We start from the raw sequence: 57,671 nt of genomic DNA on the forward strand, positions 1-57,671 counted from the left end.
GCGACGTCGCTGCCGCCACCGGGTGGTGTCCGCTGATACTCGACACCAACGACAACGGACGCATGGACAACTGGGCGGAACCGGATTACGGCAAACCGTATTCCGGCCCGCAGAAGCCTGCCGATCCGTCGCAGGACCAGCGTATCTCCGGATTCCTCTACGGCCTGGGCGTGGACCAGACAGACGCCAGCGTGTGGTACGCGCTGCAGAGCTACGGAGCCGACGAGCAGGCACCCATTCCGAGCGGAATCGTGCGCATGGAGCGTGGCAATGACCCGCCACGAAGCTGCCGGGTCGAGTACTACGAGGCGCCCGTCGTCGATGGCAAGGCGCTCGCGTTCAGCCCACGCGGTGTCGAGGTGGACAGCGAAGGCGTGGCGTGGGTCGGTTTTGCCACGAAGATAGGACGTTTCGATCGCCGCCAGTGCAAGACGCTGCGCGGTGCGACCGCGACGGGACAGCACTGCCCCGAGGGATGGACCTTCTACGACGCACCCGGGCCGAAGATTGCGAATACCGACGTGAGCGCAGACCATCACTACCTGTCGTGGGTCGATCAATACGACACGCTCGGCCTGGGCAAGGACGTACCGATCATCCCGGGCACGAACTCGGATTCACTGCTTGCGGTGGACCCGCACAGCGGGAAGATCACGGTGTTGCGCGTACCGTACCCGATGGGCTTCTATTCACGTGGCCTGGACGGTCGCATCGACGACCCCGAGGCAGGCTGGAAAGGCCGTGCCGTGTGGTCGAACTACGCGTCCGTTCCGCAGAAGCACACCGAGGGCGGGCTTGCTGCGCAATCGAAGGTAGTCAAGTTCCAGATCCGACCGCATCCGCTGGCGAAGTGAGTGGCACCATGAGCGAATCCGATCGAGGTCTGAGTCCAGCGAGGCGCACGCTGCTGATCGTGCTGGCGGCCACTTTCGTTTACGCCTCGGTTCGGTACAACGTGTTTGGCGGCGTTCCCTGGTCGCAGTTGCCGTTGTACGTAAGCAACAAGGCAATCAGCTGGACAGCAATCACTCTGCTCGCACTCGCGTACCTGAGCCGCAGCAAGCAGCTTGCGAGCGAATGCGGGGTACTCGGTCTGCTGCTCGCCATTGCCCACATCTTGATGACGCCGCCGATCCAGAATCCTGCCTACTACAGCAAGTTCTACGCAGGCCAACACCTCACGGTGACAATCGAGGCTTCGCTGCTGGCCGGGGTCATTGCAGTGATCGTACTCGTCTTCCCGGGTGTGGCGAGCATTCCGGGAGTCCGTGCAAGCATCGGCGAAGAGCGCTGGCTGCGCTGGCTGCGTGCGGGTTACTGGGCACTCGCACTGACTGCCCTGCACTGCGCACTGCAAGGCTGGAGCGGCTGGTTCACTCCGGCCAAATGGCCTGGCCACATGCCTCCGATCACGTTGATCGCGACACTGACTGCGCTCGCGCCCATCGTGGCAAAACTGCGACGCTGAGCGGCTGCAGAGGCTGTCGCAAAAGCTTCCGATCGTCGATGCAGGCGGCACGTGGCGAAGGCGTTGCGCACGCTTCGCAACGGCTTTGCGACAGCCGCTGCAGTGAATTCTGGTTTACACGACTACAATCGCCACCATGACAACCTCCAACACTCCGGCGCAACAATTCCAGCAGATCCTGCGGTATCTGGAGCAACTCGGTCTGGATCCGGCTCCGGTCGCCGCGAGCGCTCGACTCAATGCCACCGCAATCAGTTCAATGCATCCTGACACACCGCTACCAACATATGACTACGCCACGCTCTATCAGCAGGCAGCAAACACCCTGCAGCAACGCCACCCGGGTGTCGTGTGGGGAGCAGGCATAGGCACCGATGCATTTCGATTCCGCTGCCACGTCATGGTCTGCTGTAACGACCTCGGCTCGGCACTCGCATGCGCCACTCAGTACGATCATCTGCTGCAACCGCTTACCGGCTATAGCGTGAAATATCGTTCTGATGGGGATCGATTCTGGGTTGGCTATCATGTTGATGTAGCGATGAATGCACACCTGCTTCAGCCAGAGACGCCAACCACACACGATGGTGCAGAATCGTCTGTAGCCGTTGCAAAGGCTTCAGGCTTGCGTATTTGGTACACACTGATCGGCTGGATGATTGGTCGCAACCCACAGGTACTTGCAGCGCAGCTTTCCTCTTCTGCATTACCTGCTAACGTACAGAGCCGACTTGAACATCTATTCCAGGTGCCCATAGCCTTCAACGCGGAAGAATCTGCAATCTGCATTCCAGCAAGCTATCTTGAACATCGTATCGTGCACACACCGCGTTCGGTCGATGCTTTCCTCGAAAATGCTGTCTACAACCTGATTCTCCAAGACAATCAGCGCCTAAATATCAGTACCGCCATCAAATCGCTGCTAACCCGCGACATGCCTGACCGAGCTCCGACCCTGGATATGATCGCAAACCAGGTACACATGTCCTCATCGAACCTGCGTCGCCGTCTTCAGCAAGAGGGCACCAGTTATCAGAAGATCAAGGACCAGATCCGCCGTGACATGGCGTACCGTCATCTGCGTGAAGGCCATCTCAAGGTTCACCAAATTGCCGAAACTCTCGGATTCAATGAGCCCAGCTCCTTTATCCGCTCATTTCGCAACTGGTCTGGCCTGACGCCACGCCAGTTCAGAGAGCAGATATCCGAGCACCCAGCCACAACGGGTTCCCCAGACACATCCTGTCGCAGTTGAATCCATCAAGCTTGCTGCGGGAGGAACTGCTCACCCATTTTTTCCACCGCCTTGCGCCGCCGCACCAAACGTCGCCCCAGCATGACATCACGCGCCGCCACCGGCCCACGCCCGAGTGCACGCAAAGCCGCTTCGGCCGTGGGTGCAGGAAGCTTTATCCGTGCCGTGCTCACACCTTCGCGAAGCTCCGGATGCGTGGAGCGCAGCCCCGGCGTATTGGTGGGCCCTGGAATGAAGGAAAGCACGTCAACGCCATGCTGACGCAGTTCGTACCACAGCGCCTCTCCGAGCACCAGATCGTACGCCTTGCTCGCCGCGTACGAAGCGAATATCGGCGACCCTTGCAGGCCCGAACCCGAAGAGACAAACACGATTCCGCCACGCCCACGCGCAGCCATATCGCTGCCAAAACCATGCGCAAGCATCAGCGGTGCGGCGCAATTCACGTCGATTTCCTGCAGCATCAAGCCGATATCCTGCTGCAGAAACAGACCTGAACGACCGATTCCCGCATTGCAGATCAGCAGACCGATCTCGAGTTGCGCTGTTTGTGCGCGGAGCGACTGCATGAAATCGCGCTTCGAAAGATCCACAACCACCGCCCGCGTTACAACACCATGATCCCGTTGTACCGCTCGTGCCTGCTCTTCGACACGATCACGCTGCACGTCGAGCAGCACCACATTCAGCCCACGACTTGCAACGGCATCGGCAAAGGCTGCACCCAGACCCTGCGCAGCTCCCGTAATGAGGGCCCACGGCCCATACTTTCCAGCGAAATCACCAGCAGCCTGCCGGTCAGCACGTTGTGAGTTGCTCATGACCGTTCCTCCACCTCTCGTGCCCCGGACCGCAGACGCTCGGCCGTGGCGATGATCTCCATGGCCGAGCGCTCGGTCACCAGGCCCCCATCCACGTCAAGTATCTTGCCAGTCATATAGCTCGATGCGGGTGCGGCCAGATACAACACGGCTGCGGCGATATCATCCGGCACGCCAAGCCTGCCAACCGGCGTCCATGCCGCAAGCGCAGCCCCGACTCCTGGGAGAGCCGCCAGCAGATTCTGTTTCATGTTCTCCGTCTGGATTGCGCCCACACGAATCGCATTGACGCGCACCGAGGGCGCGTACTCCATCGCCATCATGCGTGTCGCCTGCTCGAGCGCCGCCTTGGCTCCTCCGTATGGAATGGAACCAACGTGCGCGACGCGCGCATAGCCGGAAGATATATTGATCACGGCGCCACCCCTGTCCCGCATCAAAGGCACTGCCGTGCGTGTCAGCAGAATCGGCGCCAGGAAATTGAGCTTCACGGCACCGATGACCTGCTCCTCGGTGATACGATCCGTGGGCCCGTGACCGGTACCACCCGCGTTATTGACGAGGATATCCAGTTTGCCGAGCCGTGCATTGGTGTCATTCACGATTCGATGCACATCGTCTTCACGGGTCACATCCGCACAGATGGCGATCGCCCGGCCTCCGGCAGCGACGATTCCATGCGCAGTCGCCTCGACCTGCTCACGTGTTCTGGCCACGCATGCCACGGCAGCCCCTGCTTCCGCAAGTGCCTTTGCCGTCGCAGCGCCAATGCCACGACCAGCTCCAGTAACCACTGCAACCTTGTCGTCCAGACGGAACAAATCCAGGATCATGTCGACTCCTTACCGATCAGGGAACTACCCAATTTCTTCTGCTCGCGTCGCTGCAGTATCGCGAGAACCGAAAATGTCGCTGCACAGCCAGCAACAAGAATCAGGACACCACTGAATGCAAAACGGTAATCCCCACGCATATCGAACAGCCAAGCGATCACGATCGGCGCTGAAAACGTGAATGGCAACTTCAATGCCGATGCATATCCAAGCGTCGCGCCCAGCATTTTTGTGCCGTAACGAACACTGAAAACTGTTGATAACGCCACGTAAACCCCTCCACTGCAAGCTCCCAGCAGGGCGATTGCGCATGTCAGCGGAAGGAAGCGCGGTCCAGCCACCAATAGCAACATCCAGCCAAAGACTTGTACTACACCATTCAGTGCAAGTGCAGCGCTACCACCGTAACGATCACTCATGACCCCAAACAGAATTGCACCGGGTATCGCCGCAGACGCAGACAGTGACATCAGCAATGCAGCGCGTGTCGCATCAATACCCATGCTTGTTGCATAAGGCACGACATGTACCGTGCGTGCAGACCCCGACGCCAGAATCATGCCAGCCGCCAGTGTTGCCATCCAGAAGAACGGGCTTCGGAGCACGCTTCCACCTCCCGTTCCACTCGGACCAGAACCTGTCACAACGGGCTCGTGCCGAACCCTGGATCCAACTTCTTCCGGTCGATCGCGAACCCGGCTCAGCAGCGGCACCAGTGCGAGCAGCAGTAAGGAAAAGGCACCAAAGGTCGCACGCCAGCCGAACGTAATGAATAATGCGGTTGCAAGCGGCGGCATCAATACGCCCCCCAATGGGATGTTTACGAAGCCGATGGCTCGACCACGTGTCCGTTCGTACCAGTTGGCAACCAGGGCCGTCGCCGGCAGAGTGCCAAGCATGGCGTACCCGAGTCCAATTGGAATGAACGACGCCAACACCAATCTCGCCGACGGTGCAAACGCTGCCAAACCAAAACCTGCACTCATCACCCAGGTGCCTGCAAGCATTAAACGACGAATCGAGAAACGACCGATTAGCCACCCCATCCAGGGATTCGTCAACCCCATTGTCAGGATCACGATCGGGAGCCCCATCGACGCCATGGTGCGGTCAAGCTGAAAGGACTCGGCAAAAAACTGCACAAAGACGCCGTAGAGTCCGAAGGTGAGCGCCACCGTCGTGTTCTGGGCAACAAAACCGATCCCTAATGCAAGCCTCGCAGGGTGTCTCTCGGAATCAACATCCGTTGCAACCGCCATATTCAAGGTTCTCAATACTTATACCCTAATGACAGGGCCCAGGTTCTTCCTCGTAGATACCCAGCCGTCATGAAGTTCGAAACCACGAAGGTATTCACTTGCTCACGCTCATCGCTCAGATTCTTCCCCTCCAGGGCGACACGCCATTTCGCATCTCTCGACGTAAATGCCATCTGCGCATTCCACGTCGTTAGAGAATCCGAAAGTGCATTCATACGGAATGCGTTCGTCGTATCAACCGGGGAGTCGGTAAATATCTGATCGCGGTATGCAACATCGACCGCCACCAGCACGGACCCCCGGTCTGCGAGGTCAAAGTCATACGCAAGGCGGGCCTGCGCTGTCCACCTTGGTGCGAAACCGAGCGCCCGATTATCGGACACATCAATGACGCCTTGACCAGCAACTGCCTGCAGGTATTTTTCGATCTTCGAATCGAGGTAACCCACGTTCAGGCTGGCCATAAGACCTTCCATGGGAGTGACCCAAATGATTTCTACCTCCCCCCCTGAAGACTTCACCTTGCCGACGTTCGCTGAGGTGCTGCGCAACTGTCCATCAGGTGTGATTTCGATGGTGGATAGCTGCTTGTCCTGATAGTCGTTGTAGAAAAATTCAGCATTCAAGCGCAGCGTACCTTCAAGAAGCGTGCTTTTCAGACCAACGCTGTAATTATCAACGGTCTCCGGCTCATAGGAGGCGACAATGTTGCCACTGGTTGCAAAGCCTCCGGCCTTGAAACCTGATGAATATCCGCCATAGATCATCAGATCGTCATTCAAAAACCGAGTGAGCTTTATGCTTGGAGAAAACTCGCTCCAGGAATCATCGGCAATCAGATATTCGTCATAGCTGACTGTGACCACCCGGGATATCCGAGGACTACCAAGCACGGGGCTCGTTACTACACCACCATTGATCAGTGTCTGTGCAGACGTGTTCACCTGCCATCCGAAAAACCCAGGTCGGGATTCCACATAGGCTTCCTGCCCTGCCCGGATGCCAAAAATATCGAAAGCACTGCCAACCCGCGTAATTGCAAACGGATACAAGGTCTCGTTGACAGTGCCACGAATATCAATCTCCTTCTTGTCCCTGGTATAACGCCCCCCAAGTGATAGCTGCCAACCCGCCGCGAACTCCCATTCGGTCGTTGCATACAGCGAGATCGAGTTCAGATCACGGGTATCACGCCACGTGGTCTTTAGATGGTCAGAAAAGAAGCGGAGCCGTGTAGTTTGAAGCGTAGTACCAGGCTCGGTAATGCTGTATTGTCCATCGAGATAATAGGCGCCAATCACCGCCTGAACGGTTTCACTCGAAAAATTCAATTGTAATTCCTGACTGAAATCCTTGTTTTTGATATATGAATTGCTATCTATAAAACGTTGTATGCTTCCGTCGTAATCAAACGCCCTGGGGTTTTTTACTTCTCGATAAGCTGTAACCGACTTAAGCACTAGGGACTCGGCCAGATCCCAAGTAATCGTACCGGCAATTGATGAGGTCTCTATCTCCACTGCTTTGAAGCCAGGGTGAACATGTGCCGTCCGCACTTTGTCCACATTGCTTGGCAGCGACAAGTCACTTGCTTCGTCGAGGATTGCCGTTCCCGGTCCGTAGATTCCGTTCGCACCTATCAGTCGGGCGGAGATCGTCTGGACGGGTACCGCGTTCACTGCCAGACGACCAGGTATACCCGGTCTGGAATCGTCGCGACTGTGATCAGCAACCACCCTCACCCTCAAGGCTTCAGCGGCACTCCACACCAAAGTCCCGCGAAAGGACTGCACATCTGCGTCGGCCCATCTGCTGCCGTCATAGATGTTCCGTTGATAACCATCACGGTGTTTCGTTGCAAAAGCGAAGCCACCGAAAAGTTGACCTGGCATCAAGGGCCCGGAGATATTGCCTTTCAGCCGTACCAGATTATCGCTGCCCACCTGCCCTTCAAGACCGGCCTCAAGCGCATCGCCGGGTTCACGACTGATGTACTTGATCGCACCGCCAATGGTGTTTCGGCCGTATAGCTGTCCTTGCGGCCCCTTGAGCACTTCTATGCGTTCAATATCGTAGACATCAAGCACTGCACCACCTGTATGGTTCAGGTATACGTCATCGACATAAATTCCTACACCTTGATCGAATCCAGGATCGTTGCCTATGCCACGAACGAAGATCTGGATCGCACCCGTAAGCAGACCGCTCGTTTCGTTGATCGTGATGTTTGGCGTCATCTTCTGCAGATCAGTAATATCACTGACCTGATTTCTGGCAAGTTGTTCGGCTGAAAAAGCAGCAATTGCCATTGGCACATCCTGAACATTTTCCTCGCGCTTGCGCGCAGTCACGACGACCTCCTCGATCCCTTGCTGCGCGATCGATATGTCGGCTGCCAGAATGGAAATACCAATCATTATTGCGCCATAGAGCGCACGACGATGCACCATTATGTTCTGCATGATTTGTCTCCTTGCAGCCAGCTTTCACAATTTATTCGTTGCTCAACGTCAGTAATCACGCCACCGCTTCTTGATATGCGCCTGACGCAGCGCAATTTCCTGGCGGCGCATTTCCGCTGAAACCCGCGGCGTGTCTGCTGGCAGTACAGTCGCAATATCCTTGAATTTCACGAGAGATGTCCGGATCTTCGGCAACTGGTCCGCATCCGGCGTTTCCCGGAAAACAAAACGGAAAGCATCGCTGCCTTCCGGCAACCCGGTTGTCGCAACCCATCCCTGCACTCCGGGATCCTCGTGTGCCACGACGAACCAGCGTGCGCCATCGCTTGCTTTCGGCAACTGTCCTCCGGTCAGGCTCGCCACATAATTCTGCTGGTCCGGGCCTTCAAACCAGAGGTTGCTCAACTGGAAGCCCAGATAGTGAGGCTCGACGGGTGTTTCCACCCGGATGACCAATGCTTCATCCGGCGCCAGCTCGAACTTGCCACCGGCATAGAGTTGTTGCGCCCCCGCCACACCTCCTGCAGTGAAAGGTGGTTCGACAGGATTCAGGCCATTTACCGGCATTGCACGTCGACCGTCTCCGTTCACATCACTGCGCAACTCCAGTGCGAACTCCTGCAACCGACTCCAGAACCGGATCTGGTTCGGCAATTCCGTGCCAATCCGTTCGAGCTTTTCGGCCATCTCATCGACGGTGAGTGGTGGACGGCTCTCACCGATGGCATCCAGACGCACGATATCGAGTTCCAGCGGCTCTTCGTTGACCCAGTCCGAGAACACTTCACGCACAGCCACCCAGTTCGCCGTGCGCAACGCCTCGACACCTGTACCGGGGCATTGCATATGCTTGCGTGAGACGAGGAAGTTTCCCGTAAAACCCTGTGGACGTTCTGGCCCGATCAGAATCTCGAAACGCCCCTCTGTTTCGACCTGCATCTGCAGGCTACTGACGAAATCCAGGGTCGTGTCGACACACTGCTTCATTTCGTCGAGCGCGCCCGTTGCACCAGGCACTCCCGTGATGGTCTGGAAGATCACGACACGCGGCGCCTTCGGGCCTTCCACGGTAGCAGCAGAATCGCGCCACGCGCTCGTATCCGCCGCACGACCGGTAATCCGGTAAAACCCACTGTCGTCGATGCGTGCCTTCAGGTACATCGTGTCGGGGTTCTCCGCCGTCCACTTGCGCAGCATGTCCATCGAACGGTGGAACTCCGGATAACGCGGGTGCTGCCGCATTTCCAGCTGGATCATGCGCTCGAGGTGACCGAGCAGGTAACGATAGCCTTCTGCCAGATTGCGGGGCGTTGGTGGTGGAGGAACGTATTGCGGATCGATCAGGCTGCGCTGCGCCTCCCGCAACCCGTTGTTGAATACCTCCCAGCTCCGCTCGAGACGGGCAGCCGGATCCTCGCCCACATTTGCCGCAAACACTGGAATGGGGAGCGCCACGCCGGAGAACAGCAATAGCGCCAGACAGCACTGCAGTGCCCTTGCCATGAGCGGCCCCTCTTTGAATATTTATGATTCGCTCGCCAGTCGCCGAGCCTCCACCTGAACGTACCTGAGGCTAACGCAGGAAGGCAGCGGCACAGAAGGACGAAATCGCCAGTTTCCGTCTACATAAATGCTCGCCAATGAATTGGCTCGGCAGAACAGCCTTGCTGGCAGCACTTCGCTGCGCATTTCTCAAATCAGATGCACGAGACGACCCCACAACATCCGGCGGGGCGTCTCTACAGTCGCTGCACCAAGAAGGGACTCAAACGCCTCCGCGGGGCTCTCCTCAGACCTCGTTCGGCACCCCGTGGAACTTCTGGTACCGGGCGAACAACGCGCGCTCGCTTGCGATCTGCTCCTTGTCGCCGACGGTGTAGACGTTCTTGCCGAACTTGCCCTGCGGTTTGTGCGCCAGGTAGTCGATCACTCCCTGCCGCACCTGCTCCGGAAAATCGAGACCGAGCTCGCCGTACAGCGCTGCCAGCGCGGCGGGGGCGTCACGCATCAGCTCTGCAAACAGGAAATCGTGGATCTGAGCGCGGGGGATCTCGCCCGCTTCGACCTGGTCGATCACGCGATTCAGGCTGAACGCATACGCCTCCGAGGTCATCAGGCGTTCGAACGAAGCCGCATCAAAAGCCTTGTCGCTGCGGATCCAGTACAGGGTCCCGAGCAGATTGGCCACCGAGGCGCGCGCCTTGACCGGGTCGCGGTGCGTCAGCACCACGCGTGCATCCGGGAACACCTTGAACAGCACCGGCAGGCTTTCGGTATGCGAGGGTGATTTCAGCAGCCAGTGCCGACGCGGATTCTTCCACTGCAACAGCTTCAGCATGCGCTTGTAATAAGCGTAGGAACCGGTGAGGTCGGCCTGCTGCAGCCACGTGTAGTAGGTCGGTACCTGGAACACCCCGGTCAGGTTGTCTGAAACGAAGGTGCAGTTCATCGCCACCTTGCACTCGTTCGGAATCATGGCGCCGAGTTCGTGCATCGACAGAAAGGATGGCGTAACCCGGTGCCACTGCGTCAACAGATGGTCTGCCTTCGCGATTCGCGGGTCGTTGCGGTAGGTGGCTGCTTCCGGCGGCGGGCACGGAAACATGATTTCCCAGTTTGTCGGCACGCCGAAACGGCTGTCGGTCGACAATAATTCGAACAGGATCGAGGTGCCCGAACGCGCCTGGCCGACGATGAAAACCGGCGCGTTCACGACTTCGTCCTCGATCTCCGGATGCTGTCGGTACGCTTCCTCGATCTGCAGCCGCTCCTGCAACCAGATCAGCAGGTCGCTGCGGGTCATCAGCCTGCCGAAGAGATTGAGTTCCGCCTCCTTCTCCATCGATTCGACCAGGATCTCGAAGGGTTCACGCCAATCGTCACCACCGAAATCCGACAATCCCGTGTTGGCCATCGCCGTCTCGATCAGCTCGCGCGATCGCAGCGGTACGAGACTGGCGATGTCCATGCCCCGCCCTTCCTCGTTGACGCGAGCCACCCATTCGGGCCTGGCCGGTGGTGTCCAGCCCTTCTCCTGTGCTGCGCTCATCACTGCATCCTCCTCAGAGATTGCCGAAGCGATTGATCACGCCACGGCGTCGTGCAGCAAGCTGTTCACGGCGCTGCTCCGGCGTGATGCGCTTGAGGTTGTGCGGCAGATGCTCGAACAACTGCGCACGCTTGATCTGCAGAGCCTGCGGCTCCGGGCAGGTGTCGGCCAACATCCAGCGGTAGGTGACGTAGCCCTCGTTGTAACCCGCAGGGTCGAGCCAGTTGGGCACGCCGGGGTCGTCGTGCGAGATCACGACGATGAGTTCACCGTCGTCCTCGAGTTCGGCGTAATGACAGTTCGTGTTCGACAACCGGTAGCGGTAGTCCATCGAGGTCCACCAGAAGTTGCCGAATTCCACCGCCCAGTACGGACAGCGTGGCGGGTGCACGCGCACGATCAGCGCCTCATCGGGCGGAAGTGCCCAGTACGCGATCATCGGCTCGCCGCCAGGTGTTGCGTCGATCGCACGGTCGGCCAGTTGCTTGTACGAACGGAAGGTGTTCGGGATCTGCTGCCACATGTTGATCATGTAGACCCAGAACTCGAGCGATTCCCTGACCCAGCGCGCCGCCTCCGGCAGGCGCTGCGCCAGTTGCTGTGGCGTGGGCGGCGGTGGCGGTGACATGTCGCCGGTGAGACGGTCGATGCGCGCCTTCATCGGCCGTTCGCTCTCCCAGTCGGCAAAGAACTGGCGGAACGTGATGCGGAAGGTATCCGGCGTGGTGCGCAGCCAGTTGCCCGGCTGCGGATCGGGACCGATCAGCAGTTCGAAGCTGCCGTCGGGAGCAACGTCCAGATCATCGCCGAACAGGATGTGCGCAACCTTGCCACCCCACGGTGTCTGTCCCTTCTGGACGGCAGTCACGGCGAAGAAGCGCGCCGTACCGCGGTCACCGCTGATCCGGTACGTGTCGGTGCCATTGATGGTCGCACCGACGTAGACCGCATCGGTATTGTCCCCACCCTGCTTGCGCACCGGATCGAAGTAGTGGATCAGCTCCGGGAAGCGCGGATCCGCATAATCGTGCTGGAAATTCAGCGCCAGTGAGATGTTGCGCGCGAGCGCCTCGATACCCGCGCTGCGGTCCGGAATGAACGGCGGAACCGTCGGACCGAACGGCACATCGACGGCACGCTTCAGTTCCTCACAGAAATCGATCCAGGCGCGGCGTAGCAGTTGCTCTTCGTCATTATTCATCACGGTCGCTCCCGTTGGCGTTCAGGGCAATTTCTTCAGGTCTCGCACCACATCGGCCCAGTGTCCAGGATCGGGGCAGCGGTTGTGCGTGATGCTCACGCTGTCAGCGATACCATCGAGTCGTGCACGAAGCTTGGCGGCGATCTCGTGGCGCTTGCCGACCACCGCGATCTCTTCGAGGATTTCGTCGCCGACCAGGTTCGTCATCTCGTCCCAGCGTCCCTGCTTCGACAAGCGGTTCAACTCCTCGTGCACGCCCTGCCAGCCGTGACAGGCCAGCGTCGGCAGGTACGCCGGCGTCGAACCGTAGAACGCCAGCTGCTTTCGCGCAGCAAGTTTGGAGGCAGCCAGCCCCTCGTCGGTATCGGCCGTGACCACCAGGGTTGCGCACATCACTTCGATGTCGCTGCGCTTGCGTCCGGAAAGCTCGAGCCCCTTCTGCAAGGCAGGCAACGTATTCTCGAGCAACGAGCGACGCGTATTGAACGGGTGCGCGATGAAACCGTCGGAAACCTCGCCACCGATTGCCGTCATGCGCGGACCAAATCCGCCAGTGAAGACCGGCGGCGGTCCGTACGGATTGGGACCCGGGTCGAACGCCGGGATCATGATCGTGTGCGTATAGAACTCGCCACGGAAATCGAGAGGACCCTTGCCTTCCCAGCAGTTCCAGATCGCCTTGATCGCAAGCACAATCTCGCGCATCCGTTCTGCCGGATGTGACCACGCGCTGCTGAAGCGCTTCTCTATATGCGGCTTCACCTGGGAGCCAAGCCCGAGAACGAACCGCCCGCCGCTGATCGACTGCATGTCGTAGCCGAGGTTGGCGAGGTTCATCGGGTTGCGCGCAAACGCGATCGCGATCGCCGTTCCCAACCGCAGCGTGGTGGTGTGCTCGGCGGCAACCGCCAGCGCAAGAAACGGATCGTGTTTGGCTTCGAAGGAAAAGCCACCGTCGTAGCCGATGTCCTCCAGCTCCTTGTACAGGGTGCGCGCCTTGCGCGGATCTTCGAGAGGGGCAGTGGTATAGATTTTCATGGGTTTTCCCGCTTCGTGGGTCAGAAGTTCTTCGGCAGGCCGAGCTTGCGTGTCGCAATGATGTTGCGCTGGATTTCCGACGTGCCGCCGCCGATCGTCTCGAGCAGCGTCAGCACATAGCTGCCGGGCGGGCGCCCTTCCATCGGTGCATCGGCGTTCTCACGGGTGAGTTGCCCACCCGGACCGACGATATCCATCGTTGCGTCCGCGAGGCGGCGCGAGAACTCGGTCGCGTAGAGCTTGTACGCCGAGGCTTCCGCAGTCGGCGTGCGCGTTGCGCTCAGCGCTGCGTCGACGAAGCGCACACCAAGCAGTCGCGCCGCCTCACACTCGGTGGCGAGTTGCGCGACCCGCTGACGGATCACCGGATCGTCCTTCAGCGGTTTGCCGTCACGTTGCTCCGACCTGACGTAGTCGCACAGCGCTTCGGTACGCCCACGCACCGGCGAGAACGTGAACATGCCGAAACGTTCGATATCGAGCGCCTCGGCAATGTACTGGAAACCCTTGTTGAGATTGCCGACGCGATAATCGTCGTGCACGAACACATTGTCGAAGAACACCGCGTTGGTGCGTTCGCCGCCGATCGTGTACATCGCCTGGATCGTCAGGCCGGGGTGGTTCATCGGCAGCATGAACAGGCTGATACCGTGATGCTTGGGAGCATCGGGATCGGTGCGTGCACCCACCCAGTACCAGTCGGCAAAATGCGCAGACGTCGTAAATGTCTTCTGTCCGTTCAGCAGCCAGCCTTCACCGCTGCGCTCGGCCTTGAGCCGCATCGCAGCCGCATCCGAACCCGCCGAAGGCTCGGTGTAGCCAAGCGCAAACTCGACTTCGGCAGCCAGGATCTTCGGCAGGAACTCGCGCTTCAGCTTGTCGGACGCGACGCGGATCAACGTCTTGCCGACCACGCCGGTACCCTTGCCGAGTTGCGGCGCACCCACGCCTGACAGCAACTCGTTCAGCAGGTATTCGTAGAATCCCTTGCCATCCTGGCCGCCGTACTCCTTGGGCCAGGTGATACCGAGCCAGCCGCGGCGCGCAAGCTTCTGCATGAAGGCGCGCCGCGCAGGCGTGTCGGAGAGTTGAGCGAGGTTCTCACGATGCAGATCCATCACGTCCGGATCGTGGTTCTCGCGCAGGAACTCGCGTACGTCACGGATGAACTGTTTTTCGTCTTCGGAAAACTCGAAATCCATCGCCCGCTCGCCTCCTTGTCGGAAGTGGTTATACAGGTTTCAGCTTCGCACAAGTACATCCATGGAAGACAACGATATTATTGTTACTGACCCCGGTCAACGAAATTATCTTGAACCCGTAGCACTGTCCGTCACCGACACCCGGGCTGCCAGCGCAGCTCCCAGCAATTTCCCAAGCAGCCTCATTCTGGATTGGCCACTCTCGAATGTGAACTGAGTGTCGACGAGAAAGCCGAAGAAGCTGAGCCGCACGCAGTCTGCCAGTTCCACCGCATCGATGCTTTCGCACAAGACGCCCTGGTGGCGCAGGCGATCGAGCTGCGCCGCGAGTGCACCACCAAAGGCCGTGTGCTGGGCACCGAGTGCCGGTGCTCCGGCGCGCCGGACGATCGCCAGATTGATCTGGCGCACCAGTTCCGGATCGCCGACAGCCATATGCTCTTCGAGCACGATCGTGATCAGCCGCTCGACGAACAACGGCACGCTGTTCAGCTCGGCAAGCTGGCTTTCGATCCGCGACGCCATCGCTTCCGAGATACGCCGCTGGCGTTCGAGCAACACATCGTCCTTGGTCGCGAAATGAAAGAAGAACGTACCTTTGGCTACCCCGGCCGTATGGCAGATATCACTGACGCGTGCCTTCTCGACACCGACCCGATGGAACTCCTGCAGCGCGGCGTCGAACACGCGCGCAAAGGTATCCTGGCGCTGTTGATCGCGGCTGGTCTGAACCTTCATCAGTCGATCATCTGCCGTACGACGGCACGTGCAAAGCGTACTGCCCGCATCACGGAACCGCGCTCACGTAAGTCTGGCAGTTGCCCCATCCGGTCGCACCGGTGCTGTGGTCGTGCACGCGGATGATGCAGTCGCGGAACTGGTTCAGGCGCGCAACACTTTCCGGCGTCGAACAGTCGGCAAAATATTCGCCGTCCACATCGAGCCGGCCGCGCCACGACCCATGGTGGCGCCCCTCGAATCCATGGTAGAGCCCTGCACCCAGATGGAAGCCGGTATCCGAGATCGCCTCGGCACTCAGCACGCGTTCGCTGCCATCGGCCATGCGCAGGTGGAATTCACCGCCGAGCAGGCGTTTGTTCAGCGGGTTGAAACGCAGTCGCGGTTCGATCGCGACAATCAGCTCGCGCCGACCGTCGGCATACTCGAACCCGCCCTGCATGCGGCGATGAGCGAAGCCAGGCGAGCTGTACTCCAGAAAGTACTGATGGAATGCGTACGTGGAACCATCGGGAAGCTGGAAAAACAGTGGATTCCACACCGCGAGCACCTTCTGCCCGCTCCCGTCCACCGGATCCGGTACCAGATCCGGAATCGGCAAGCCGACATCGGGACGAATCCCCCAGCTGTGATCGCGCGTCATCACCCAGCTCTCGGGTCTCACCTCGACGCGCTTGCCCTGCACCTCCACCCAACCACTTGCAGTTCCCGTCTGGTGATAGCGCACCTGGTTCGCGGTATGGCGGTATCCGGTCAGCGTGCGGCGGTCCTCACGCTCCTCGAGCACACACGGTGCGCCCCCCTCAAGCAACAGATCGAACGCCACCGGCTGCACGTGGTTCGGCTCGAGGATCACACGGATCGTCTTCAGTGGCTCGACGATCTCGTAGCGCAACGGACCGACATCGATGCTCTCGGGTGCGCTCGCCAGTTCCCGGCTGGCGCGCACGGTCCACTGTTGCACGCCGCGGCTCGCGCCCCCGTAGCCATCCACGATATTGCGGTTCGCGTACTTGCCGAAACCGAAACCGATCGACAGCGAACCATCACGCGCCGCCGCCATGCCGCAGACCTTCTCGGTCCACGAGTAATCGCTCTGCGACACCGTCGCGAAGGTATCGACGATCTGGTGATTGAATGATTCATCCGCCGCCAGCAGCGGCCCGATGCTCCCGTGTGTCATGTTTTCACCCCGTTGTTCTTCAATCGCTATCCAGGCAGAAGGAGCCTGGCAGGCTAAGGAACCTCTGCACAACATCCGGTGAATTACGAGATATTGCGTAGGTTGGACAAAATAATGAGTGTGGCAGCTGATTTTCATCAAATCCGCCCGTTTTTTAGCTACTTTCAGCCCGTTTCGGGGCTCTTGCCCGTGCTGCGGGCACACTCATCCCCCGCAAGCCTGCAAAATTCGTTTGCGCGCCAGCCACAAATTGACCAACGCAAAGAGGGTGGCCAGGTTGGCTGTGTTCTTGGCCAGACCCTTGTAGCGCACCTTGGTGAATCCGAACTGGCACTTGAGCACCCGAAACGGATGCTCGACCTTCGCCCGGATACGCGCCTTGGTCCGCTCCAACGCATCGACCAGACTGCCGCGCGGGGTATTCTTGTCCAGCGCTCGGCGCTTGCCGGGCATCATCGCCACGTGCCAGTTCGGCTGTGGCCGATTCGCCTTGATCTCCTCGCGCTTTTCAACGCCTCGGTAGCCCGAATCAGCGAAGACATCCTCTTCTTCACCGTGCAACAGTTCGTGTGCTTGCGTGACGTCGTGCGCGTTGGCCGATGTCGTCACCACCGTGTGCACCAGCCCCGAGTCGGCATCCACCCCAATGTGCGCCTTCATGCCGAAGAACCATTGGTTTCCTTTCTTTGTCTGGTGCATCTCAGAGTCGCGCGTACCCGTATCGTTTTTCGTCGAGGACGGGGCAGCGATGATCGTGGCGTCGACAGCTGTTCCCGCCTTGAGAAGCAAACCGCGCTCCGCCAGAAGCGTGTTGATGTGATCGAAGAGGCGTGTGCTCAAGCCGTGCGCTTCGAGCAGATGCCGAAAACGCAAAATGGTGCTCTCATCAGGCAGGCGGTCAACTCCCACATCCAGACCAGCAAACTCGCGGTACAGCGGCACGTCGTAGAGCGCCTCTTCCATGGCCGGATCCGACAACCCGAACCACTGCTGCAGGAAGTGGATGCGCAGCATCGTTTCCACTGCAAATGGCGGGCGCCCGCCTTTCGGGCCGGGTGTGGGTGCATACGGCGCAATGATTGCCACCAGATCCGCCCACGGCACGACCTGCTGCATCTCACTCAGGAACACACGCTTTCGCGTGCGCCGCGTCTTCAACTCAAAACCGCTCATGGGGGCAAGGCTCATCTGTTTCATGCCTCGACTGTCTCATACCAGGCGGATGCAAGCCAGGTTTTTACAGAGGTTTTGCAGAGGTTCCCTAACCTTGCCCAGCGACTCTCGCAACAAGCCACGACACCTACCGAGGCCATCGCACCGCATGCGGCGTCCTCACGCGGCGGGGTGGGGATTCAGCGGCGTACACTCAGCAGGCTCGGTCGCCACCCCCCCGGCGCTTCGAAGCCGAGCAGCTCCACCGCAGTGGCTGCAACGTTCGCCAGCCCCGGCACCGCATCGATCCGGGTTGCAGCGCCGATATCGAACCCGAGGCGTCCACCGGTCACATTGTCGTAAAGAACCAGCGGCACCGGGCTCAGCGTATGACTGGTCTTCGGGCGCACCTTGCCCTCGGCGTCGCAGAGCGGTGCGCCGGTCTTGCGATCGGTTTCGTACATTTCATCCGCATTGCCATGATCAGCCGTGACCAGAGCCACTCCTCCGAGCGCATCGATCACCGGCAGCAAGCGCGACAGCGCCAGATCAACCGCCTCCACAGCCATCACCGCCGCCCAGTAATGACCGGTATGACCGACCATATCGCCGTTGGCGTAGTTGACACGCACCGCCCGGTGGCGCCCGGTCTTCAATTCTTCGATCAGCGCATCGGTGATCTCGGCTGCCTTCATCCATGGACGCTCCTCGAACGGCACACGATCCGACGGGATCTCCAGCCAGCGCTCGAGGCTTTCATCGAAGCGCCCGCTGCGGTTACCGTTCCAGAAATACGTCACATGACCGAATTTCTGCGTTTCGGAGATCGCGAACTGGGTGATTCCGGCGGTGCTGAGATGCTCACCCATGGTGTCGCGGATCGCCGGCGGCGCTACCAGGAAGCGGCGCGGGATCTGCAAGTCACCGTCGTACTGCAGCATGCCGGCATAACACACGCGAGGAGTACGACCGCGCGCGAATTTCGTGAAATTCTCCTCGGTGAACGCGCGCGTGATCTCGATGGCCCGATCCCCGCGGAAATTGAAGAACACCACCGAGTCGCCATCGTTGATCGGCCCGACCGGTTCTCCGTTGGCGTCGATCACGAACGCCGGCAGGTCCTGGTCACCGATGCCGGGTCGCTCGGCACGAAACGCCGCCACGGCCGCAGCGGCACTGGAGAAGCGCCTTCCCCTCCCATGCACATGCGTCTCCCAGCCGCGCGCCACCATTTCCCAGTCCGCCTCGTAACGATCCATCGTGATATGCATGCGCCCGCCACCACTGGCGATACACGCATCGAAGCCATCCACACGCAGCCCACCCAGGAACGCCTCGAAGGATTCGATGTACTCCAGCGCCGACGTTGCCGGTACATCACGTCCGTCGAGCAGCGCATGTATGCGCACACGACGGACACCAGCCGCACGCGCCGCAACGATCAATGCGCGCAGATGATCGATGTGCGAGTGCACGTTGCCGTCGGAAAACAACCCGATGAAATGCAGCGCTCCACCGTTGGCACTGACGTTGCCGACGACATCGCGCCAGGCCTCACCGGAAAACAGGCTGGCGTTCGCAATGGCGTCGTTGACCAGCGCTGCCCCCTGCGCATAGATCTGACCCGAGCCAAGGGCGTTATGGCCCACCTCCGAATTGCCCATGTCATCGTCGCTCGGCATGCCGACAGCGGTACCGTGCGCCTTCAACTCGATGTGCGGATGGCTCGCGAACAGCCGATCCAGTGTCGGCGTATGCGCATCGGCAACCGCATTTCCGATCCGCCCGGCACGTGCCCCGACACCGTCCATGACCACGGTCACCACCGGCCCCATGACGCCTGCGAACCGCTTCGATTTAGCCAGCATGTGTATAACCTTGCTCCACAGTGGAAAGCCGCCTGTCGTTCAACCGACACGCAGCATTGTCGACCGACACGGCCGGCACCATATGTTGAACGCAGGCCGTGCCGATCCATTACTCGATCAAAACCCGTACCTGCGCCGTGCCAACCGGTAGACAATTCACATCGCCTGGACGCCGTCGGGTCGTGTAAGTCGCGGAGATTATGGGTAATAATGAACTTCAAGTCACCGCCACAGGGCGATCGCCTTTACGCCATGCAGTACCCGCGCACCGTTTCCTGCCCCAGGCTGCTCCGGTTCATTGCCCTGCTCGTCGTGCTGTTGCCGACCCTGGTCGCTGCAGCCACTTCCGCACCGCAGCCGCTGAGCTACAACCGCACCCAGAGCCTGACGACACTGGACATCATCGAACGTCTGGGTCGGTACCACTACGCGCGCGTGAATATCGACGACGCATTGTCCGAACACCTGCTCGAGAGTTACCTGCGCAACCTCGATCCGGGTCGTAACGTCTTTCTCGCAAGCGATATCGAGGAATTCCGTCGTCTGCGCCACCAACTCGACGATCAACTCCTCGCCGGCGACCCGGGTGCAGGGTTCGCCATTTACAGCCGTTACGACGAACGCCTGCGCGCTCGCCTGTCACAGTTGATAGCAGATCTGCCGCAGATGATCCGCACGCTGGATTTCACGACTGACGAGGTCCTGCTCATCGACCGCAAGGCGCTCGACTGGCCTGCCGATGCGCACGCAGCCGATGAGATCTGGCGCAAGCAGATCAAGTCGAGCGTGCTCGGTCTGAAGCTTGCGGGCAAGAAAATGGAGGATATCGAACAACTGCTGCTGAAGCGCTATCGCGACCAGTTGCGACGCATGCAGCAGGTCAACAGCGACGACGTGTACCAGCTCTACATGAACTCGTTCACGGCGCTGTTCGATCCGCACACGAACTACCTGTCACCGCGCAGCTCCGAAAACTTCAACATGAGCATGCGCCTGTCGCTCGAAGGCATCGGTGCAGTGCTGCAGCAGGACGACGAGCACACGCGCGTGGCGCGCCTGGTGCCCGGTGGGCCGGCTGCACGCCAGGGCGAGTTGAAGACATCCGACCGCATCATCGCCGTAGGCCAGAACACATCCGGCGACCTTACCGACGTCGTGGGCTGGCGCCTCGATGACGTCGTGGACCTGATCCGCGGCAAGAAAGGGACCACCGTGCGACTGGAGATCCTGCGCGGATCCGGTGCTGTCGAAGAGCACCGCACGATCGCGATCGTGCGCGAACAGGTCAAGCTGGAAGAGCAGGCCGCAAAGAGTCGCATGCTGGAGCTGCCGGCAGGCGACAAGGTGCACCGGGTCGGTGTGATCGACGTACCCGCGTTCTATGCCGACTTCGACGCAATGCAGCGTGGCGACCCGGACTACCGCAGTACCACACGCGACGTCGCACGCCTGCTGGCGGAGCTTCAGCAACGAGGCGTCGAAGGAATCGTGATCGATCTGCGCGACAACGGCGGTGGCTCGCTGCAGGAAGCCCATGCGCTGACCGGGTTATTCATCGAATCCGGGCCCACGGTCCAGATCCGTCACAGCAACGAGCGTGTCGAACGCAAGCAGAAATTCCGGGATGGCGCCTATTACACCGGTCCGCTGCTGGTTCTGATCAACCGTCTGAGCGCCTCGGCCTCGGAGATCTTTGCCGGTGCGATCCAGGATTACGGGCGTGGCCTGATCGTTGGCAGCCCGTCCTTCGGCAAGGGTACCGTGCAATCACTGAGCGCACTGAATCATGGTCAACTCAAGCTCACCGAATCGAAGTTCTATCGCATCTCGGGCGACAGCACGCAGCATCGTGGCGTGGTTCCCGACATCGAACTGCCGTCGGTCTACGACACCAGCGAGGTCGGCGAGAGCGCGCTCGATAACGCACTGCCGTGGGACCGGATAGATCCGGTGCGCCATCGCAGCTACCAGGCCTTCGCTTCGCTGCTGCCCACGTTGCGTGAATGGCACGAGGGCCGCGCCAAAACCGACCCCGATCTGCGGCAACTGCGTGAAGAGATCGACCTGCAGCGCAAATACGCGGCGGCCAAGACCATTTCGCTCAACGAATCGGTACGCCTGGCGGAACGCACACAGCGCCAGCAGGCAGAACTCGCGATCGAAAACCAGCATCGGGTCGCCAAGGGGCTTGCACCGCTGGCATCAGCGGACCAGATGACGGCGACAGCAGGAGACTCTGGTTCGGAATCGGTGGATACGGGTACCGTTGCGGATTCGGACGCCGGCACGGAGCAGGCCGATCACGCGACCCCGGATCCGCTCCTGACCGAGTCGGGTCGCATCCTGCTCGATGCGATCCGTCTCGGCGAGCGCGTCGCCACGACCAATTGAGAGGTCTGCGAAACGCGGCTAGCGTGCCGGTTCGCGCATCGTCACGAACTCTTCCGCTGCGGTGGGGTGAATGCCGATCGTGGCGTCGAAGACACGCTTGGTTGCTCCAGCCTGCAGCGCAACCGCAAGCCCCTGGATGATCTCGCCTGCCTCGGGACCGACCATGTGTGCGCCCAGCACGCGGTCGCTGTCTGCATCCACCACCAGCTTCATATAGACGCGTCCGGGGTTGGCGCTCAGCGTGTTGCGCAGCGGACGAAAGCGTGTCTCGAACACTTTCACCGCACCGTGACTCGCACGTGCGCGCTCCTCGCTGAGCCCCACTGTCGCGACTTCCGGCCGCGAAAAGATCGCCGTCGGCAAGTTGTCCAGACTCACGCTGCGCGCCTCACCCGCGAACAGCGTCGACACCAGCGCCATCGCCTGTGCAGTCGCCAGCGGTGTCAGTTCGGGACCGCCGATCACGTCACCCAGCGCATGCACCGAGGGCACCGAACTGCAGTAGTGGGAATCGACCGCGATCGCACCGTCGGCGTGCAACCGTACCCCGCACTCCTCCAGCCCCAGATCCTGGGTCAACGGACGGCGACCGGTAGCACTCAGCACCACATCGCCCTCGAAACGCCTGCCGTCGCGACTCACGACACACAACACGCCATCACCGTGGCGCTCCACGCGTGTCACGTCGGTATCGAATTCCAGTCGGACTCCCTGCAGGCGCATCTCCTCGGCAAGAACCGCGCGCAGATCATGGTCGAAATGCCGCAGGAACAGCGGACCGCGGTAGAGCAGCGTCGTCTCGGCGCCCAGCGCGTTCAGCACGCCGGCGAACTCGACCGCGATGTAGCCACCACCGATCAGGATCACCCGTTGTGGCAGCCTCTCGAGCGAAAAGAATTCGTTCGAGGTGATCAGGTGCTCCCGCCCGGGAATCTCCGGCACCCATGGCCACGCACCGGTCGCGACGAGAACGTGGCGCGCACGCCACTGGCGATTGCCCGCCATCACCGTATGCGGATCGAGCAACCGTGCCCGGTCCTCGACGATCGTGACCCCGCGTGCCTGCAACAGGTTGCGGTAGACGCCGTTCAGGCGTTGGACCTCCCGGCTTACCGCGTCACGCAGCACCGCCCAGTCGAATGCGGGACTTTCCACACTCCAGCCAAAACCACGAGCATCCCGGAACTCCTCGCTGCACGCGGCTGCATATACGAACAGCTTCTTGGGAATGCAGCCGACATTGACGCAGGTGCCACCAATGCGGCCCATCTCGGCGATTGCCACCCTGGCGCCGAGTCCCGCAGCAGTCCGCGCAGCGCGCACACCACCGGAGCCGGCCCCGATCACGAACAGATCGACATCGAAACGCTCCATCAGCGCCTCGACTTCGCGCACGAACGCGTCAGGCGTCCAGATCCAGACGTGAGGCAGCGCGCCGATCCCGGCGGGCTCGCAACTCGAGTACATCCCGGCGCCCTTCGCGCCGCTGGCGTCGCTCCGGCTGCACACGACGCTCCACGGATGGAGCGCCCGGTTCCGATTTCGGCGCCGTGGCTGCCGCACCACGACGCACACGTAATTCGTCGTCGAGTGCTACCGCGGGCGGTGTGACTACCGGCTGAATGCGGGGGGTATCGATTGGCATGACCGGCCTCCCTCGAACAGTGGCGGGTCAATCCGGTATCGGCTGCGGAATCCAAAACTTGAGGTAAATTCTTCATTGATCGAGTTTTCAATTGATTTTCAATGCATTGAATGTGTTTTTTCATAAACTACACAAACTATTTTCGGCGTCTTTGCTGGGCTGAAGAGGCGGTCGCAAAACGCCACGAAAAACGTGGTGATGCCTTCACATCGGGGGACGTGCGTCGCAGGGATGCGGCGCTCGAGCCTGCAGGGATGCATTTACGGTGTCCCACCGGGGTGAAGGCATCGTCGCGTGCTGCCGGCATCGACGATCGGGCGTTCTTGCGACACCCGCTGAAACCACTGCAAGCGCTCATGCAAGCTCACGACGGTGCCAACGATCGTCAATGTCGGTGCGCGCATGCCAGCCCCGATCAATGCGCGCGGCATCTCGCACAGCGTCGACACCAGCACCCGCTGTGCCGGAGTCGTGCCCTGCTGGATCAGTGCCAATGGGGTCTCGGCGGGCATACCGTGCGCAACCAGTTGTTCGCAGATCAACGGCAAGCCGAGCAACCCCATGTAGAACACCAGCGTCTGGCGTGGACGCGCGAGTTCCGCCCAGTCCAGATCCAGACCACCGTCACGCAGGTGACCCGTCACGAAACGCACCGACTGCGCGTGATCACGGTGCGTCAACGGAATCCCGGCATAGGCGGCGCAACCGGAAGCGGCCGTGATCCCGGGCACGACCTGGAACGGGATACCGGCATCCGCCAGATGTTCGATTTCCTCTCCGCCACGCCCGAAGATGAACGGATCCCCCCCCTTGAGCCGCAGCACACGCTTGCCGCTGCGGGCGTGCCTCACCAGCAGCTCGTTGATTCGCGGTTGTGCGACCGCGTGCTCACCGCGGGTTTTGCCGACGTATACCCGCTCGGCCTCGCGGCGCACCAATGCCAGTATCTCCGCACTGACCAGGCGATCGTGGAACACGATATCGGCCTGCTGCATCAGCCGCAGCGCACGAAAACTCAGCAGATCAGGATCACCGGGCCCGGCGCCGACGAGGTAGACCTCGCCCTGCGCCGTCGGATTCCCGGCAAGAACTTCTTCCTCGAGCAACCGCGCAGCCTCGGTCTCGTTACCGGCAAGCACCCGCTCCGCCACCGCTCCGTGCACCAGGCGCTCCCAGGTCCGTCGACGCACGGTCGCGTCGGGCACCCGCTCACGCAACCAGACACGCCGTGCACCGAGGAATTCAGCAAGTCGCCCCAGGCGTGCGGGCAGCATCGTTTCGAGGCGCTCTCGCAGGCTACGTGCAAGCACCGGTGCGTGCCCGCCGGTGGAAAACGCCACGATCACCGGTGAGCGATCGACCACGGCCGGCAATATGAACGTGCAGAGTTCCCGCCGGTCCGCCACGTTGACGGGAACCGAGCGCGCGAGCGCTTCGCGGTGCACCTCCGCGTCGACCGCAGGCACCCCGGTGGTCGCGATCACGAGCACGACACCGTCCAGATGTGCTGGCGTGAACTCTGCGTGCTCACACTTTCCCGCTGTCCGGGCGGTGAGGTGTACGAGTTCATCGATGATCTGCGGTGCAACCACCCGCAGCCGCGCACCTGCTGCGCTCAGCAGTTCGGCCTTGCGCAACGCGATCCGGCCACCCCCGACCAGCAGCGCATCGCGTCCGCGCAGATCCAGATAAACCGGCAGATAGTCCATCGTGCGGATCAGTTTCCCAGAATGTGTGTGACACCACTCAGCCACGGCCGCAGCGCCGTCGGAACGTTCACGCTGCCATCGGCGTTCTGGTTGTTCTCGAGAATTGCGACCAGGGTACGGCCCACCGCAAGTCCCGAGCCATTCAACGTGTGCAGCAGTTCGGGTTTGCCGGTTTCCGGGTTGCGCCAGCGTGCCTTCATGCGTCGCGCCTGAAAGGCTCCCATGTTGCTGCACGAGGAGATCTCACGGTACTTGCCCTGCCCCGGCAGCCAGACTTCGAGATCGTAGGTCTTGCACGCTGCAAAACCCATGTCCCCGCCACACAGCACGATCTTGCGGTACGGCAACTCCAGGGCACGCAGCACGGCCTCGGCGTGGCCGGTGAGCTCTTCGAGTGCCGCCTCTGCCTGCCCGGGACGCACCAGTTGCACCAGCTCGACCTTTTCGAACTGATGCTGACGGATCATGCCACGCTGATCCCGCCCATAACTGCCTGCCTCGCTGCGAAAACACGGGGTATGACACACGTAGCGGCGTGGCATGGCCTGCGGCTCCTCGTCGATCGCGTCACGTGCCAGGTTCGTTACCGGAACTTCTGCGGTCGGGATCAGGTAGTACCCCTCGTCGGTCCCAAGGCGGAACAGGTCTTCGGCAAACTTCGGCAGTTGTCCGGTACCGAACAGCGCATCGGCATTCACCATGTACGGGACATTCAGCTCCTCATAGCCGTGGCTGCCGGTGTGCAGATCGAGCATGAACTGGATCAGCGCACGGTGCAGACGGGCAAGCTCGCCGCGCAGCACCACGAAGCGCGAACCGGTGAGCCGCGCGCCAGCGTCGAAATCCATCAGCGATCTGCGCGCACCCAGATCGACGTGATCACGCACCGGGAAATCGAACACGCGCGGCTCGCCCCACCGGGAGACCTCGACGTTGTCCTCCTCGCCCGCACCGTCGGGGACATCGGGTGCCGGGAGGTTCGGGATCGCTGCGAGAAAGGCATCGAGTTCGGCGTGGACCACTTCGGTCTCCTCGAGCAGGCTCTCGAGCGCACGATTGATATCCTCCAGCTCGGCGCCTGCCCGTGCCCGCGCCTCCTCGACCGGGACGCCCTCGCGCACCAGTTCCCCGATCCGTTTCGATGCCTGCCGGCGTGCATTCTGCAGGCGTTGCGACTCCACGTCGCAGCCCTTGCGCCGCTCCTCGAGTGCGCAGTACGCGGCCACATCCAGCACGAAGCGCTTGCGTGCCAGTTCACGCGCGACCGCCTCCGCATCCTGACGCAGAACCTTCACATCGATCATCGACAACCCCTCATGCAGGCCACAGCAGCCGCCCTACACCGATACCTGCCCATGTGCCAGCGATGCACAGCAGCACACTCAGCCCGACGTTGGCGAACGCCTGAACCGGAAGCCCCTGTTCGAGCAGCGTCACCGTCTCGAGCGAGAACGTCGAGAACGTGGTGTACGAGCCAAGGAAACCGACCATCAGGATGCTGCGCCAGTCCGGGTGCAGCACGGCACGCTCGGCGATCGCCACATAGATCAACCCCATCAGCAGCGAGCCACTGACGTTGATCACGAGCGTGGCGAACGGAAAATGTGCTGCACGCAACGAACTCAACCACTGCCCGACGCCAAAGCGCGCCAGCGCACCGAACATACCGCCCAATGCAACGAAGAACAGGTTGCGCAACAGATCGGTCACTGCCCGCGCCCCGAACCACGCACTGCACGCGTGTAACGCTGGTGCGAACTGAGCGCATCGCGCTCGCGTTGCCATGCGAGCTTGTCACCGATCTGCTTCTCCAGCCCGCGTGCGACCGGATGGTAATACCGCCGCTCGGCGAGTTCCGGCGGGAAATAATTCTCTCCCGCAGCATAAGCGTCCGGCTCGTCATGCGCGTAGCGGTATTCGGCTCCGAACCCCATTTCCTTCATCAGGCGCGTCGGCGCATTGCGCAGATGCAGCGGCACCTCGTGACCCGGCAGCTCGCGCACATCGGCCCGCGCCGCGGCAAACGCCGTATAGACCGCATTGCTCTTGGGTGCACAGGCCAGATACGCCAACGCCTGGGCGATCGCGAGCTCGCCTTCCGGACTGCCGAGCCGCTCCTGTGTATCCCACGCCGCGAGCGCGATCGACAGCCCGCGCGGATCGGCGTTACCGATGTCCTCGGTCGCCATGCGCACCACGCGCCGGGCGATGTAGAGCGGGTCACAACCGCCATCGAGCATGCGTGCCAGCCAGTACAGCGCGGCATCGGGAGACCCGCCACGCACCGCCTTGTGCAGAGCCGAGATCTGGTCGTAGAAGATGTCGCCGCCCTTGTCGAAGCGTCGTGGATCACCACCCAGCACCTCGCGCAGAACGGCGTCGTCGATCACGTTGTCGACGGCCAGATCCACCGCAATCTCGAGCAGGTTCAGCGCACGCCGGGCGTCGCCATCGGCAGCGCGTGCAATGCGCGCAAGCGACGTCGCGTCGATAAGCGGTACACGTGCCAGCAGTTGTTCGTCCACGCTCAGCGCGTGTGCCAACATGCGCGAGATCGACTCATCGTCCATCGCGCGCAGCCGATAAACGCGCGTTCGTGAAAGCAATGCACCGTTGAGCTCGAACGATGGATTTTCGGTGGTGGCACCGATGAAGATCACGGTGCCGTCCTCGACGAACGGCAGGAAGGCGTCCTGCTGGGTCTTGTTGAAACGGTGCACTTCGTCGACGAACAGGATGCTGCGCCGCCCGGCTGCACTGCGCTCGGCGCGTGCTGCGTCGATCGCAGCGCGAATTTCCTTCACTCCGGCAAGCACCGCCGACAACGTCTGGAAATGCGCACCGGTGGTTTCCGCCAGCAGCCGTGCCAGCGACGTCTTGCCAACGCCTGGAGGCCCCCAGAGGATCATCGAGTGCACGTGGCCCGAGTCGATCGCCTTGCTGATCGGCTTGTCCGGACCCAGCAGGTGTTCCTGACCGAAGAAGTCCTCGGGTCGGCGCGGGCGCATGCGCGCCGCAAGCGGCACGTACGGCGCGTCGGCGACCTCACTCATCGTGCAGCTCGTCGACCCCGGGAGGCGTCATAAAGCGGAACGTATCCGGTGCGACTTCTCCAAGCGGAACCACACCCGAAAATTCCATCTCGGTACGCTGCCCCAGGCCGTCTGCAATCGACAGCCGGCGCAGCACGCCGGCGGCGAATCTGACGTCGAGTCGCGAGAACATGCCCGCAGAATCACGTGCATCCAGTTCGAAGTCTTCATTGCCGTCTGGTGAGGGCACGTTGCGAATCTCGAACTGTGCTTCGACTGCCGCAATATCACCGCTCAACAACAGCGACGGCACCTGATCCGCCCGCCGATCGAGTGGCCGTACGATCACCTGCGCAAGGTCTGGATCGTACTGCCACACCGTCGCGCCATCGCTGACCACCAGCTGTTCGAACGGCTCACGCGTTTCCCAGCGGAAGCGCCCCGGATGCACGATCAGCACATGACCACTGCTTTGCTGGATCTCGGCGCCGCTCTCGTCGAACAGGCGCTGGACGAAATCTGCCTCGACACGGCGCATGCCTCCAAGGAGGGCGCCCAGACGCGTGGCGGCACCCGCATCGGCGAACGCGGCGGAGCACAGCAGCACCAGCGCTGCAACGGCGGCAAATCGTGACACGGGAACACTCTGCAACGGTGTCAGTGAGCGGGCGGCGGCGGGGCCAGAACTTCGCGACTGCCGTTGCTGTTCATGGCACTGACCACCCCCGCGGCTTCCATCGCCTCGATCATGCGGGCGGCGCGATTGTAGCCGATCCGCAGCTTGCGCTGAACCGCCGAAATGGAGGCCTTGCGACTCTCGGTCACGAAGCGCACCGCCTCGTCGTAGAGTCCGTCGCTTTCCGGATCCTCGCTCGCCTCACCGGGCAACAGCGCCAACGGCGATGCGGCAGTCTCCTCGAGAATTCCCTCGATGTAGTTCGGTTCCGAGTGTGCACGCAGATCGGCAACCACACGGTGCACTTCCGCATCCGAGACAAAGGCTCCGTGCACACGGATCGGCACCCCGCTGCCGGGCGGCAGGTACAGCATGTCCCCGTGCCCCAGCAACTGCTCTGCTCCGCCCTGGTCCAGGATGGTGCGCGAGTCGATCTTCGATGAAACCTGGAACGCCATGCGGGTCGGGATGTTGGCCTTGATCAGTCCGGTAATCACGTCGACCGACGGTCTCTGGGTCGCAAGGATCAGGTGGATGCCAGCGGCACGCGCCTTCTGTGCGATGCGTGCGATCAGCTCTTCGACCTTCTTGCCGACGATCATCATCATGTCGGCGAATTCGTCGATGACCACCACGATTGCCGGCAGCGGCTCCAGCGTCGGCGGAGTTGCCAGTTGTTCTTCCTCGGTCACGAAGACCATCGGGTCCGGTGTCCAGAACGGATCGCTGATCGGTTCACCCGCGTCGATCGCATCCTGGATCTTGCGGTTGAAGCCTGCGAGGTTGCGCACGCCCATCGCAGCCATCAGGCGGTAGCGACGCTCCATCTCCGCCACGCACCAGCGCAAGCCGTTGGCCGCGTCCTTCATGTCCGTGATGACGGGCGTCAGCAGATGCGGTATGCCTTCGTAGACCGACAGCTCGAGCATCTTCGGATCGACGAGGATCAGCCGCACATCACTGGGGGTGGACTTGTAGAGCAGGCTCAGCAACATCGCGTTCACGCCCACGGACTTGCCGGAGCCGGTGGTTCCCGCCACCAGCAGGTGCGGCATGCGCGCGAGGTCGACCACCATCGGCTCACCCGCGATGTCGTAGCCAAGGGCGAGGGTAAGCGGCGAGCGCGACATCTCGTAGGCGCGCGACGCAAGCACGTCGCCGAGCAGCACGGTCTCCCGGTCTTCGTTCGGAATCTCGACGCCAACGACCGACTTGCCGGGGATCACCTCGACCACCCGCACGCTGATCACTGCCAGCGAACGGGCCAGATCCTTCACGAGGTTGCTGATGCGACTGACCTTGACTCCAGGCGCCGGCTGGATTTCGAAGCGAGTGATCACCGGACCCGGCAACACCGAGACCACGGCGGCCTCGACGCCGAAGTCGCGCAACTTCACCTCGAGCAGTCGCGACATCGCCTCCAGCGCTTCGGTGGAATAACCGCGCTGCTTGCTGCGATCGGCCATGTCGAGCAAATCCAGTGCAGGCAGGTGTGCCCCCGTCGCGGCGAACAACGCACCCTGGCGCTCGCGCTGCACACGCTCGCTCCGGTCCTCCTTGCGGGGCACCGGCAAGCGGATCTCGGGCACCACACGCGCCGCCGGTGGCTGTGCACCCGCGTCATCCTGCCCATCGAGCACCGGTTCACGCCGTGCCCGCCCGCGCTTCGACGCCGGCTCATCCAGCTCGTCCACGGTCAGCTCACGCACCACCGGCGTGTGCGCCGATTGTGCAGCGTCCGACTGTCCGTCCGCATCACGCCGTCCCCACCGCCACGTCCCTGCCGTGAGCTTCGCGCTACGCCAATGCCCGATCGTCCCGACCAATGTGCCCATGCGTCGCAAGCCGTCCAGGGTGAGCCTGCCTGTTTCCTCGAACACGCGTGACCATGAGAGGTCGGTGAAGCGCGTCACGCCGAACAGCAACACGGCCAGCACCAGCAGGCGCGCGCCTGTGAGTCCGAATGCCTGCTGCCCCACCTGTGACAGGGTCTCACCCAGCATGCCGCCGATGCCGAACGGCAAAAGCGAGGTCGTACTGCCCTGCATCGCCAGCAGTATGGTTGCCGACGACAGCACCAGCACGAAACTGACCGCGCGGATCGAAACCAGCAGCCAGTCGAGCACGAACGGCACCTGTCGCTCACGCATCGCGACCCAGGCACGAAAACCGAACAGCAGCGGGAAGCCGTACGCCGCATAGCCGAACAGCGACAACAGCACGTCAGCGATCCAGGCACCCGTACGTCCGCCGGCGTTACTGATCATCGAGCCATTACCCGTACTCGACCAGCCCGGATCACCGACGCTGTACGTGCCTAGCGCCAGCAGCAGGAACCCGGCCAGCACGCTCCAGCCGATCACCAGACCCTCGCGCATACCCTGCTGCAGGATCGGCGGCAGTGTTCGCTCGGCCACCGCAGAAGCGCCTCTGGTCCTTACCAACTTTCCTTCATCCTCTGCACTGCCACCCCGCACCGGGTGGCCATTCTGTGAAATCGTGATGATCGGGGATAGACTGCGCCCCCGCCGCCAGAGCGGAAATCACGCTGTAGTATAGGCACAAATCCGTCTCCCGCCCCGAATCCGGAGCCGCCGGGGGCTTCCACCACCCCAGCCGAGGACCCACGCACATGAGCCAGCCCGTCCACCATCGCCTGATCATCCTCGGCTCCGGGCCGGCCGGCTACACCGCTGCGGTCTACGCTGCGCGTGCCAATCTGACACCGGCGCTGATCACGGGGATCCAGCAGGGTGGCCAACTGATGACGACCACCGAGGTCGAGAACTGGCCCGGGGGCCACGCACACCTGCAGGGTCCCGAACTGATGGCTGCAATGCTCGAACACGTGCAGCGTTTCGAGGCAAGCGTGATCAGCGACCACATTGTGCACGCTGATCTCCGGCAGCGTCCGTTCGTGCTGCACGGGGATGCGGCAACCTACAGTTGCGACGCACTGATCATCGCCACCGGCGCGTCGGCCCGTTATCTGGGACTGCCCTCGGAACACGCGTTCATGGGTCGCGGTGTGAGCGCATGCGCCACCTGCGACGGCTTCTTCTACCGCGGCAAGCCAGTGGCAGTGATCGGTGGCGGCAACACTGCCGTCGAGGAAGCCCTGTACCTGTCCAACATCGCCTCGCACGTCTACCTCGTGCACCGTCGCGACGCCTTGCGCTCGGAAAAGATCCTGCAGCACCGCCTGCTGGAGCGTGCAGCCCAGGGCAAGGTCGAACTGCTGTGGAACAGCACGCTCGACGAGGTGCTGGGCGACGCGAGCGGTGTCACCGGCATGCGCATCCGCAGCACCGCCGACGGCGCAACCCGCGAGATCGGTCTCGACGGCGTATTCATCGCCATCGGCCACACTCCGAACACAGCCATATTCAACGACCAGCTCGAGATGCGCGATGGCTATATCCGCATACGCAGCGGCCAGGACGGCGGCGCCACGACGACCAGCGTCGCAGGCGTGTTTGCGGCCGGCGACGTCTGTGACCAGGTGTACCGCCAGGCGATCACCTCGGCAGGGTTCGGCTGCATGGCCGCGCTCGATGCAGAGAAATACCTCGACGCAAACTGACAATCGTGTCCGGAATCGTCTGGCTGGGAGCCGACGTCGAGGCGTTTCCGCCGCTCGAATGTGCGCTCACGGACCCGCCCGGCCTGTTGGCTGCCGGCGGTGATCTGAGCCCGGAGCGCCTGCTCGCAGCGTATCGGCGAGGCATCTTTCCCTGGTACGAGGAACCGCAGCCGATCCTGTGGTGGTCGCCAGACCCGCGCACCGTACTAATCCCGGCCGAACTGCACGTCTCCGCGAGCTTGCGCCGCACGCTGCGTCGACGCGTCTACACGGTGAGCGTCGATCGCTGTTTTGCGCGGGTGATCGACAACTGTGCTGCGCCGCGTCGAGGCGCTTCGGGGACCTGGATCGGCAGCGCGATGCGCGCAGCCTACTGTGAACTGCATCGGCGCGGTCACGCGCATTCGTTTGAAGCCTGGCGGGATGGAGAACTGGTCGGCGGTCTTTACGGCATCGCCATCGGGCGGATCTTCTTCGGTGAGTCGATGTTCAGCCGTGCCGACGATGCGTCGAAAGTTGCGCTGGCGCACCTTGCGACTCAGTTGCGGGCGTGGAAGTTCACGCTGATCGACTGCCAGCAGGACACGCCGCACCTGCGTCGCCTCGGTGCCCGCAGCATCGCACGCCCACGATTTCGCGATATATTGGCTGCAAATGTCGACGCAACGGGGCGCACGGGAGCATGGCGCCTCGACTGGGAGGACCACGGGGAGCCATGGGTAATCCGGTGAACCTGCTGGCGAACATCCGGGTGTTCGCCACTTACCCGCATGACTGCAGCTACCTCGAGGGTGAGCTGGCAACGACGCTGTTCGTGGACCCTGCCACACCGATCGATACCCATATCTACAGCCAGCTTTCCAGCATCGGTTTCCGCCGCAGTGGGCCTCATCTGTACCGCCCCCACTGTGGAAGCTGTACCGCCTGTATCCCGGCGCGCGTGCCGGTCGCCAATTTCAACCCCGACCGCAACCAGCGTCGCGTGCTCGCACGCAATACCGACATCGAAGCGCACACCGTCACGTCGATTGACTCCGACACCCACTTCAGCCTCTACAGTCGCTACATTCAGGCCCGCCACAGCGACGGCGACATGCACCCTCCCGATCGGGCGCAGTACGAAGCGTTCCTGACCCGCGAATGGGGCTGCACCAGCTTCGTCGAGTTTCGCAGCGCCGGATACCTGCTGGCCGTCACCGTGCTCGATCGCCTCGACAACGGGTTGTCGGCGATTTACACCTACTACGATCCGGACGAACACCGTCGCAGCCTCGGCAGTTACGTGATCCTGTGGCAGATTGCGCGTGCGCGACAGCTTGGACTGGCGGCAGTCTACCTCGGCTACTGGATCCGCGATTGCCGCAAGATGAGCTACAAGACGCGCTTTCGTCCGATCGAACTGCTGGTGAACGGACAGTGGATCCCCGTGGAATAGGACCAGCGCCGCACTCCTCCCCCATGGCGATACGCATTCCGGCCGCTTTGCATCAACGCTACGATAGGGCAGAATGCGCGCCCAGTTTCACCGAGAGATTAAGGATGGCGAAGGAAGACGTTCTGGAAATGGACGGCGAGGTGGTCGACACCCTGCCGAACACGACGTTTCGCGTGCGCCTGGAGAACGGGCATGTCGTGACGGCGCACATCAGTGGCAAGATGCGCAAGCACTACATCCGCATCCTGACCGGCGACAAAGTCAAGGTCGAATTGACTCCATACGACCTCACCAAGGGACGCATTACCTTTCGCGAGCGCTGATCACCGGTGCGTAGACCCGGTGCCTTCAGCCGGGTGGTTCGACCTGCAACGCCAACCCGAGTCCATCTTCACCGACACTCACGCGCACGGTTCCAGGACGGTGCTCGAGCTCGCCGAACAGCAGGATTTCGGCAAGCGGCTTCTTGATATGCTCCTGGATGACGCGCGCCATCGGTCGCGCCCCCATCTTCTCATCGTAACCGCGAGCCACGAGCCACTCCTCGGCCGCGTCGTCGACCTCGATCCGCACCTTGCGCCCGGCGAGCTGGGTCTGCAGTTCGTCGAGAAACTTGCGTACCACGGACCTCACCACTTCCGGTACCAGCGGTGCGAACTGGATGATCGTGTCGAGCCGGTTGCGGAACTCCGGCGTGAACATCCGCCTTACCGCCTCCAGACCATCGCTGCTGGTGTCCTGTTCGGTGAAACCGATCGAACGCCGGCTCAGCATTTCGGCGCCGGCGTTGGTCGTCATGATCAGCACGGTGTTGCGAAAATCCGCCTTGCGCCCGTTGTTGTCCGTCAGCGTTCCGTGATCCATCACCTGTAGCAACAGATTGAATACCTCGGGATGGGCTTTCTCGATCTCATCGAGCAGCAACACGCTGTGCGGGTGTTTGGTCACCGCATCGGTCAGCAGCCCGCCCTGGTCAAAGCCGACGTAGCCGGGCGGCGCACCGATCAGCCGCGAGACGGTGTGCCGCTCCATGTACTCGGACATGTCGAAGCGGATCAATTCGAGCCCAAGCGTCCTGGCGAGCTGGCGGCTCGCCTCGGTCTTTCCGACCCCGGTGGGTCCGGCGAACAGGAAACAGCCGATCGGCCTCTCAGTGGCCTTCAGCCCGGCCCGTGCCAGCTTGATCGCCGTTGCCAGCGCGTCCATCGCCGCGTCCTGACCGAACACCACCGCCTTGAGATCGGCATCGAGGCTGCGCAGCGACTCCTTGTCCGACGCCGAAACGCTGCGTGGAGGAATCCGTGCAATCTTCGCGACGATCTCCTCGATCTCCTTCACACCAATCACCTTGCGGCGCTTCGACTCCGGCTGCAGCCGCTGGAAGGCCCCAGCCTCGTCGATCACGTCGATCGCCTTGTCCGGCAGGAAACGGTCCGTGATATAGCGACTTGCCAGTTCTGCGGCAGCATGCAAGGCGCGCGTGCTGTAACGCAGACCGAAGTGCGTCTCGAAGCGCGAACGCAACCCCTTCAGGATCTCGACCGTTTCCGCAACGCTCGGTTCGCCTACATCCACCTTCTGAAAGCGACGACTGAGCGCCCTATCCTTGTCGAATATGCCGCGGTACTCCTGGAACGTCGTCGAACCGATGCAGCGGATCTCGCCCGATCCGAGCAGAGGCTTCAACAGATTCGATGCATCCATCACACCGCCGGAAGCAGCGCCCGCACCAATGATCGTGTGAATCTCGTCGATGAACAGGATCGCGTGCTTCTTCTTGCGCAGTTCCGCCAGCAGACCCTTGAAACGCTTCTCGAAATCACCGCGGTATTTCGTTCCGGCCAGCAACGATCCCAGGTCGAGCGAATACACGACTCCGTGGCGCAGCACATCGGGTACATCGCCTTCGACGATACGCCGCGCCAGCCCCTCGGCAATCGCCGTCTTGCCGACGCCGGACTCGCCTACCAGCAATGGATTGTTCTTGCGCCGGCGGGCGAGGATCTGGGTGACGCGTTCGAGCTCTGCCGCCCGGCCTACCAGCGGATCGATGCGCCCGGCACGGGCTTCCTCATTGAGGTTGGCCGCGAAGGTCTGCAGCGGGCTGCCTTCCCCGTCCTGTACCTGCTGCTCCTCTTCACTGCCCTCTCCGCCGCTGCCGCCCGGCCGCGGGCTGTCCCCGACGCGGGATATCCCGTGAGTAATGAAATTCACCACGTCGATGCGTGCGATATTCTGCTTGCGCAGCAGGTATACCGCCTGACTCTCCTGTTCGCTGTACAACGCCACCAGGACATTTGCACCACTCACCTCGCTGCGGCCCGACGATTGCACGTGAAACACGGCGCGCTGCAGCACTCGCTGAAAACCGAGCGTCGGTTCGGTTTCCCGTTCAAGGTCGCCCTCAGGGATCACCGGGGTGTTCGTCTGGACGAAATCCGCGAGCTCCCGCCGCAGCCGCTGGAGGTCCGCTCCGCAGGCGCGCAACACCCGCACCGCTGCCTCGTCATCGAGCAGCGCCAGCAACAGATGCTCAACCGTGATGAACTCGTGCCGACGCGTGCGCGCGTCCCGGAACGCGGCGTTCAGATTGGATTCCAGGTCCTTGCTCAGCATTGAACGAACCTCCGGCGGTAACGACAGCCTGACTTGCAGCATAGACCAGGCCAGCGAGCACGCGTTCCCGAGCTCATGCTGAATCGCCTGCGGCAACCTCGATTTCACACAGCAACGGGTGCTGGCTCTCCCGCGCATGACGGTTCACTTGCATCGCCTTCGTTTCCGCGATGTCACGCGTGTAAACACCACACACCGCGCGCCCTTCGGTATGTACCGCGAGCATCACCCGCGTGGCCTTCTCGTGCCCCATGCCGAAGAATCGTTGCAGCACCTCGACCACGAAGTCCATCGGCGTGTAGTCATCGTTCAGCATCACCACCTGGTACAGCGGCGGTTCAGTGAGCTGCGTGCCCGATTCCTGCAGGGCAACCCCACCATCGCGTGCGCGCCTGTCGTCACGCGTCGCCGTGATGCGCGTCACGACACCCATGCCTTCCATCATCACCATACGAAATCACCTACCTGCATAGAATGTTCCATGGATCGAACGCCCGCACAAGAGGCACGCGACGCGCGACTGTCGATGCTTGACACCCGCCGGCACTACCGCTAAAAAACTCGCTCAATGCTTCGGCGCGCGTCCTGCGTGCCGGCAGGTCCGACATAAGCACAACAACCGATGCTCCGCTCCGGAGCAACGAGGACCAGAGTCATGCGTACTGGCATCGTCAAGTGGTTCAACAACTCCAAGGGCTACGGCTTCATTCTGCCCGATGAAGGAAGCTCCGATGTGTTCGCACACTACTCTGCCATCCGCATGGAAGGCTACAAGACCTTGAAGGCAGGCCAAAGCGTGCGCTTCGAGGTTCAGGCGGGGCCCAAGGGAGTGCACGCAGTCGCCATCGAGGCGATCGAGGCACTCGAAGCTGGAATGATGCTGAGTCGCTAGGTCTGCCACCAAATCGTGGCGAGTACGCACGTACACCGTCGGCAAGCACTCCCGACCTGCAGTCAGGTGCAGCCTTCGCCAGTCTCGATGACTAGCTGCCGCGCGAGCCCGGCAACACCCGGCCGGTAGCAAGCGCGTCCATCGCCCGAACCGCCAGCGCGAAGATGGTCAGCGACGGTGATTCGCCGCCTCCACTCGACGCAAACACACTCGCGTCACTGATGTACAGATTGGGATGGTCATGGCTGCGGCAGTTCGCATCGACGACGGAGGTGGCAGGATCATTTCCCATCCGGCATGTGCCAAACACGTGCGATGCAGAAAAGCTGTCCCATGCACCGAACTCCTCGACCGGTTCGCTTGCACCAGCTTCCCGCAGCAGGCGTCGGGACTGTTCGGCCATGAAACGCAAACGATCGATGTCGTGTTGCGTCAAATGGGAATGCACTCGCGCCAATGCCATGCCGAATTCGTCCTTCCGTTGCGGATCCAGATCGACATAGCTGCCGTCATTGGGCAGGAACTCACCGATCGCGCCAACCGACAACGCAGTCCCGAAGCGCGAGCGCACTGCTTGTTTCAAGCTGGCTCCGAATCCACTGATTGCCCGCGATGCATACGCTATGGGTCCGGTGAAACCGATTTCCTGTGTGCTGGAGTTGAGGCGACATCCGCCCACCACACCCGAGATGGCATCCGGCGCGTTGAAATCCCAACAGATGGCGTCGGACTGCAAGCCGACGTGACTGTTCTTCAGGCCTGGCACCAGACCAGTGCTGTTCCACGAGAGCGTTTCCATGAAATTGCGTCCCACCTGACCCGAACTGTTGGCAAGTCCGTTCGGATAGTGCCGACTCGCGCTCACCAACAGCAGGCGCGGAGTCTGTATTGCTCCTGCGGCAAGCACGAATAACGACGCTTCGACCGTCTGCGACTGTTGTCTTTCATCGACATACTCGATCGATGCAATGCGCCCGTCGGCACCGGCGTGAATGCGCAGGACCTGGCTCTGCGGCTTCAGCACAAGGTGCCCGCTCGCCTTCGCCTTGCGAATGAACGTTACGTCTGCCGAACCCTTGTCGCCAAGCGGACACCCCCGATTGCAGTTGCCGCAGTAATTGCAGGCCGGGCGCCCGTCGTACGGTTCGGACAGGGCTGCACGTGCGTTCGCTTCCCAGTGCATGCCGAGACGGCGCCCCGCCTCGACAAGGCGCCGCGCCGGCGGACTCAACGGATGCGGCGGTAGCGGGTACGGAGTGCTGCGCCAACGCGCACCGCCCCCCCCCACTGGTCCGGCGACTCCGACCACGCGTTCACATACCGCGTAATAAGGTTCGAGGTCCGCGTAGCCAATCGGCCAGTCGCTCCCCACGCCGTGCTCGCTGCGCAATTTCATGGCATCCGGGTGCAGGCGATGCGCTTCGCCCACGAAATGCAGCGTGGTGCCTCCCACTCCCTGGACATGCAGATAACCCGGTCCCGCAACTCTTCGTCTGTGACCGCGGGCAAAAGCACCGACCACCCGATTCCAGGAACGCAGATCCCCGTTGCTGTCCTCGAGCCTGTCGAGCTCTGCGACGCTGAACGCGCCCTGGCTGCCGGGCAGCTCGGGGAAGGGATGCCGCTCCCAGTCGGGTCGATCAAGTTTGTAATGCGTTGCCGGATCGAAAGCGGGTCCCGCTTCGAGCAACAGGACGTTCATCCCGTTCTCGCACAGACGCCATGCTGCCGCCGCACCGCCTGCCCCTGCACCGATGACCACCACATCCGGTTTCGTGGTTGCTACCACGGCGGCGGATACCCCTGCGGCTGCGGCGGGTGTTCGATTGCCGTGCCACGCCAGGATTCAGGATGACTGTAGTAGAGTTCGACTGCGACCTGCCGCACCAGCTCGTAAAATCGGCGCGGCACTTCATTCCAGTCCGATTGTGCCATCCACTCGACGACCGCCGTCTGCTGCGCGATCGGCAAGGCGCCGAATGGCGGACCCCCGGTCAGATCGAGCCACCGGCATCCCAGTGCCAGCAAGCGGCGGAAACGTGGATCGAGCCGCGCAATCTCCCGCAGTTCATCGGGCACCCCCAGATCGCTCGCCGAGCCTGACACGCCATCGCGTGGCAGCAGCACATCCAGGAAAGCGTTCAGTGCGGTTTGCTCGAGCGGCGAAAGAACCGTCTCTGCGATGGATCGAGACGAATCGAGTGTGGCACCGACAAAAAAGGCGCCAATGACCGCAAGGATCTGTCGGCGCCGGACCGTCATCGTGCTGCGAGCAACTGGACCAACTCCACTGATCACCAACCCGCCTTCCCGGTTCTCCAAGCCCTCACTCTTCGCGTGGACTGGTGCAATCCGGGTCCTGATAAGGACCGGCCAGGTCTTCCACGCACCTCTGACGGCGCTTGCGCTTGTCGAACTCACCCTGGGTGTGAATCGTGACGAAGGGATCGAGCGACGGCGCGGAACCCAGGTAACCATCGACGCCGACAGTCACGTGCTGGGCGTTCACCCCAAGCCCGATCAAGGGCGCGCCCTTGAGCACGCCATACCCGATCGCAAGTTCGCCCTGGTAGTCACGCTTGCCCTGGAGATACCCGAGCTTCAGCTTGTCGAGCTCGAGACCTTCGGCGATGTTGAAACTGAAATTCAGGTTCTCTCCATGCGTGTCGCCATTCGATTTGGTCTGCACATGAAATACGCCGAGAACCATCGACGGAGTCACTCCCCCGTCGAGGCTCCAGTTGAGTCCGACGTAGGCTGCGGTCTGGGACTTGGTGCCCCCACCGCTGCTTATCAACGAGTACATCGTGACGGGCTGTCCCTTCCCGGCAAATACTGGGGCGGCAAGCAACGACATGATCACGACAGGCCAGAACAGGATGCTCTTCTTCATGACCTTGACTCCCCGAAAGATTGAGTATCGTAGCGTCCGCATTCGGGTCCGATCATGAAAATTCCAGACAGGACCCGCGCGAATCTGCAAAAAAAATTAACACGAACAGGGGAATGCGACAAGAAACAACTCAGAAACCTTGGCCGGCGCACCGGAAGAGGCTGTCGCAAAAGTCTCCGATCGTCGATGCGAGCAGCACGGGACGATCCCTTCACACCGGTGGGACGCCGTAAATGCACATCCCTGCAGGCTCGAGTGCCGCATCCCTGCGGCACACGCCCCCCGATGCAAAGGGATCGTCCCGCGCTTCGCGGCGCTTTACGACAGCCTCGGAAGCATTGCCAACCACTACATCGCCCGATGCACCGCAAACCACGGCCGCTATAATGCGCAGCCCCGAACGGAACCCACCGATGAACCACACCCTCGCCCAATGGATGCCGCATGTGACCGTGGCCACGGTAGTCTTCCGTGATGGCCGTTACCTGCTGGTCGAGGAATTCATCGACGGGCACAAGGTGCTCAATCAGCCTGCTGGCCACCTGGAGCCCGGTGAAACCCTGATCGAGGCTGCGCGGCGCGAAACCCTCGAAGAGACCGGCTGGGAGGTCACGATCGAGGCCGTGCTGGGAGCAAGCCTGTTCACCAGTGCCGCCAGCAGTATCAGCTTCCTGCGTACCAGCTTTCTCGCCAGCACACTGCACCACGATGCCGACCGACGCCTGGACGACGGTATCGTTGCCACGCGCTGGCTGAGTTACGAGGAGATACTCGCGGCACGCGATCGGCTGCGCAGCGAATCGGTGCTGGCGACGATCGAACAGCACCGCAGCGGACACCGTTTCCCACTCCACTTCTTCTATCCGCAGGCACGATGAATATCGGCGAACGCGTCATCGTTGGCCTCTCCGGGGGTGTCGACTCGGCAGTCGCTGCACTGCTGCTGCAGCAGCACGGTTACGCCGTCGAAGGCCTGTTCATGAAGAACTGGGATGAGGACGACGGCAGCGAATACTGCACTGCGCGTGCCGATCTCGCCGATGCCGAAGCCGTATGCGAGCTGCTCGGCATCCGCCTGCACACGGCAAACTTTGCAGCCGAGTACTGGGACAATGTATTCGAGCACTTTCTGGCCGAATACCGCGCCGGACGCACGCCGAACCCGGATGTGCTGTGCAACCGCGAGATCAAGTTCAAGGTCTTCGCCGACTACGCGACCACACTGGGTGCAGCGAGGATCGCGACCGGACACTACGCACGCTGCGAGGTCCATGACGGTCGTGCACGCTTGCTGAAGGGTTGCGATCCGGCCAAGGACCAGAGCTACTTCCTGCACGCCGTTCCGGCTGACCAGCTCGCACGCTGCCTGTTCCCGGTCGGGGAGTTGCCGAAAACCGAAGTGCGTCGCATGGCACGCGAACATGCGTTTCCGGTCGCAGCCAAAAAGGACAGTACCGGCATCTGTTTCATCGGCGAACGACGTTTTGCCGATTTCCTGCGGCGCTACCTGCCGGCGCAACCCGGTCCGATCCGCAGCGTCGACGGCGAACCACTCGGAGAACACCACGGCCTGATGTACCACACGATCGGCCAGCGCCAGGGGCTCGGCATCGGTGGGCGGCGCAATTGCCCCGAGCGCCCCTGGTATGTGATCGACAAGGATCTTGCCAGCAACACCCTGCTGGTCGCACAAGGCAACGATCACCCTGCGCTCTATCACCGCGCGCTGGTTTGCTCGCAGACACACTGGATCGGCACCGAACCGGCCGGCAGCACACCGGCGCTGCACGCCAAGATCCGCTACCGCCAGCCCGATCAGCCATGCCGGATCATGGCGCTGGGCGACGGGCGCTGGAAGGTCGAGTTCGAGCACACCCAACGCGCCGTCACACCGGGGCAGTACGTGGTCTTCTACGACGGTGACTGCTGCCTCGGCGGCGGCGTCATCGAAGAGCGCCTCGCATGAGCGAGCCGATCGCGATTGCAACGCGTGCACAGGCGCTGGCACTGGCTGCGCTGGTCGAATGCGCAACGCTGGTCGACGAACTGGCACGCGCTGGCAACGCACCGCTGCAATCCGTACGCGCGCTGACGGGCAGCCTGCTGCGTTTCGAGTGGCAACATGTCGAGGACGTCTACGGTGGGGCAGCGACGCTCCATCGCGGGCTGCAGCGGCTCGAGGTCGTACTCGCTCTGGGTTCCAGAGACGAGCAGCCACAGGTACTGCGCTACGCACTCGCACTGGCACATCTGGGCAAGCGGCTGGCACGCGATCCGCAGCGCCTCGCCACGATCCGTGCACGCCTCGGGCAGCTTACCGGCTCCACGGGCGAATTCACGGGTGAATTCGCTGATCTTGCACCGGCGCTTGCCGCGATCTACGAAGACACGATCAGCCACTACAGCTACCGCATCAAGGTCGTCGGTAACGGCGATCACCTGCGCGATCCTGCCGTGATCGCCCGTATCCGCGCACTGCTGCTCACCGGAGTGCGCGCCGCCGTACTGTGGCGCTTCGTCGGTGGCAGCTTGCCGGGCCTGCTGCTTCGCCGCGGGCAACTCATCAGCGCTTGCCGTGCGCTACGCACCGATACCTGATCAGCGGGTCCACGCACAATCATCGGCCTGCGCTATCATCCACTTCGTTAAGCCACAAGACGGTTTCATGGATACCATGATGCAACTCGACGAACTCAGCGCCATCTCTCCGCTCGACGGCCGCTATGGCAACAAGACGGCGACACTGCGCCCCGTGTTCAGCGAGTACGGCCTGATCCGCTTTCGCGTGCTGGTGGAACTGCGCTGGCTGCAACGCCTCGCGACACTGCCGGGAATTCCCGAATTCGGCCCTTTCGACGCTCAGACCATCCTGGCACTGAACGCGATCCTGGATGATTTCTCGCCAGCCGACGCCGCACGCGTGAAAGCGATCGAAGCAACCACGAATCACGATGTGAAGGCGGTCGAGTACTTCCTCAAGGAGCGCATCGCCACGATACCCGGTGCCGCTGCCGGACTCGAATTCGTGCACTTCGCGTGCACCTCCGAAGACATCAACAACCTCAGCCACGCGTTGATGCTCGATACCGCCCGCCGCGACATCATGCTCCCGGCGATGGATCGCATCATCGAAGCATTGTGCGTACGCGCCGAGCAGTGGGCCACGGTGCCGATGCTTTCACGCACGCACGGTCAGCCAGCCAGCCCGTCGACGATGGGCAAGGAGATCGCCAACGTCGTCTACCGCCTGCATCGTCAGCGCGAACAGGTCGCAACGGTACGCCTGCTCGGCAAGATCAATGGTGCGGTCGGCAACTACAACGCCCACCTCGCTGCGTACCCGGACGTCGACTGGGAGGGCAACGCACGCGACTTCGTACACTCGCTCGGCGTCGAATGGAACCCGTATACCACGCAGATCGAACCACACGACTGTCTGGCCGAACTGTTTGCTGCAGTCGAGCGCTTCAACACGGTACTGATCGATTTCGCACGCGATGTCTGGGGATACATTTCGATCGGCTACTTCCGCCAGCGCACACGTGCCGGTGAAGTGGGTTCATCCACGATGCCGCACAAGGTCAACCCGATCGATTTCGAGAATGCCGAAGGCAACCTCGGACTCGCGAATGCACTGTTTGCACACCTGGCAAGCAAACTCCCCGTCTCGCGCTGGCAGCGCGACCTCACCGACTCGACGGTGTTGCGCAACCTCGGCAGTGCGTTCGCATACACACTGATCGCATGCGACGCGCTACTGAAAGGCATCGACAAGCTCGAACTCGATGCATCGCGCCTGGCTGCCGATCTGGACGCCAACTGGGAGGTGCTGGCCGAGCCGGTGCAGACCGTGATGCGCCGTTATGCTGTCGCTGAACCGTACGAGAAACTGAAGGCATTGACGCGTGGACAACGTGTCGGTGCCAGGGAAATGCATGCGTTCATCGAATCGCTGCAAATCCCGCCGCAGGCACGCGCACAGCTCGCGGCGCTGACACCGGCGAGCTACATCGGCAATGCAGCGGAACAGGCACAGCGTATTCGCGAGCATCTGGGTCAGCGGAGATAGAGACGATGCAGCCACGCAGTGAAGGCAGGATCGAAATCGAGTCGGCAGCCGACCAGGCGGGGATATTGTGCGAGCTCGCGCGTGGTGCCCGGCGTCTGGTGCGCATCTTCAGCGACGATCTTGCTCCCGCTCTGTTCGACAATGAAGAACTGGCCAGCGAACTGTCACGCGTTGCGCGTCGGGGACCACCGTGCGAAGTGCGCATCCTGATCAAGGACAGCCAGCACCTGCGCCAGTGCGGTCACCGCCTGACAGCACTGCATCAGCGTCTGGTGTCTTCGGTCCCGCTGCGCAAGCTCGGCTACTGCCCCGAACGCTACATCGCGAACTACATGCTGGTCGACGACGCTGGCGTATTCTTCATCCCGGGCGAAGACGAGAAGATCTCGTTCTGGAATCGTGAAGACCGTGCCTTCGTCCAGCATCTCGCCGAGCAGTTCGACGAGCTGTGGCACAAGAGCAGTGCCGATCCGGAACTGCGCTTCATACCGATGTGAGCGCCACGCTCAGGGCTGGCCGTCTCAGGGCCGGATCTCGATCGGCGTCCCGTCCGGAACGGTTCGCCAGATCTCGTCCATATCCTCGTTGTTCAGCGCAATGCAGCCTTCGGTCCAGTCCCTTGCGCTGCGGCGCAGGATACGGCGCAAGGCCGGCTCGTCGTGTTCACCGTGCAACATGATCATGCCGCCCGGGTCAACCCCGCGTTCCTCGGCGCGCTGACGATCGAGCGGTCCAGGATATGAAATGTGCATCGACTTATGGAAACGACTCTTCGGATTGCGCCAATCGAGCGTGTAGACCCCTTCCGGTGTGCGCAGATCTCCTGCCTGCAGCTTCGGTCCGACCGGAACGCCCCCGAGCATCACGGGATATTCGAGAAACGGTTTACCGTTACGCAGCACATAAAGACGCCGCTTGGACTTCTCGACCACCACGCGCACATCGGTGGTGCGCACAACGGCCTTGGGAGCTGGTGCGTCCGATGGCAACAACCCGAGACGACGCAACACATCGTAGGCGCGCGAAGATGGCTGCTGGCCGTTGCCTGTCTCGTGCGCCATCGCGCTCACGACCGTCTCGCTCGCTGCCAGCGCAGCCTGATGATCCGCCACGACACCCGTCGTCTCTTGTTTCGCCTGCACCTGCACCGGTGCTGCAGGCGGCATCTTCAGCAATCCGAAACGCTGCAGCATGCGGTACGAATCGGCGACAGTATCGGGTGCCACCGCCACGTCGGCACCCGCCATCGTGGAAAACAGCATCGCGAGTGCGACCACGGCAAAGCTGAGGTGTCTGCAGGCGGATCCGGGCACGCTTTGACACCCCCTGTTGTTGTGAATGGCGATCTGCGGGCAATTATAGTCAGGTGCACTGAACACGCCAGTGCTTCGCGGCACCCCGCACACCAACTCAGTGAACGAGCTTGAAACCCGCCTTGCGTGCGTCCCACGCCGCGGGCCCCAACCCCGCCTCGCGCAGCTTGTACTTCTGCAGCTTCTGGGTTGGCGTGTACGGCAACTCCGTGACGAATTCGATATAGCGTGGCACGAAGAAATAAGGTGCATTGTCATTTATGAAGCGCGCGATTTCCTCTTCGCCGACACTCACCCCGGGCTTCAATATGACGTTGAGCTTGATCTCGTCTTCACTCGCGAGCTCCTGGCTCCGGATTCCGAAGGCACCGCAGTCGGCAATGGCCGGATGGCGTCGCGCGACCATCTCGACCTCGAAGGTCGAGATATTGCGCCCCTTGTAACGAACCGCATCCTTTTTGCGGTCGACAAAGAAGAAATTGTCGTCGGCGTCGCGGCGCAGCATATCGCCGGTCCTGTACCACTCTCCCTCGAAGGCACTGGCGGTTGCTTGCGGATCGTCAAAATACCCGTTGAAGATCACGAACGGCCGGCGCGGACGCACCCACAGCTCACCGGCATCACCCACCGGTACCTCGTTGCCAGCGTCATCCATCAGCCTGACGTCAAGAGCCTCGATCGGATTCCCACAGCAGCCGGGCGGCCAACTCGGGCGCAGGCGCGGATCCTGGCGCAGGATCACGAGCGCCTCGCTCTGTGACATGCCCTGCCCGAGCACACGCACACCGAAGCGCCTGGCAAACGGCTCCTTGATTTCGGTAGGCATCGGCACCGCCTGCAACTCGCGCAGTGGATTGTCCGCATCGTCAGGCCGCTCCGGAGCAGCCCACAGGAACATGTGCATCGCACCGATCGTGAACGCTTGCGTGGCCCCGTAAAAACGCACACGGTCCCAGAAGGCAGTCACGGAAAACGTGGGATCGACGGCTAGCGTGATGCCGCAGAACAGCGTGCGAAACAGGGAGGTCGCCCACGCACCCGAGTTATACATGGGCATCACGTTGTATGCGATATCGCCAGGGCGCGTGTCGTACATGCTGTCTCCGCCGAACGCGGATTCGAACCACACGTTGTGACTCTGCATCACGCCCTTCGAACGCCCCGTGGTGCCCGAGGTCCACAGCACCGAGCTGACGTCGCCGTACCCGAGTCCACCGAGATCGGGTTCTGTCGCCGAACCGGTATACAGCCCGCCGAAAGCAATTGACCCCGTCAGATGCGCCGGGTCACCAAGGATTGCGATCTGTTCGACCGCGAGCCCGTCGGCGACTGCGGCCACCCGCTCGGCATGCGCTTCGTCCGTCACCAGCAGTCGCGCACGTGCGCGGTTGATGGTGTCCTGCAACCAGTCTCCCTTGTAATCCGTGTTCACCGGAACCCAGACTGCGCCCAGTTTGTTGACCGCAAGCACCAGGAACATGACCTCGGGCGCGCTGCCCATGTAGAACACCACGCGATCACCCCGACCGATGCCAAGCCGGCGCAGGCCTGCAGCAAGCCGGTTCACCTCGACGTTGGTCTCGTGAAACGTATATACGGTACGGTCGAACACCAGGAAGCGGGTATCGCCATTCTGTTCCGCCTGCATGCGGATCGCGCGGCCAATATGCCTGTCACGGATGTCGTCGAATTGCAGCCTGTTCATCTCGTAGCCTTCATCGGTTGAATGCGTTGGCAGCGCGGATCATCCCCACATCGCCCTCGGTTCGATCACAATGACACGGTCATCGTGCCTTTCGGGCAATGCCGTCGTCATGCCGGAACCTTCTGCACGTGCCGTCTCGGACGAGCCCGCTTCTGCGCGTGAGCAGCGGCATGCGATAACACGATCCGGTCGACGATCTTCTGCACCTGCCTTCGTTGCAGTTTCCTGCGCGTGAACAGCGGCACCAGTATCAAGGGTCCTATCAGCAACTGTACGAACAGGAACGGATCCGTATCCGCTGCCAACTGCCCACTGTCGATACCTTCCTGAATGAAGGCTTCCATTTCGCGACGCAACGGGAACCAGTATTCCCGCAACAGATCCGCCACGTCGGTGCTTTCGCTGACGATGGCGTATCCGAACACGATGCGCTGCACCGGTTCGGCAGCGTATGCAGCAAAGTGCTGGCAAATCGCATGCAGATCACTGACGAAATCGCCTGTTCGCCTGAGCTCGAGCTGTCGGTACTGTTCACCCATCGCCTCGCGCAGCAGGTCCGCCTTTGCCGGCCAGCGCCGATACACCGTCGTGTGATGCACGCCTGCACGCTCTGCCACATCGACATGGTTGAATTCCAGACCATGATCCCTGATCGCGTCGAGCACAGCCGCAACTACCGCCCGTCTGACGACTTCATTGCGTCCGCCAGGACGCTTCCTCGGCTCCTTCGGCACTGCCACTCCCTGCTGCGTGGACGAATCACCACGATCGGAATTTCACGTCCGAAGGTGCCGGCGCGCTCCTGATAGCGCGCGACATTCGGCTTTCTCTGCACGACGTATTTAAACAAACGCTCCCTCTCTTCGCCACACGAGACGTGAGCCTCGGCAGTCACGGGCCGGCGATTCACTCTGAGCCAGCAGCGTGGCTCCTTGCGCAGGTTTGCCACCCATTTAGGATCCGTTGGACCACCCGCATTGGAGCCGATCACCAGGTAGTCATCACCATGTCTGACATACGGCAGCACGACCTTCTTGAGATCACCACTCCTCGCGCCAACCATCGTGATGGACATCGCTGGCGTGTACGCCTGACCTGCCGCCATCGAGTACTGCCATGACATGAGCGACCAGCCCGTCTTCTCCACCAGCCAGAGATCGATCGCGAGGCCACGCCTGCCGCGCAGGATGATCATCCACGGCTTGAAGTACGATGCGAACCGGATCTTGTCCTCGACCGACTCCTGCACCACGCCGCCATCATTCGTGTCCGTCATGCCGTTACCTCCAATAGCGGGGAAATCTCGTTTCTGACATTGTTTACCGTCTCGAGATTCATCATCAGCGACAACAGACGATCCTGCTGCTGTTCCGGCATGATGCCGGCAAGAAAATCCTGCATCTTGCTCCTGACCCAGTTCCAGTCGGCCCGGGTCGCGTCGCTCCAGGGGTCGCCCTGATTGAAGTCGGACGCAATCTCATGGCGTTGCCCGCCCACCGTGATGGAGACGAGTGCCCTGTTGAAACGGGGTCTGTGAATCGGGCTGTGCAGCACGTCCTCGCGCCAGCTGGCAGCAAGCCCCTCATCGGGCAAAGTGGAAATCCTTCGGGCAAGCTGCCATACGGACTCGTCCGCCAGCCTCTCCGCTGCATACCAGTCGGGTCCGCGTCGATGTCCCAGCAAGGCAAGCGCGGTGATGTAGGGGATGTTGAACGCTCCATGCAGCGGCGCACGATGATCCGCCACGATGGACGCTGCCGGATTGCGGAAAAACCATGTCGAGTAGGCGATCGGGTTCAGCCGGATTTCGATCTGCTGGATATCCTCGACACGCACACCGTGTTGCTGCTGAAACCCGAGCACTGCGTCTATCGCTGCATGGGTGAAGCGGCACGATGGATACGGTTTGAGCGCCGTATCCAGAATCCACCATTTTCCGCTGCCGCAGTCCAGAAGCTCCCGATATGCGCCCATGAAGCCCTGCGCCTCGAAAAAGCCGGGCGTCTTGTCCAACACATCGCGTTCCCCGACATACCCCTCCTGCGCGAGCATCGCAGCCATGATCCCGGTCTGCGCCACACAGCCATAGGGTGCGTACTTGAACGAGTTGAACGTATCGCGGTTGGCCATGTCGGCAGCTTTCGGTGCAGGCGCCGTCCAACCCGCGAGCCCCATCGCATTGATCATCTGCTCCCGGGTATGCCCACCAATAGAGCCTGCCGCCACCGCAGCACCAAGGGAATCAGCCCCTGTGCCGGCCAGTGCGGACCAGCGAAACCTGTCCCCGTCGTACTCCATCAGTTTCGATGCGAGGTTCAGGCGGGCATTGACCTCGAAACCCGCAAGGAATCCGCGCAACAGATCCGCACCGCTGCAGCCGACCCGCTCGGATTCGGCGAGAGCAGCCGCCGTGACGATAGCTGCAAAATGCGCCGCGTTGAAGAACGTCTCGTCGGCATCCAGAGCGTTCATCATCTCGGCATTTGCGTAAGCGGCATTGGCTGACGCCACCCGCTGCGGCAAGCCGAACACGGTTGCCTCGGCCGGGCCTCCCAGTCGCGACGCCACGCACCCGGTGATCCTGCTGCGCTCCAGCCGAGCAGCCGCAAGACCGCACACCAAGGTGTCCATCAGCACGATCTTCGAATAATCGAGCACATCCTGGGGTACGGCCTGCGGCGCAATCGCCAGGGCAAAGTCCGCAAAGATCTCCAGTTGTCCCATGACGCGTCCCTTGTTGTCGCTCATCGTTGCTCGGGCTGCACACATTACAACACTTACACTATCGCACATAGATTTGCGTTAGCAAGATGCTCGGTGCTACATTCGACCGCGGAACGCAGACCGCTGCGCCAGACACCGCTTCCACACCACAGGAAAAGCAGACATGTATAACGATCGGGCGACAACCAATCTTCTACTACGCACGACGCCGCTCGTGATGGCACTCGGACTCGCATCCGGAGCCTTCGCGCAGGGTCTGGAGGAAATCGTCGTTACGGCACAGAAGCGCTCCGAAACCAGTCAGCACGTACCCATATCGATCTCGGCGCTCGGCGTCGGCGAAATCGAGAATCGGGGCATTGCCAACATGCAGGACCTCATCGGCGAGCTCCCCGGCGTCAACGGTTTCGGTGCCGCGGGTTCCAAAGGTACCGTGAGCCTGAACATGAGGGGGGTCAGCGCAGGAAGCCCGGCGAACATCTCGATCGATCCCGTCGTCGGGATCTACCAGGACGGTGTCTACATCGGAAAGATGATGGGAGCCGGGCTCGACGTTGCGGAACTCGAGCGGATCGAAGTCCTGCGTGGACCGCAGGGCACTCTTTATGGTCGCAACTCCACGGCAGGAACGGTGAACTTCGTCACCCGCAAGCCGACCGGTGAATTCGGCTTCAGGGCGAAGGCATCCCTTGGCAATTACGACGAGCGAACCCTGAACGCCAACATGGATCTCCCCGCCATCGGCGGGAGCGACAGCGGCTTCGGTGAACTGGCTGCAAGCGTCGGCTACCAGAAGCGCAAGCGTGACGCGCTCTATCGCAATGTCGGGGGTGGCGGCGACTTCGATTCCATCGATCGCGAGGCCTACCGCCTCGCCCTCCGCTGGTCGCCGTCGGACAGTTTCGTGGTCGACTACAGCCACGATGCAAGCAAGCTGGACGAAGCCAACCTGCTTGAAAAGGTCACCGGATTCACCCCGCTGGATGCTGCCGGCAACGTCAGCCGGATCAACGCACTTCGCGGCACGATCGCTCAAGCCCAACTGTGGGCCGCATCACCCACCAGCGATCCACGCGTGGCGTCGCGCTGGATTCCTTCGATGCAGCGAACCCTGGCCGCATACGAGGCGGCAGAACGCGCCGGTGAAGGGCGCACACGCCACGGTGCGGCCGACCACCCGCCGCGCATGTCCAACGAAGGCAGCGGCGACGCGCTTACCCTGTCCTGGGACGCTGGCCAGCTCGGTGCGCTGGGAGACGTGAGCTTCAAGTCGATCACGGCTTCCCGGAAAATGAAGATGTACGTTTACGGGGATCTGGAAAACATCGACAGCAGGTTGGACGCCAACGGGATCGGGGCGATGCAGGATCTGGTCCACCTGACGCTGGCACAACTCTACGGACCAAGTTCTGGTGCCGCCTATCCGATGGTTGACCGCGTGTGGGCTGCGATCGACTCGATCGGCGCGTACCACAGCAAGCAGGACACCAGACCGAAATACGAGCAGTTTTCGCAGGAAGTCCACATGGTCGGCACCACCGATCAGCTGGAGTACGTCCTGGGTGCTTACTACTTCGAAGACGAGGCCCGCTACGATCGGCGCGCCATTTTTGCGGCACCTCTGAGCGGGGCCGGCAGGCAGTATTACAAGACAACCACCGAGGCCCTGGCAGCATTTGGACAGGCGACCTGGCGACCGGCGGCGCTCGAGCAGCGCCTCGCGCTCACCCTCGGCTTGCGATACACGGAGGAAGACAAGGACATCTTCTACGACTACTCGAGCGTCACCACACCGTTTGCCACGGTACCCGCACGATCGCTGAAGCGGGACAAGAAATTTCATAATCTGAGCGGCAACCTGACGGTTGCGTACCAGTTCACCGACGATCTGAACGCCTTCGTCCGCTACGCCACGGGTTATCGCAGCGGCGGCTTCAACGGTGAGGTATTCGACAATCCCTATGCAGAAGAAGAAATCAAGCAGTGGGAACTCGGTTTCAAGAGCGAGTGGTTCGACAAGCAACTGCGGCTGAACGCGTCGATCTATACCTACACGTACCAGGATCTCCAAGTCGCCCAGATCAAGACCGAGAACGGGACGGCAACCACGGTGCTGAGCAATGCCGGGGAAGCCAAACGCCATGGCGGAGAAGTCGAACTGCAACTGGCACCGGTCGAGGATCTTCTGCTCTCGCTGGGCTACTCGTACATTGGCGGTGATTTCGAGAAATTTCCCCGACTTTGCGGCACCGGCACACCTGCGCGCTGCATCGAGACCAGCAAACGCGCAAAGCGCAGCACGTCGCCCTCACATCAGCTCAGCGTGAGTGGCGATTATGTGTTTGCACGCACATCGCTCGGCAACCTGCGCGGCTACGTACAGGTCAACTGGCAGGACGAGTGGATCGAGTCGGCGCTGTGGACGGCCGTCGTTGGCGGCCAACCGGTGATCTACGATCACATCGTCATGGACGAACGGACGGTCGTCGATGCAAGGATCACGCTCGAAGCCATACCGGTGACGGTCGGAAGCCTTGCGGTTTCCGTGTGGGGCAGGAACCTTGGCAATGACGACTACCCGGTCTTCGGTGTCAACTTCGGCGGCATGGGGCTGATCACCGAATCCTACGGCAATCCGCGCACGTACGGATTGGAGCTCCGCTACGAGTATTGATGTCAGCTCCGGCCGGATTCGGCGCATCTGCTCCGGGGAGTCAACACGGATCCTGCTGCGGTACCAACCACAGCGGGATCAGACCCCCGGGGTGACACCACGTCTGGCAGCTGCTATGACAGAACAATGCGAGGATGCAGATATCCCGGGAGACAAGGCATGCACAGTAGCGCCGGTACGCAGGGCGGATTTTTCCATGGATGGTGGCTGGTCGGCGCCGGGTTCCTGCTGCAGGGGGTGGCCACGGCCGCGGTAAGTTACTCATACGGGCTGGTACTCGCACCACTCGCTGCAGAATTCTCGGCGACCCGACTCGAGATGATGCTGGGAATCACCGCCTGCACACTGGTTGGCGGGGTGATTTCCCCTTTTCTTGGAGTAGCCATCGATCGCTACTCGTTACGCGCACTCGCGTGCATCGGCATCGTGCTGCTGGCGAGTGGATTCTTCTGGCTCTCGCTCACCAGCGCGATGTGGCAGGTAACGCTCGCCTACGCTCTGTGCATGTCCGTGGTGATGATCCTGATGGGGCCGGTACTGGTATCGACCATGCTGGCGCGCTGGTTTTCACGCCGCCGCGGACTCGCCATGGGTATCGCCGCGCTGGGAACTTCTGCGTGCGGATTCGTGCTGCCTCCGCTGCTGCAGTGGGGTATCGACGGCTGGGGCTGGCGCGAGGCATACAGAGTCTTCGCAGCGACTTCCGCACTCGTCATGCTGCCGCTCGTCTGGCTGCTGGTCGAAGACAGTCCGGCTCACCGCGGGCTGCAGCCCGACGGCGACGCCGCGAAACCGGAAGCTGCGCTGGCGACGTCCTTGCCGTCGGCAGCAGGCAGCACCGCCGAGATCCTGCGCAGACCCGAATTCTGGCTGGTCGCACTGGTCGTCGGCGTGCTCATGTCCGTCTACAGTGCCCTGCTCAGCAACCTCGCGCCGCTCGCCACCGGTCGCGCTGCCAGTGCCGAAACCGCAGCCTATCTGATCTCGACGGTGGCCGTTTTCGGCATTCTTGGCAAACTGGTGTTCGGGATGCTGGCCGATCGTATCGATCTGCGGGCGGGGCTTGCGGCCGCACTCGCGTTGATCATCGTGACGCTTGTTCTGCTCATTCACGGCAGCAACCATCCGATGCTGTTCGTGGCGAGCGCGGTGCTGGGACTCGCAGCCGGCGGCATGTTGCCGGTCTGGGGCGCGCTGATGGCGGTTCTGTTCGGCGCCACGAACTACGGCCGTGTGATGGGGCTGATGAATCCGGTGATGATGGCGATCGTGCTCACGGGATCCCCATTCGCCGGGTGGTCCTACGACGCCACCGGCGATTACGCGCAAGCCTTCTGGACGTTCACGGCATTCTGCGTACTCGCACTGATGGCCCTGGCACGAGTGCGACTGCCGCATTAACGTTTGGCAACCCGACCACGATGTCACGGTCCGGGATGCATCGCTACAATTCGCGGCCCAGACAGACCGCCCAGGCAGACCTACCGGAGACACCTCAACGTGAATTTCGACTTTTCCGATGAACAACGCCTGCTCGCTCGGGAAGTGAGGCGAATGCTGGAGCAAACCTGCACTTCGGCCGAAATCCGTCGCGTACTCGACGGGCACGCCACGCACTCCACCACCGTGTGGAACAGTCTGATCACGATGGGCGCTGCAGCGGCTGCGATCCCGGAGCATCTCGGCGGTGCCGGGCTCGGGTACCTGGAACTGTGTCTGATCGCCGAGGAAGCAGGGCGCCATCTGGCACCGGTACCCCTGGCATCCAGCTTCTATCTGGCGGCCGAAGCGCTGCTGCAGGCGGGCAGTGAACAGCAGCAGCAACACTGGCTGCCACGCATTGCCTCCGGCGACGTGATCGCAACCGCCACGCTGGCCGATGGCGAAGCGTGGAGCAGCTCGCCAGGGCCGGTGTTTGCCGATGGACGGCTGAACGGCCGGATGCCGCTGGTCCCGGACGCGATGATCGCCGGGCTCGTGGTCGTGCGCGCCGGTGAGTCGCTGGTACTCCTTGACCCTGCAGCCGAGGGCGTGGCACGCCGGGCGCTGGCCACGCTCGATCCGACCCGTCCGTGCGGTGAAATCATCTGCACGAATGCACCCGCCGAACTGCTGTGTTCGGGCGAACGCAGCGTGGCCGTCTGTGAACGTGTGCTGAACGCTGCAGCGGTACTGCTCGCATTCGAGCAGGTGGGCGGCGCAACACGCTTCCTCGAAATCAGTCGCGACTACTCGCTCGAGCGCAAGGCGTTCGGTCGCCAGATCGGCAGCTTCCAGGCCCTGAAACACAAGATGGCGGATATCTATACCGCGAACGAACTGGCACGGGTGCATGCGTACTACGGTGCCTGGGCCCTGTCGTCGGATGCACCGGAGCTGCCGGTTGCGGCAGCCGCTGCACGAGTTGCAGCCAGCGTCGCCTTCAACCGTGCTGCCGAGGAAGGCATCGAAATCCACGGCGGCATCGGTTTCACGTGGGAGATGGACTGCCACCTCTACATGCGCCGCGCGCGCCACCTTGCGCAACTGATCGGCAGCGAACACACCTGGCGCATCCGTCTCGCCGACGCGCTCATCCGGGAGGCCGCGTAAGCGGGAACTGCAGCATGGATTTCAGAGATACTCCTGAAGAAGCCGCATTCCGTTCCGAAGCGCGTGCTTGGCTGGAAGCCAACGCCACTGCTCGCACCAGCGATGAACAGCGTTTCGGCGCAGGCCTGGACGACACGGCACGCATTGCCGCAGCGCGCGCCTGGCAACGCCGCAAGGCCGAAGCGGGCTTTGCCGCGATCAGCTGGCCGCGCGAGTGGGGTGGTCGCGGCGGCACGGCGATGCAGCAGGTGATCTACGCCCAGGAAGAGGAACGTTTCCTGGTGCCACGCATGGTGTTCGAAAACAGCATCGGCCAATGTCTGCCCACCATAGCGATGTGGGCAAGGCCCGAAATCCGCACGCAGCACATGGCACGCGGCATCGTCGGCGACGAGATCTGGTGCCAGTTGTTTTCGGAACCTGCGGCCGGCTCGGATACCGGCGGCATCCGCACCCGTGCCGAGAAACACGGCGACGAATGGATCATCAACGGCCAGAAGGTCTGGACCTCGGGAGCACATTTCTGCGATTTCGGCATCCTGCTCGCGCGCAGCGACTGGGACAAACCGAAGCAGAAAGGCCTCACGATGTTCATCGTCGACATGAAGGCACCTGGCGTCGAGGTCCGCCCCATTCATCAGATGTCCGGCGATACCGAGTTCAACGAGGTCTTCCTGAGCGATGTGCGCATTCCGGACGGCAACCGCCTTGGTGAAGTCGACGGTGGCTGGAAGGTGATGCTGAGCACGCTGATGCACGAGCGGCTTGCCATTGGCGGGCATCTGCCGACGCATCTGCACCGCAACCTGATCCAGATTGCACGCAAGGCGCGCTGGGCCGGGCGGCCTGCGCTCGAAGACGCCCGCGTCAAGGCGCACATCGCCGATGCCTTCCTCAGCCAGCACGGCGTGGAACTGGTCATCGCACGCGGGCTCACTGCACTTTCGCAGGGCAGGGAACCAGGGCCGGAGATGTCGATCCTGAAGCTGGTTGCCGGCAAGGGTATTCTCGACATCGCGAGTTTCGCGCTCGAAATGGCCGGTCCGGAGGGAATCACCGGCCATCGGGATCTGGGCAAGGAATGGGCGTTCCTGCAGCAGCTGTGGCTGTCTGCACCGGGCATCCGCATCTCGGGAGGGACCGACGAGATCCTGCGCAACGTGGTCGCCGAGCGCGTGCTGGGACTCCCCGGCGAAATCCGTACCGATCGTGAACTGCCGTTTCGCGAACTGGAGCGCTGAAAGGGGCGGAGGATTCGATGACCGCAGAGAAGACCTTCAATCTGGCAGACCTGCTCGACATCGTCGTCGACACCGTACCCGCAGAGCGCGAGGCACTCGTGTGCGGTGGCCGTCGCCTGAGCTATCGCGAGTTCCGTGACAATGCGCAACGCCTTGCGCTCTGGTTGCGATCACGCGGCATCGGCACCAACGACACGGTAGGCATCCAGGCGGCCAATTCGATCGAGTTTCTGGAAGCCACCTTCGCTGCATACATGCTGCGTGCCGTCCCGGTCAACGTGAACTATCGCTATACGGCAGACGAAGCGCGCTATATCTACACGGACGCCGAACTCAAGGCACTGTTTTACGATCGCGCACTCGAGGATGCCGTGGGTGGCGCACTCGACGGTGCGCCAGGCCTGAGGGCGCTGGTGCGAATCGGCAGCGGCGCTCCCTCACTGCCCAGCGCAGTGGCATACGCGACGGCGGCAATCGGAGCAACAGGTACGCTCGCAGACATCGAGCGCAGCGACGACGATCTGCTGCTGCTCTACACCGGCGGCACCACCGGGATGCCGAAGGGCGTGATGTGGACACACAAGGCGCTGTTCTACGCGGCCTTCGGCGGTGGTGGCAGCCTGCACCCGGCCGGGGCCATCGCAAACCCAGCCGAACTGGCAACGCGTGTGCGCGAGACCTATCCGTTGCGCCAGCTTCCGTGCGGACCGCTGATGCACGGTGCCGGCATGTGGGCCACCACCATCGGATTGCTCGCCGGTTGCACCGTCTACCTCAACGACCGCCCTGCCTTCGACGCCGAATACATCCTCGGCCTGATCCATGACGAGAAGATCAGTTGCCTCAACGTGGTTGGTGATGCGATGGTGCTGCCGCTGCTCGAGGCGCTGCAGCGTGAACCACAACGATGGGATCTGCGCAGCGTCGTCGCCGTGTCCAATGGCGGTGCGAT

At 61.9% G+C, this 57,671-nt stretch carries 49 protein-coding genes and 1 pseudogene (2 of these 50 running past the window's edge); 19 read left to right on the plus strand and 31 right to left on the minus strand.

What is annotated here, in order from left to right; genetic code table 11:
* The 3 genes from H7A12_01435 to H7A12_01445 form a co-directional block, all read left to right on the plus strand.
* Window positions 1–854 carry the final stretch of a carboxypeptidase regulatory-like domain-containing protein gene (locus tag H7A12_01435; GenBank protein MCP5319491.1) on the plus strand. 1,276 nt of this gene lie to the left of the window's left edge, so 854 of the gene's 2,130 nt are visible here — the last part of the coding sequence; its start codon lies off the left edge, out of view; its stop codon occupies window positions 852–854.
* 8 nt (window positions 855–862) lie between these two features.
* Window positions 863–1,468 carry a hypothetical protein gene (locus tag H7A12_01440; GenBank protein ID MCP5319492.1) on the plus strand — a complete coding sequence of 202 codons (606 nt, stop codon included), beginning with the start codon at window positions 863–865 and terminating at the stop codon, window positions 1,466–1,468.
* 136 nt (window positions 1,469–1,604) lie between these two features.
* Complete coding sequence (locus tag H7A12_01445; GenBank protein MCP5319493.1) at window positions 1,605–2,723, plus strand: AraC family transcriptional regulator ligand-binding domain-containing protein; 1,119 nt, start codon at window positions 1,605–1,607, stop codon at window positions 2,721–2,723.
* 5 nt (window positions 2,724–2,728) lie between these two features.
* Here H7A12_01445 and H7A12_01450 read toward each other — a convergent pair whose 3' ends face one another.
* The 13 genes from H7A12_01450 to H7A12_01510 form a co-directional block, all read right to left on the minus strand.
* On the minus strand, window positions 2,729–3,544 hold the full coding sequence (locus H7A12_01450; protein ID MCP5319494.1) for an SDR family NAD(P)-dependent oxidoreductase: 816 nt from the start codon (window positions 3,542–3,544) through the stop codon (window positions 2,729–2,731).
* Window positions 3,541–4,377: an SDR family oxidoreductase gene (locus H7A12_01455; protein ID MCP5319495.1), complete on the minus strand. Its 837-nt coding sequence runs from the start codon at window positions 4,375–4,377 to the stop codon at window positions 3,541–3,543. The genes H7A12_01450 and H7A12_01455 overlap by 4 nt, the downstream gene beginning before the upstream one ends.
* Entirely contained in the window at window positions 4,374–5,636 is a 1,263-nt protein-coding gene (locus tag H7A12_01460) for an MFS transporter (protein ID MCP5319496.1), read from the minus strand. Before H7A12_01460 ends, H7A12_01455 begins: the two co-directional genes overlap by 4 nt.
* A gap of 11 nt (window positions 5,637–5,647) precedes the next feature.
* Window positions 5,648–8,098 carry a TonB-dependent receptor gene (locus tag H7A12_01465; protein MCP5319497.1) on the minus strand — a complete coding sequence of 817 codons (2,451 nt, stop codon included), beginning with the start codon at window positions 8,096–8,098 and terminating at the stop codon, window positions 5,648–5,650.
* A 48-nt stretch (window positions 8,099–8,146) separates the two neighbouring features.
* On the minus strand, window positions 8,147–9,601 hold the full coding sequence (locus tag H7A12_01470; protein MCP5319498.1) for a hypothetical protein: 1,455 nt from the start codon (window positions 9,599–9,601) through the stop codon (window positions 8,147–8,149).
* 286 nt (window positions 9,602–9,887) lie between these two features.
* Complete coding sequence (locus H7A12_01475; protein MCP5319499.1) at window positions 9,888–11,147, minus strand: sulfotransferase; 1,260 nt, start codon at window positions 11,145–11,147, stop codon at window positions 9,888–9,890.
* Window positions 11,148–11,160: 13 nt separating this feature from the next.
* Window positions 11,161–12,348, minus strand: a complete 1,188-nt coding sequence (locus H7A12_01480; GenBank protein ID MCP5319500.1) for a DUF1214 domain-containing protein — start codon at window positions 12,346–12,348, stop codon at window positions 11,161–11,163.
* 21 nt (window positions 12,349–12,369) lie between these two features.
* Entirely contained in the window at window positions 12,370–13,386 is a 1,017-nt protein-coding gene (locus tag H7A12_01485) for a TIGR03617 family F420-dependent LLM class oxidoreductase (protein MCP5319501.1), read from the minus strand.
* Between the two features lie 20 nt (window positions 13,387–13,406).
* Window positions 13,407–14,588: an acyl-CoA dehydrogenase family protein gene (locus H7A12_01490; GenBank protein MCP5319502.1), complete on the minus strand. Its 1,182-nt coding sequence runs from the start codon at window positions 14,586–14,588 to the stop codon at window positions 13,407–13,409.
* 105 nt (window positions 14,589–14,693) lie between these two features.
* A complete protein-coding gene (locus H7A12_01495; protein MCP5319503.1) occupies window positions 14,694–15,326 on the minus strand; it encodes a TetR/AcrR family transcriptional regulator in 633 nt (210 codons plus the stop codon).
* A 49-nt stretch (window positions 15,327–15,375) separates the two neighbouring features.
* Window positions 15,376–16,509: a hypothetical protein gene (locus H7A12_01500; GenBank protein ID MCP5319504.1), complete on the minus strand. Its 1,134-nt coding sequence runs from the start codon at window positions 16,507–16,509 to the stop codon at window positions 15,376–15,378.
* Between the two features lie 204 nt (window positions 16,510–16,713).
* Window positions 16,714–17,706, minus strand: coding sequence for an IS5 family transposase (locus H7A12_01505; protein MCP5319505.1), 993 nt, complete (start codon window positions 17,704–17,706; stop codon window positions 16,714–16,716).
* A 155-nt stretch (window positions 17,707–17,861) separates the two neighbouring features.
* A complete protein-coding gene (locus H7A12_01510; protein MCP5319506.1) occupies window positions 17,862–19,529 on the minus strand; it encodes a 2,3-bisphosphoglycerate-independent phosphoglycerate mutase in 1,668 nt (555 codons plus the stop codon).
* A gap of 252 nt (window positions 19,530–19,781) precedes the next feature.
* Between H7A12_01510 and H7A12_01515 the strand changes: the two genes are divergently transcribed.
* Window positions 19,782–21,920: a carboxy terminal-processing peptidase gene (locus tag H7A12_01515; protein ID MCP5319507.1), complete on the plus strand. Its 2,139-nt coding sequence runs from the start codon at window positions 19,782–19,784 to the stop codon at window positions 21,918–21,920.
* 18 nt (window positions 21,921–21,938) lie between these two features.
* Here the strand turns inward: H7A12_01515 and gorA are convergent, their stop codons facing one another.
* From gorA to H7A12_01555, 8 genes are all read right to left on the minus strand, one after another.
* Window positions 21,939–23,294: a glutathione-disulfide reductase gene (gorA, locus tag H7A12_01520; protein ID MCP5319508.1), complete on the minus strand. Its 1,356-nt coding sequence runs from the start codon at window positions 23,292–23,294 to the stop codon at window positions 21,939–21,941.
* 28 nt (window positions 23,295–23,322) lie between these two features.
* Window positions 23,323–23,565 (minus strand): hypothetical protein, encoded by a 243-nt coding sequence (locus H7A12_01525; GenBank protein MCP5319509.1) that lies wholly within the window; start codon window positions 23,563–23,565, stop codon window positions 23,323–23,325.
* Between the two features lie 260 nt (window positions 23,566–23,825).
* Window positions 23,826–25,274, minus strand: coding sequence for a uroporphyrinogen-III C-methyltransferase (cobA, locus tag H7A12_01530; protein MCP5319510.1), 1,449 nt, complete (start codon window positions 25,272–25,274; stop codon window positions 23,826–23,828).
* Between the two features lie 8 nt (window positions 25,275–25,282).
* Window positions 25,283–26,578, minus strand: a complete 1,296-nt coding sequence (gene serS, locus H7A12_01535; GenBank protein ID MCP5319511.1) for a serine--tRNA ligase — start codon at window positions 26,576–26,578, stop codon at window positions 25,283–25,285.
* A gap of 10 nt (window positions 26,579–26,588) precedes the next feature.
* Window positions 26,589–27,059 (minus strand): fluoride efflux transporter CrcB, encoded by a 471-nt coding sequence (gene crcB / locus H7A12_01540; protein MCP5319512.1) that lies wholly within the window; start codon window positions 27,057–27,059, stop codon window positions 26,589–26,591.
* Entirely contained in the window at window positions 26,981–28,327 is a 1,347-nt protein-coding gene (locus tag H7A12_01545) for a replication-associated recombination protein A (protein MCP5319513.1), read from the minus strand. The genes crcB and H7A12_01545 overlap by 79 nt, the downstream gene beginning before the upstream one ends.
* A complete protein-coding gene (lolA, locus tag H7A12_01550) occupies window positions 28,320–28,943 on the minus strand; it encodes an outer membrane lipoprotein chaperone LolA (protein MCP5319514.1) in 624 nt (207 codons plus the stop codon). Before lolA ends, H7A12_01545 begins: the two co-directional genes overlap by 8 nt.
* 20 nt (window positions 28,944–28,963) lie before the next feature.
* Window positions 28,964–31,360, minus strand: coding sequence for a DNA translocase FtsK 4TM domain-containing protein (locus H7A12_01555; protein MCP5319515.1), 2,397 nt, complete (start codon window positions 31,358–31,360; stop codon window positions 28,964–28,966).
* 254 nt (window positions 31,361–31,614) lie between these two features.
* Here H7A12_01555 and trxB point away from each other — a divergent pair, with 254 nt between their 5' ends.
* From trxB to infA, 4 genes are all read left to right on the plus strand, one after another.
* A complete protein-coding gene (gene trxB / locus H7A12_01560) occupies window positions 31,615–32,565 on the plus strand; it encodes a thioredoxin-disulfide reductase (GenBank protein MCP5319516.1) in 951 nt (316 codons plus the stop codon).
* Window positions 32,566–32,579: 14 nt separating this feature from the next.
* A complete protein-coding gene (locus tag H7A12_01565; protein MCP5319517.1) occupies window positions 32,580–33,296 on the plus strand; it encodes a leucyl/phenylalanyl-tRNA--protein transferase in 717 nt (238 codons plus the stop codon).
* Window positions 33,293–34,000 carry an arginyltransferase gene (locus H7A12_01570; GenBank protein ID MCP5319518.1) on the plus strand — a complete coding sequence of 236 codons (708 nt, stop codon included), beginning with the start codon at window positions 33,293–33,295 and terminating at the stop codon, window positions 33,998–34,000. Before H7A12_01565 ends, H7A12_01570 begins: the two co-directional genes overlap by 4 nt.
* Window positions 34,001–34,104: 104 nt before the next feature.
* Window positions 34,105–34,323 carry a translation initiation factor IF-1 gene (gene infA / locus H7A12_01575; protein MCP5319519.1) on the plus strand — a complete coding sequence of 73 codons (219 nt, stop codon included), beginning with the start codon at window positions 34,105–34,107 and terminating at the stop codon, window positions 34,321–34,323.
* A gap of 25 nt (window positions 34,324–34,348) precedes the next feature.
* Here infA and clpA read toward each other — a convergent pair whose 3' ends face one another.
* Window positions 34,349–36,616, minus strand: a complete 2,268-nt coding sequence (clpA, locus tag H7A12_01580) for an ATP-dependent Clp protease ATP-binding subunit ClpA (protein MCP5319520.1) — start codon at window positions 36,614–36,616, stop codon at window positions 34,349–34,351.
* A 73-nt stretch (window positions 36,617–36,689) separates the two neighbouring features.
* The gene (clpS, locus tag H7A12_01585; protein MCP5319521.1) at window positions 36,690–37,061 is read right to left on the minus strand and encodes an ATP-dependent Clp protease adapter ClpS; all 372 of its coding nucleotides are present in this window, start codon (window positions 37,059–37,061) and stop codon (window positions 36,690–36,692) included.
* 210 nt (window positions 37,062–37,271) lie between these two features.
* Between clpS and cspD the strand changes: the two genes are divergently transcribed.
* Window positions 37,272–37,508, plus strand: a complete 237-nt coding sequence (gene cspD, locus H7A12_01590; protein ID MCP5319522.1) for a cold shock domain-containing protein CspD — start codon at window positions 37,272–37,274, stop codon at window positions 37,506–37,508.
* A 91-nt stretch (window positions 37,509–37,599) separates the two neighbouring features.
* On the opposite strand, the pseudogene H7A12_01595 reads toward cspD, so the two are convergent.
* From H7A12_01595 to H7A12_01605, 3 genes and pseudogenes are all read right to left on the minus strand, one after another.
* Window positions 37,600–39,282: pseudogene (locus tag H7A12_01595) on the minus strand (GMC family oxidoreductase).
* Window positions 39,283–39,290: 8 nt separating this feature from the next.
* On the minus strand, window positions 39,291–39,830 hold the full coding sequence (locus H7A12_01600) for a gluconate 2-dehydrogenase subunit 3 family protein (GenBank protein ID MCP5319523.1): 540 nt from the start codon (window positions 39,828–39,830) through the stop codon (window positions 39,291–39,293).
* A gap of 4 nt (window positions 39,831–39,834) precedes the next feature.
* Window positions 39,835–40,401, minus strand: coding sequence for a hypothetical protein (locus H7A12_01605; GenBank protein ID MCP5319524.1), 567 nt, complete (start codon window positions 40,399–40,401; stop codon window positions 39,835–39,837).
* 413 nt (window positions 40,402–40,814) lie between these two features.
* On the opposite strand from H7A12_01605, the gene H7A12_01610 reads away from it, so the two are divergent.
* The 5 genes from H7A12_01610 (at window position 40,815) to H7A12_01630 (ending at window position 44,967) form a co-directional block, all read left to right on the plus strand.
* The gene (locus H7A12_01610; GenBank protein MCP5319525.1) at window positions 40,815–41,279 is read left to right on the plus strand and encodes an NUDIX hydrolase; all 465 of its coding nucleotides are present in this window, start codon (window positions 40,815–40,817) and stop codon (window positions 41,277–41,279) included.
* A complete protein-coding gene (gene mnmA, locus H7A12_01615; GenBank protein ID MCP5319526.1) occupies window positions 41,276–42,367 on the plus strand; it encodes a tRNA 2-thiouridine(34) synthase MnmA in 1,092 nt (363 codons plus the stop codon). The genes H7A12_01610 and mnmA overlap by 4 nt, the downstream gene beginning before the upstream one ends.
* Entirely contained in the window at window positions 42,364–42,999 is a 636-nt protein-coding gene (locus tag H7A12_01620; protein ID MCP5319527.1) for a DUF489 family protein, read from the plus strand. Before mnmA ends, H7A12_01620 begins: the two co-directional genes overlap by 4 nt.
* A 79-nt stretch (window positions 43,000–43,078) precedes the next feature.
* Window positions 43,079–44,470, plus strand: a complete 1,392-nt coding sequence (gene purB / locus H7A12_01625; GenBank protein MCP5319528.1) for an adenylosuccinate lyase — start codon at window positions 43,079–43,081, stop codon at window positions 44,468–44,470.
* A gap of 5 nt (window positions 44,471–44,475) precedes the next feature.
* Window positions 44,476–44,967: a hypothetical protein gene (locus H7A12_01630; protein ID MCP5319529.1), complete on the plus strand. Its 492-nt coding sequence runs from the start codon at window positions 44,476–44,478 to the stop codon at window positions 44,965–44,967.
* Window positions 44,968–44,991: 24 nt separating this feature from the next.
* On the opposite strand, the gene H7A12_01635 is transcribed toward H7A12_01630, so the two are convergent.
* The 5 genes from H7A12_01635 to H7A12_01655 form a co-directional block, all read right to left on the minus strand.
* Window positions 44,992–45,531, minus strand: coding sequence for a L,D-transpeptidase family protein (locus H7A12_01635; protein ID MCP5319530.1), 540 nt, complete (start codon window positions 45,529–45,531; stop codon window positions 44,992–44,994).
* A 349-nt stretch (window positions 45,532–45,880) separates the two neighbouring features.
* On the minus strand, window positions 45,881–47,488 hold the full coding sequence (locus tag H7A12_01640; GenBank protein MCP5319531.1) for an AMP-binding protein: 1,608 nt from the start codon (window positions 47,486–47,488) through the stop codon (window positions 45,881–45,883).
* Window positions 47,489–47,595: 107 nt separating this feature from the next.
* Window positions 47,596–48,222: a TetR/AcrR family transcriptional regulator C-terminal ligand-binding domain-containing protein gene (locus tag H7A12_01645; GenBank protein MCP5319532.1), complete on the minus strand. Its 627-nt coding sequence runs from the start codon at window positions 48,220–48,222 to the stop codon at window positions 47,596–47,598.
* Window positions 48,162–48,764 carry a nitroreductase family deazaflavin-dependent oxidoreductase gene (locus H7A12_01650; GenBank protein MCP5319533.1) on the minus strand — a complete coding sequence of 201 codons (603 nt, stop codon included), beginning with the start codon at window positions 48,762–48,764 and terminating at the stop codon, window positions 48,162–48,164. Before H7A12_01650 ends, H7A12_01645 begins: the two co-directional genes overlap by 61 nt.
* On the minus strand, window positions 48,761–50,236 hold the full coding sequence (locus tag H7A12_01655) for an MmgE/PrpD family protein (GenBank protein MCP5319534.1): 1,476 nt from the start codon (window positions 50,234–50,236) through the stop codon (window positions 48,761–48,763). The genes H7A12_01650 and H7A12_01655 overlap by 4 nt, the downstream gene beginning before the upstream one ends.
* 139 nt (window positions 50,237–50,375) lie before the next feature.
* On the opposite strand from H7A12_01655, the gene H7A12_01660 reads away from it, so the two are divergent.
* From H7A12_01660 to H7A12_01680, 5 genes are all read left to right on the plus strand, one after another.
* Entirely contained in the window at window positions 50,376–52,886 is a 2,511-nt protein-coding gene (locus H7A12_01660) for a TonB-dependent receptor (protein ID MCP5319535.1), read from the plus strand.
* Between the two features lie 159 nt (window positions 52,887–53,045).
* Window positions 53,046–54,287 (plus strand): MFS transporter, encoded by a 1,242-nt coding sequence (locus H7A12_01665; GenBank protein ID MCP5319536.1) that lies wholly within the window; start codon window positions 53,046–53,048, stop codon window positions 54,285–54,287.
* A gap of 99 nt (window positions 54,288–54,386) precedes the next feature.
* Window positions 54,387–55,478, plus strand: coding sequence for an acyl-CoA/acyl-ACP dehydrogenase (locus H7A12_01670; protein ID MCP5319537.1), 1,092 nt, complete (start codon window positions 54,387–54,389; stop codon window positions 55,476–55,478).
* A 14-nt stretch (window positions 55,479–55,492) separates the two neighbouring features.
* Window positions 55,493–56,719: an acyl-CoA dehydrogenase family protein gene (locus tag H7A12_01675; GenBank protein MCP5319538.1), complete on the plus strand. Its 1,227-nt coding sequence runs from the start codon at window positions 55,493–55,495 to the stop codon at window positions 56,717–56,719.
* A gap of 17 nt (window positions 56,720–56,736) precedes the next feature.
* Window positions 56,737–57,671, plus strand: the 5' portion of a protein-coding gene (locus tag H7A12_01680; GenBank protein ID MCP5319539.1) for an AMP-binding protein. 691 nt of this gene lie beyond the right edge of the window; 935 of the gene's 1,626 nt are visible here — the first part of the coding sequence; it begins with the start codon at window positions 56,737–56,739; its stop codon lies beyond the right edge, outside the window.

The organism is Pseudomonadales bacterium, from assembly GCA_024234165.1.
Lineage (GTDB): Bacteria > Pseudomonadota > Gammaproteobacteria > Pseudomonadales > UBA5518 > UBA5518.

Bases quoted from the DNA above. Each gene is read 5' to 3' on its own strand.
- H7A12_01460 (MCP5319496.1), bottom strand. From the start codon at position 5,636: ATGGCGGTTGCAACGGATGTTGATTCCGAGAGACACCCTGCGAGGCTT.
- H7A12_01620 (MCP5319527.1), top strand. From the start codon at position 42,364: ATGAGCGAGCCGATCGCGATTGCAACGCGTGCACAGGCGCTGGCACTG.
- H7A12_01665 (MCP5319536.1), top strand. From the start codon at position 53,046: ATGCACAGTAGCGCCGGTACGCAGGGCGGATTTTTCCATGGATGGTGG.
- mnmA (MCP5319526.1), top strand. From the start codon at position 41,276: ATGAATATCGGCGAACGCGTCATCGTTGGCCTCTCCGGGGGTGTCGAC.
- H7A12_01500 (MCP5319504.1), bottom strand. From the start codon at position 16,509: ATGACACACGGGAGCATCGGGCCGCTGCTGGCGGCGGATGAATCATTC.
- crcB (MCP5319512.1), bottom strand. From the start codon at position 27,059: ATGGCAACGCGAGCGCGATGCGCTCAGTTCGCACCAGCGTTACACGCG.
- H7A12_01470 (MCP5319498.1), bottom strand. From the start codon at position 9,601: ATGGCAAGGGCACTGCAGTGCTGTCTGGCGCTATTGCTGTTCTCCGGC.
- H7A12_01630 (MCP5319529.1), top strand. From the start codon at position 44,476: ATGCAGCCACGCAGTGAAGGCAGGATCGAAATCGAGTCGGCAGCCGAC.
- gorA (MCP5319508.1), bottom strand. From the start codon at position 23,294: ATGGAGCGTTTCGATGTCGATCTGTTCGTGATCGGGGCCGGCTCCGGT.
- H7A12_01485 (MCP5319501.1), bottom strand. From the start codon at position 13,386: ATGAAAATCTATACCACTGCCCCTCTCGAAGATCCGCGCAAGGCGCGC.
- clpA (MCP5319520.1), bottom strand. From the start codon at position 36,616: ATGCTGAGCAAGGACCTGGAATCCAATCTGAACGCCGCGTTCCGGGAC.
- cspD (MCP5319522.1), top strand. From the start codon at position 37,272: ATGCGTACTGGCATCGTCAAGTGGTTCAACAACTCCAAGGGCTACGGC.
- H7A12_01450 (MCP5319494.1), bottom strand. From the start codon at position 3,544: ATGAGCAACTCACAACGTGCTGACCGGCAGGCTGCTGGTGATTTCGCT.
- H7A12_01455 (MCP5319495.1), bottom strand. From the start codon at position 4,377: ATGATCCTGGATTTGTTCCGTCTGGACGACAAGGTTGCAGTGGTTACT.
- clpS (MCP5319521.1), bottom strand. From the start codon at position 37,061: ATGATGGAAGGCATGGGTGTCGTGACGCGCATCACGGCGACGCGTGAC.
- trxB (MCP5319516.1), top strand. From the start codon at position 31,615: ATGAGCCAGCCCGTCCACCATCGCCTGATCATCCTCGGCTCCGGGCCG.
- purB (MCP5319528.1), top strand. From the start codon at position 43,079: ATGCAACTCGACGAACTCAGCGCCATCTCTCCGCTCGACGGCCGCTAT.
- H7A12_01545 (MCP5319513.1), bottom strand. From the start codon at position 28,327: ATGAGTGAGGTCGCCGACGCGCCGTACGTGCCGCTTGCGGCGCGCATG.
- H7A12_01660 (MCP5319535.1), top strand. From the start codon at position 50,376: ATGTATAACGATCGGGCGACAACCAATCTTCTACTACGCACGACGCCG.
- H7A12_01605 (MCP5319524.1), bottom strand. From the start codon at position 40,401: ATGAAGAAGAGCATCCTGTTCTGGCCTGTCGTGATCATGTCGTTGCTT.
- H7A12_01635 (MCP5319530.1), bottom strand. From the start codon at position 45,531: ATGGCGCACGAGACAGGCAACGGCCAGCAGCCATCTTCGCGCGCCTAC.
- H7A12_01475 (MCP5319499.1), bottom strand. From the start codon at position 11,147: ATGAGCGCAGCACAGGAGAAGGGCTGGACACCACCGGCCAGGCCCGAA.
- H7A12_01440 (MCP5319492.1), top strand. From the start codon at position 863: ATGAGCGAATCCGATCGAGGTCTGAGTCCAGCGAGGCGCACGCTGCTG.
- H7A12_01675 (MCP5319538.1), top strand. From the start codon at position 55,493: ATGGATTTCAGAGATACTCCTGAAGAAGCCGCATTCCGTTCCGAAGCG.
- H7A12_01640 (MCP5319531.1), bottom strand. From the start codon at position 47,488: ATGAACAGGCTGCAATTCGACGACATCCGTGACAGGCATATTGGCCGC.
- H7A12_01445 (MCP5319493.1), top strand. From the start codon at position 1,605: ATGACAACCTCCAACACTCCGGCGCAACAATTCCAGCAGATCCTGCGG.
- serS (MCP5319511.1), bottom strand. From the start codon at position 26,578: ATGATCGATGTGAAGGTTCTGCGTCAGGATGCGGAGGCGGTCGCGCGT.
- H7A12_01505 (MCP5319505.1), bottom strand. From the start codon at position 17,706: ATGAAACAGATGAGCCTTGCCCCCATGAGCGGTTTTGAGTTGAAGACG.
- H7A12_01525 (MCP5319509.1), bottom strand. From the start codon at position 23,565: ATGCCAATCGATACCCCCCGCATTCAGCCGGTAGTCACACCGCCCGCG.
- H7A12_01490 (MCP5319502.1), bottom strand. From the start codon at position 14,588: ATGGATTTCGAGTTTTCCGAAGACGAAAAACAGTTCATCCGTGACGTA.
- H7A12_01510 (MCP5319506.1), bottom strand. From the start codon at position 19,529: ATGCTGGCTAAATCGAAGCGGTTCGCAGGCGTCATGGGGCCGGTGGTG.
- H7A12_01555 (MCP5319515.1), bottom strand. From the start codon at position 31,360: ATGCGCGAGGGTCTGGTGATCGGCTGGAGCGTGCTGGCCGGGTTCCTG.
- infA (MCP5319519.1), top strand. From the start codon at position 34,105: ATGGCGAAGGAAGACGTTCTGGAAATGGACGGCGAGGTGGTCGACACC.
- H7A12_01655 (MCP5319534.1), bottom strand. From the start codon at position 50,236: ATGAGCGACAACAAGGGACGCGTCATGGGACAACTGGAGATCTTTGCG.
- H7A12_01465 (MCP5319497.1), bottom strand. From the start codon at position 8,098: ATGCAGAACATAATGGTGCATCGTCGTGCGCTCTATGGCGCAATAATG.
- cobA (MCP5319510.1), bottom strand. From the start codon at position 25,274: ATGGACTATCTGCCGGTTTATCTGGATCTGCGCGGACGCGATGCGCTG.
- H7A12_01610 (MCP5319525.1), top strand. From the start codon at position 40,815: ATGAACCACACCCTCGCCCAATGGATGCCGCATGTGACCGTGGCCACG.
- H7A12_01480 (MCP5319500.1), bottom strand. From the start codon at position 12,348: ATGAATAATGACGAAGAGCAACTGCTACGCCGCGCCTGGATCGATTTC.
- H7A12_01495 (MCP5319503.1), bottom strand. From the start codon at position 15,326: ATGAAGGTTCAGACCAGCCGCGATCAACAGCGCCAGGATACCTTTGCG.
- H7A12_01650 (MCP5319533.1), bottom strand. From the start codon at position 48,764: ATGACGGACACGAATGATGGCGGCGTGGTGCAGGAGTCGGTCGAGGAC.
- H7A12_01515 (MCP5319507.1), top strand. From the start codon at position 19,782: ATGCAGTACCCGCGCACCGTTTCCTGCCCCAGGCTGCTCCGGTTCATT.